A 57051-nucleotide genomic window follows, 5' to 3' on the forward strand; every position below is an offset into this window, starting at 1 on the left:
GACCGGCACGACGACGTGCTGCGGTTCGTGTTCGACCTCGACGTGTGGCCCACGAACAACCTGTCAGAGCGCGATCTTCGGCCTTTCAAGACCCAGCAGAAGATCAGCGGGCGGCTCACCTCCGCGGCCGCGACCGCCTGCCGCCTCCAGGTCGCCAGCTACCTCTCTACCGCCCGCAAGCACGGCGTGTCCGCCCTGCAGGCCCTACGGCTCGCGTTCCGCGGCACCCCCTGGATGCCGCCCCCAGCGATCACTGCCACCTGACCAACCACCCGCCTGACCCCGCCGCGCCGACCCACCGRCACGGCCCACAGCCACGCCCCCGAACCGCCACCCACAGCAAGATCCCTAAACCAGGTGAATGTTTACCCGGCGGGCCTCCGGAGTCAGGTCGCGATGCTGGTTCTGAATCCACGTCGCCCTGGTCGGGCCCGAGATCCACCGCACCCTTGTGCTCGAACGCCGCCGGACCATTGACCGGTACGAGTCCTGGCTCGCCCACGCCCTCATCCACCGGCTGCTGCGTCGCACCTGACAGCCGCGGCCCTGGCACGTGCCACAGCGCCGCCTCGATTCAGTCATTACCGAGCGCGGCGAGATGACAGCGGACTAAGGTTCCTGGCTGGATCTGATCGTCCAAAGGGGGGACGTACGTGTTCGGTCTCGAGCTGCAGGCATCCAAGAACGTGTTCGTCAAGGGGGTGCGGGACCGCGAGGTCGCATACCGTCACGCCAGCGAACTTCTCACACTGGAAGGCGACGAGACACTCACCGGTGCGCTGTCCGAGCTGGAGTTCGTCACCGCCCCGGTCAACTCGCTCGCCAAGGCTCGGACGGCGGTCGGCTTCGCGAAGGACGTCGCGACCGAGCTGGCCAGACTGGCGCGAGCCAGTGGGGGCGAGCTGACGTTCAGGAAGGGTGACAAGTTTGTCAATGGCATTGAGGGCATATGGGAGCGGGACTGCACGCTCCAGATCAACGACAGCACGTTCGCCGCAAAGCCACAGGGGACGGTGGGCGTCCCGCTGGCCGAGCTCAAGGATTTCGTCGAAGCGGTGCTCCGCAGCGAGGGCGCGACCGGAGCGAACTACCTCAGGAGTCTGGCCGAGATACGCGCGAAGAGCGGGCTCGACTTCGACCACGGCGACCCGGAGCTGACCGGATTCCTGACCGCGTGCCACATCTTCCTGCTGGCCGCCGTCTGGAACTTCTCACCCGACCGCGCCGTAGGCCCCGACGGAACACCGCTGATCGCCAAGGATGGCGACTTCTTCCGAGTGTTCACGTTCAAGGACAGCGCACATCTCAAGGCGTTCAAGCACATGCCCCCCGGGTCTAAGGTGGAGGAGTTCTCCTTCTACAAGGCTGACGGCGGACACTGCCGTGTGCTCGTCAACCGCGACTCGCCGAAGTCTTCGTTCACGCTGCTGCATCGGACTGACTTCCACGCCATGTTCGACGCTCTCCCGGAAGACCAGAAGACCCGCCTCCGGACGCAGCCGGGCCATATTCCCCCCGCCCTGTGGCCGGYGGACTGGTCCGACAGGTTCCTGTTCCCGTTCCCATACCGGGCGGACCCGCCCGACCCCCAGATGGCGATCCCGGAATACGCCGCCGGCGGYTGGCCCAAGGACGGGGTGACCCGGCAGGAAAAATGGCAGCTCATCGAGCATGGTCCAATGATCAGTGCGTGGTGGGACAGCGTCCTCAACGGGCGGCCGACGCCCGGGCAGCAACCCGGTGCGCCAAGGATCCGGAAGGACCTCGCCTCGCCACCGCCCGGATTGCGAGGCCGACGCCCGGAAAAGATCGCCGACTTTCCGGGCGACGATGAGAACAAGCGGGAGTACTACGGCATGGGCGCCTTCCCGATGGACCGGAAGGACGGCCCGAAGCCGCTGGCTGTCTTCGAGCTGCGGGCCTTCGCCGACCACCAGGAGGTGACGGCTCTCGGCCCGCCCACCCTCGACACGTGGGACAGCATCGCGCAGATCTTCTACAGGAAGTTCGTGCCCAAGGCCTGACGCCGTGCCCGGTGGGCGCCCTACCGCGCTGTCCCGCTTGGCGGACCGTTCGCGACCGGCTCTGGCGACCCTGTGTCACGGGGGCGCCAGTCACCGGGTAGCTGTGAAGGATTGCCAGGCCCCGCTCGCGATCGACGGGGGATCGTCGCGGGGAAATCGGCTACATATCCTCGGGCACGTGGGTCGAACGCGTGAGCCAGCGATAGGCCTGCCGCCAGACCTCGGCCTCGTCGAACCGGTGCGCCTCCCAGGTCATGGCCCTGACCTGGCCGCGCCCGCGGTACCTGCGCATGATCGTCGTGTGGGGTGGCCATCGCGCGAACCCTCGCAACGCCTCCTCGTCCGTCCAGACGGACACCGCGCCGGTGCGTCTGGCCAGCGGTTCGGCCCACAGCCAGAGGCCGACCGCGCCGTCGAGGCGCGGCCACGACCGCCGCAGGCCGAACCCGGCCCGAGCGATGCCGGGCAGGCTCCGCGACCGCGCGCTGGTGAAGTCCGTGACGCTGACGAGCACCGGCCCGCTCATGCCTGACGCCGGCCCCGGCCGCCAGCCGCTTCTGAGCACGTGTCACGCCTTCCAGGACGGATCCCGGCCCAGCAGGCCGAGCAGCCGGTGGCGTGCGGGCACGCCGTCGGGCACCACCGTCGCCCGTTCGAACGCGGCGCCCGGGCCGCGGCCGTCGGCGGGGACGATCTCGGCGACGCGCAGCGCGGCGGCGGTCAGGTCCTCGTCGGGTTCCCACGGAGCACCGATCGTCGCCGCGACATCCCAGGCGTGCACGACGTAGTCGACCAGATGGAAGCTGATCGCGACCCGTCCGGGGAAGGTGATTCCCTCGATCACCTCCGGAAGGGCGAAGGGTCGATCGAGCGCGTCATCCGCGGTGAACGCGTCGCTGACCAGCTCCGCCGAAGCCTGGTAAGCGGCGTGCGGGTTGTCGCCGAGGTCGCCGCTCCGCCAGACGGGGAGGGCCTCACCCTCGCCACGCGCGGCGGCGGCGAAGCCCTCGTTCTGGCTGACCAGGTGCCGCAGCAGGCCGTACAGGGTCCAGTCCGGGCATGGAGTCGGGAGGGTCAGCTGATCGGCAGTGACGTGGCCGACCATCTCGCCGGTGAGTGCCAGCGCGCGGCGGTCGAGCTCTCGGATGTCCAGGTGTCCGATGTCCATGACGCGGAGCCTAGAAATCGGCAGTGGCCCAGGGTCAGGTCCAATGTCGGCCAATATGATTGGGCCAATATGGAGGTCCACGTGAGCCTCGAGGGGCATCGCGACCTGTCCGGCCAGGTGTACCGGCAGCTGCGCGCCGCCATCCTCGACGGCCGGCTGCGTCCCGGCGACCCGCTACCGCCGACCCGGGAGCTGGCCCGCCGCCTCTCGGTGGCGCGCAACACGGTCAGCGTCGCCTACGACCGGCTGGCGGCCGAGGGATACCTCGACAGCAAGGTCGGCGCGGGAACGTCCGTCCGCGCGGGCGGCCACCTACAGCGCACCGCCACCACGGGACCCCCACTCAGACCGCTGCGGCCGCGTCCCGTCTGGGACACGATCACACCCTGGCTGGACCCGAGCGGCGCCGGATCGGCGGCGGTCGCGTTCGACTTCCGTGTGGGCCTTCCCGACGTTCGCCTGTTCCCGTACGAGGTCTGGCGGCGGCTGGTCGCGCAGGAGTCGCGCCCGTCGGCGGCCCTCGCGGCCGGCTATGGCGATCCGGCCGGCCACGCCGGCCTGCGGACGGCGATCGCGCGGCACATCGGCCTGTCCCGGGCTGTGCGAGCCGGGACAGGCGACGTGATCGTGACCAGCGGCATTCAGCAGGCGCTCGACCTGATCGGCCGCGTGATGATCGAGCCGGGCGACCTGATCGCGGTCGAGGAGCCCGGATACCCTCCCGCCCGCCTGCTGTTCCGGTCGCTGGGCGCCAGGGTGGCCGGCGTGCCCGTGGACTCCGAAGGGCTGCGCGCGGACGCGATCCCGGCGGGGACGCGCGCCGTCTACGTGACCCCGTCGCACCAGTTCCCGCTGGGCATGCCGATGTCCCTGCCACGGCGGATGGCGCTGCTCGACTGGGCGGAGCGCCACGGCGGCATGGTCATCGAGGACGACTACGACAGCGAGTTCCGGTTCGGCGGGCGGCCCATCGAACCACTGCAGAGCCTTGACCGCGCCGGGCACGTGCTCTACGTCGGCTCCTTCTCGAAGACCATGCTGCCCTCGCTGCGGATCGGCTTCCTCGTGGCGCCTCCCGCGCTGCACGACGCGTTGCGCACGGCCAAGTACGTCACCGACTGGAGTACGTCCGTGCCGACGCAGGCCGCCCTCGCCCGGTTCGTCGACGACGGCCTGCTCGCCCGGCACATCCGCCGGATGCGGCATGTCTACGAGGCCCGGCACGAACTCATCAGGACCACGCTGGGCGACCATGCCGCGGATCGGTTCGACCTCGTCCCGTCCTCCGCCGGTCTGCACCTGACGGCCTTCGCCACCGGCGACCTCGCCGACCCAGCCGTGTTCGCCCAGGCGGTGACGCGGGCCCGCGCGTCCGGCGTGGCGCTGCACACCCTGGCCGAGGTCGCCGACAGTCCGCTGTCGCGCTCCGGGCTCGTCTTCGGCTACGGCGCGATCGCCGCACCGGACATCGGCCCCGGCCTGGCGCGGCTCCTCGCAGAGCTTTCTGGCCGCCGTCTCCCAAGGAGTTCGGCTGGGTCGTGAAGGTGCCAAGCCAGTGGATCTCCAGGCGCTGGTGCGCGATCCGCCAGCCGTTCGGTGCCCGGTGCCCGGTGCCCGGTGCCCAGTGTCCGGTGTCCGGTGTCCGGACGAGCCTGTTGTGGAAGGCCGTGACGCGGACCAGGCGGAAATCGTGCATAGGGCCGCGTTTTCTCCCGGGCGGGACAACTCTGCCGACGGCGTCACCCTCGTGACCGGGAAGTCACCGATTAGGCGGTCGCCCGCTATAAACAGGCGACCTCATGATTACGGGAGATTGCATGGTCCACGTCGCATGCGACGAAGGTAGGCCGGATTCGGGCGCCACGGATGTTTCGGCGACGGTCGGTCGAAAAGGAAGCATTCGATGATTCGGCTCACCGAACGGGCGCGCGCGGCGCTGCGCGACGGCGAGGTGATCGTGTTCGACTGGGCCGTGCTGGGGCTGTGCTGTGGATGTACCGGCCAGCCGTGGCTCCGCACGGCGCCGCGGGCCGTCGCGCTGAGATACCGCGGCTTCCGCCCGCTCGACGCGGAGCCGACCGGCGGCGTCATGGCCCATCCGCTCGCCTATCTCCGGCTGATGGACAGGGATGTAACGGTCGATTGCCGGTCTCGCCTCGGGCTCCGGCGCTTCAGTTGCGATCCACCCCAAGGCGTCGGGCTCACCGAGTTGTTCGGCCGGACTTCTTCGGACTCGGGTCACAGGGGGTAGGACATGACCGCTCACCTCGGCGTGACCGACACCGGCCGTGCACCTGGCCGTGGTACGGCCCATCGGCTCCGGTCGATCGTCATCTGGATCGCCGTGTCGGTAGCCGGCGCGATCGGCTGGGCCGTGCTCGCGCTTTCCCGGGACGAATCGGTATCCGCGGCCTGGATTCTGGTCGCGGGCCTTGGATCGTTCGCGATCGCCTTCCGCTTCTACGCGCGGTTCCTGGCGAACAGGGTGCTGAGAGTGGACGACAGCCGGGCGACGCCGGCCGAGCGCCTCGACAACGGCGTCGACTACCAGCCGACCGACCGGCGGGTTCTGTTCGGCCACCACTTCGCGGCCATCGCCGGGGCCGGACCTCTCGTCGGCCCGGTGCTGGCCGTACAGATGGGTTACCTGCCCGGCACGATCTGGATCGTCGGCGGCGTGATTTTCGCCGGTGCGGTGCAGGACATGGTCACGCTGTTCTTCTCCATGAGGCGGGACGGCAGAAGCCTCGGCCAGATGGCCCGCGACGAGATCGGCCCGGTCGGCGGAGCCGCGGCGCTGATCGCGGTCTTCGCGATTATGATCATTCTACTGGCGGTGCTCGCGCTCATCGTGGTGAGTGCCCTCGCGCACTCCCCGTGGGGCACGTTCTCGATCGCGATGACGATCCCGATCGCGGTGTTCATGGGCCTCTACGTGCGGGTGCTGAGGCCCGGGCGGGTGGGCGAGGCCACCGCCCTCGGCGTCGCCGCGCTGGTCGCGGTCATCGTCGGCGGCCGTTGGGTCCAGGAGTCCGGGCTCGCCTCCGCCTTCACGCTCAGCCCGAAGGTTCTGGTCGCCTGCATCATCGGTTACGGTTTCGCGGCCTCGGTGCTGCCGGTGTGGCTGCTGCTCGCGCCGCGCGACTACCTCTCCACGTTCATGAAGATCGGAACCATCGGCCTGCTCGCCGTGGGGGTTCTCGTCGAGCTTCCGGCGCTTCACGCGGGTGCGATCAGCCCGTTCGCGGCCAAGGGAAACGGGCCGGTCTTCGCCGGCAGCCTGTTCCCGTTCCTCTTCATCACCATAGCCTGCGGGGCCCTGTCCGGATTTCACTCACTCGTGGCGTCCGGCACGACCCCGAAGATGATCCAGAAGGAGTCCCAGGTCCGGGTGATCGGCTACGGCGCGATGCTGGCCGAGTCCTTCGTCGCGCTGATGGCGCTGATCGCGGCGGCGGTTCTCAGCCCGGGCCTCTACTACGCCATGAACGCACCCGCCGGGGTGGTCGGGACGACGGCTGCCTCGGCCTCGGCGGCGGTCGCCCACCTCGGATTCACCGTCACCCCGGACGTGCTCGACTCCGCGGCCCGGGCCGTCGGCGAGTCGACGCTGGTCGCCCGTACCGGTGGCGCCCCGACGCTCGCCGTCGGCATGTCCAACATCCTCTCCGGCGCCTTCGGCACCGGCGGGCTCGCCGCGTTCTGGTATCACTTCGCGATCATGTTCGAGGCGCTGTTCATCCTCACCACCGTCGACGCCGGTACCCGGGTCGGCCGGTTCATGCTGCAGGACATGCTCGGGAACGTCTGGAAGCCGATCGGCCGGGTGAGCTGGTGGCCCGGGGTCTGGCTGTGCAGCGCCGTCGTGGTGGGTGCCTGGGGCTACTTCCTCTGGACCGGGGCGACCGACCCGCTCGGCGGCATCAATCAGCTTTTCCCGCTGTTCGGCATGGCCAACCAGCTGCTGGCTGCCATCGCGTTGACGGTGGCGACCACTCTGCTCATCAAGAGCGGGCGGGCGCGGTGGGCGTGGGTGACCGGCATTCCGCTCGCCTGGGATGTCGCCGTCACCTTCACCGCGGCCTGGCAGAAAATCTTCTCGGACGATCCCAAGCTCGGCTTCTTCGCCCAGCGCGATCGTTATGCCGCCGCGCTCGACGACGGCAAGATTCTCGCGCCGGCCAAGTCCCTCGGTGACATGCACAGGGTCGTGCAGAACTCGACGGTGGACGGGATCCTGGCGGCGCTGTTCGCCCTGCTGGTCCTCGCCGTGCTCGTCGACGCGACCCGGGTCTGCGCACGCACGGTTCGCGGCCGCACGCCGGCACCCACCACGGAGACGGCGTACGTGGCCTCGCGACTCGTGGTGCCCGCGGGACTGTTCGCGAGCGCGACCGCGAGTCACCTGCCCGCGCAGGCAGGCGAGGCCTCCGTCACCCGCGATCCCGATCCCGCGTCTGCCCTGCCACCGGCCCACTGACAGGTTCGGCACCGGCCCGAACTCAGATCCGGAAGTGATCATGTAGGTGATGCGGTGTATCCGCGCTTCCTTACCCGCGGAACTGTCGGTGGGCTCCGCTAGCTTGCGACGCATGTACCGACAGGGAGACATCCTGATCCTGCCCATCGCCGAGGAGGATGTTCCGCGCGGCGCGCTGGACCTTCCGCCCGCACCGCGCGATGACCGCGGGCGCATGGTGCTCGCCCTCGGCGAGGCCACCGGTCACGCGCACGCGATCGCCGCGCCTGGCACCCTGCTGCGCGACTCCGACCCGCTGGCGCCCGACCACCTGCACCTGCCGTCCGGCGGGTGGCTGACGCACGAGGAGCACGCCCCGATCTCGCTGCCCACGGGCTGGTTCCGGATCATCCGGCAGCGCGAGTACGTGCCGGGCGCCGTCCGCGTCGTCGCCGACTGAGCGGAGGGTCTCCGTGTCGACCATGCCTGCCCCGGAGCTCGCGAGCCTGGAGCCGCACCAGGGCGCCACGTCCGATGCCGTCCGGGCGCGACGGCGTGGGGACGTCGCCCTGGAGTGGCAGTCCGTCGCGTTCTCGTCCGGCCCTACCGGTCCCGCCGAACGCCAGCGGGCGGAGTCGGGGATTGACGCCGCCTACACCGCCGCGGGTCTGGCCCCGCCCGAGTACGTCGTCTGGGTGCCCTCTCCCGCTCGCGGGGCGATCGCCGCCGCGCTGATCGCGGGTCACGGGGATGTCCTGCGCCAGTCCCGTCCGAAGCGGGCGGAGAGGCTGGACGCGGCCGTCGAAGCGGTCAGGCCGCTGCTCGACGTGGTCGCCGCGGGGATGAGCGTGCGGGACGCCGTCCGGACACACCCCTGGGAGTCCGCGCGGGCCTTCGCGTCCTCCGAGCTGGGGCCGCGGCAGTGGGCGCGAGCCTGGGGCGAGACCGGTGGCCGGCTGTGGAGCCAGGTCGACGACCTGGTCTCGCGGGTCCGCGGTGCCGTTGGTGAGCTCGCCGGTGAGAACCGCGGGACCGTCGCCCTGCTGCGCGGCTCCACTCTCGACGCGGTCCTCGGCCAGCACGACGCCCCCTGGCTGGCGCTGTTCGACTCGCTCGGCCACCTGGACACGGCAGGGGCAGGCCGGCCAGGCACGGCCCTGTCCGCGATGGCGCAGGTCGCGCGGGCGGCGGGCTGGTGGTGGCCGTACGAGCGGGTCGCGATCGTCTCCGAGCGCCCGGTCGACCTGCACCGCGACGAGCCGGGCCGCCTGCACCGGGCCGACGGCCCCGCCCTGGCCTACACCGACGGGTTCGCCCTGCACGCGTGGCGCGGCATGCCGATGCCGGCGGGATTCATCGAGTCGCTGACCGACCTGTCCCCGGCCCGGATCGACGCCGAGGCCAACGCCGAGCAGCGGCGGGTCATGCTGGAGATCTACGGCTACGACCGCTACCTCGCCGAGACCGGCGCCAAGCCCGTCCACCGCGACGAGACGGGCGTGCTCTGGCGCATTGACCTCCGCGGCGACGAGCCCATCCTCATGGTCGAGGTGGTCAACTCCACCCCCGAACCGGACGGCACCCACCGGACCTACCACCTGCGCGTCCCGCCCGGCACCCGCACCGCCCGGGAGGGCGTCGCCTGGACGTTCGGCCTCGCCGAGACCGACTACTCCCCGTCGAAGCAGACCTGACTGACGCGGCGTCCCCTGGCGAACGCACATCCCCGGCTCACCGGGCGCCGTCACACCCGCCGGCGCCCGCACCCCAAGCCCGGCCCGGCCCGGCCCCCGCCCGCCCTCACCCGCGCTTTGGCGGGGGCCAGGCGGCGGGGATGCGTTCCAGGACACCGCCGGCGAAGGTGCTGTAGAGGCCGAGCGGTTCCAGGTGGACGTAGCCGATGTGGCAGTCACACACGTCCAGGGGGCACGCGCGGGGGCCGAGCGTCGCGCGGAACGAGCCGTCGTACAGGTTTCCCAGGACGGTCGGGACGAAATGGCAGCGCCGCACCGTGCCCTCGCCGTCCACGGACACGACGGTCTCGCCGGTCCGGCAGGGCAGGCCACGGCTCGGATGCGGCACGCGGCTGTAGGCGAAGAGCGGGTCGATCTCCGCCCAGTCGGTGGCCTCGGCGTCGGTGTAGGCGCGACCCTCGGCCGCGTTGACCCACAGGTACACGCCGGCGGGGAGGTCGCGGCGCAGGCGGCGCGCGGCCTCCAGATGACCGGGCTGGCCCACGACGCCGACGCTGAAGCGCGCCCCACGTTCGGCCAGGTCGCGGCACCTGCCGAGGAAACGCTCGTACGGCACCTGGCTCGGGTGGTACGTGCCCCACAGCGCGAGCCGGGACAGGTCCGCACCGTCCGTCCAGTCGACGCGGTGGCTGAGGTTGGTCTGGATCGCGACGCGTTCGACGTGCGGCAGGTGGCTGAGCTCCACCAGCGCGCGCCGGTACCAGGAACGGGCGAGGCCCTCACCCCAGGGCGTGAACAGCACCGAGACACCCTGGCGCCACTCCCGGACCCAGCCGACGAAACGTTCCAGCGCCGCCCGGTCCGCGCGCAGCTGCGCGGGAGTATCCTTCCGCTTCGCGAACGGACAGTAGGAGCAGTCGTAGTCGCAACTGGCCAGCGGCCCGCGGTAGAGGATCGTCAGGTGCCGCGGCGGGACCAGCGTCCCCGTCGAGGCCTGCGTCCCCGTCGAGGCCTGCGTCTCCAGCGGGGCCAGCACTCTCACCTCGCGTGGAGCGGCCGGCACGTCCTGGTTCTGGTGGAGGAGTGTCATCAGCGGGGAGCGTGATCCGTCATCAGGGCGTGGACCTGGTGGGAGAAGAGGGCCGGGCCTATCGCGTCGGAATGGGCGAGGCCCTCCGGCGCCAGTCGGATGGTGGTTGGGTTCTGTTCCAGCCAGCCGCGTTCGGAGAAGGCGGTCAGGTCGAAGTCCGCGGCGGCGTCGGTGTGGAAACGCTCGCGGTAGGCGGCACGGTCGAGGCCCTCGGCCTGCAGCAACGACTGGATCAGGTGACGTCRCCGGCGCTCGTCGTCGGTGAGGGCGAAGCCGACCCGGGCGCCGTGGAAGTCCGTCTCGCGAACGTAGTCGTCGATGATGGCGCGGACGTGCCGGGCACCCACCGCATACTCGAACGAGTAGTGCAGGGCCGAGGTGTAGGAGCGGGCGCCGCATCCGAGGCCGACCATTCCGTCGGTCTGGCAGAAGTACTCCGTCCCGCGGAGCTCCGCCCGAGGAGCCTCTTCTCCGGAAATCGCCGTCCCGGGAATATCCGCACCGGGAATCTCCRCTCCAGGAATTTCGGCCCCGCGAACGTCCGTCGCACAGTCTTTCATTTCGGACGCACCGACCCGGGGCGGGAGGCGGAACATGCGCATGGATATCTGCTCGTAGCCGTGGGAGAGAAGGAAGTCCCGGCCGAGGCGGTAGAGCTCCAGGCGCTGGTCGTCCCAGTCGACGTCGCGACGGCCCAGACCCGTCAGGGGACGGACGTACAGGGGATACAGATACAGCTCCTCGGGGCGCCAGGCCAGGGCGGCGTCCAGGGAACGCAGCCAGGTCGCCGGCGTCTGGCCGCCGATGCCGTAGATGAGGTCGATGTTCAGCGTCTCGAAGCCGACGGCGCGGATACGTCCCAGGGCGGCCTCGACCTCGGCCCGTTTCTGGGGACGACCGGCCGCGCGGGCCTCGGAGTCCAGAAAGCTCTGCACCCCGATCGAGACGCGGGTGGTACCGCGCCCGCGCAGGACAGCGAGGCGGTCGGTGGTCGCGGTGGCCGGCGAGGTCTCCACGCCGAGCGGGATGACGCCGGGCGTCGCGAAGCGGGCGCTGATGTCGCAGAGGCGTTCCAGTTCGCGCGCGTTCAGGTAGGTGGGCGTTCCGCCACCGAAGGCCGCCGTGGCGAACGTGGCGCCACCCAGGGCGTCCGCGACCTGGGTGGCCTGGCGTTGCAGCGCGTCCAGATACGCGCCGGTGAGTTCCTCGGGCGCGCCCGTGCGGGTGAACAGGTTGCAGAAACCGCAGCGCATCTCGCAGAACGGGACGTGCAGGTACAGGAAGAGCGCGGACCGGTCCTCCTTGGCCCACACGTCCCGCAGGGATGGGCGGGGCGACAGCGGGCGGTAGGCGGTCTTGTGCGGGTACGCATAGACGTAGTGCTGGTAAGGGCCGAGGCCGGAGTGCTGGTAAGGGTCGGTCATGGCAGCACGAACTCTCCGTACGGGACGGTCCAGACGACCTCGTGGCCGAGGCGGTGGCCGGTGTGGCCGTCCTCGCCGTACGCGGTCCCGTGGTCCGAGCAGACGATCACGAAACACGGGCGGCGCATCASGGCGAACAGGCGGCCGAGATGCCGGTCGACGTGGCGGAGAGCCGCGGCGTGCGAGTCGCGCGAGTCGCCGTGGTCACGGGTGGCGCCGTCCAGGTAGAACCAGTTGGGMTGGTGCAGCGCGGCGACGTTGAGCAGCAGGAACACCCGTCGGTCGGCGGGAGTTCGCCGCGTCACCTCGCGGACCCGGTCGATCTGGTTGGTGAGTGAGTCGGGATCGGTCACGCCGAATCCGGGCTCCCAGTGGCTTTCGGCGAAGAGAGACGGGAGCGCGGACCCGAGCGGTGTGAGCTTGTTGAAAAAGCCCACTCCGCCCACGCAGACCGTGTGATAGCCGATTTTCGCCAGGCCGGTCGGGAGGTCCGCGGCGTCGAAGGTCCAGGTACCCGGGGCGGTGGTCTCGCTCCCGGGAAACCGTCCGGCGAACAGCCGCGGGTGCGGGCCTGGATGGGCCGGTGTCGGCAGGAAGCCCGCGAGCATGGCGGTGTGCGCCGCGTAGGTGAAACTGCCGGGGGTGTGACGGCGTTCCCAGCGGCCGCCGGGCAGCAGGCCGCGCAGAGTGGGTGTCTCTCCCGCGGCGGCGAGTTCGGCCGCGACGTCGTAGCGCAGGGTGTCGAGCGTCAGCAGCAGCAGGTCGTGGCTGCCGATGACCGCGTTCATGTCCCGATCCGGGGCGCGGTCCAGGTCGCGATTCACGCCGCGTGTACCGCCAGCGCCGCGCGGACCTGGGCGGCGTACGTGTCCAGGCCCTCCGCCCGGGTGCCCGGCAGCCCGGTGATCCCGGGCAGCAGGTCACCGAAGGCGTTGACCTCGCCGACGGCGACCCGTCGCCAGCCGATCTGGATGAGCAGGTCGACACCGACCATGAGGCTGCCGGGAAAGCACGCCGCGGCCCGCGCGCACACGTCCATAGCCCTCTCCCAGCCGGAGGTGCCGAGCGCGTCCCGCACCGCGTCCAGGGAGCCCCGCGCGCCGCCGAGGTGCAGGTTGGTCATGGGGGAGCGGCTCGTCCGCGCGACCACATGGGTCGGCTCGCCCGCGATCACCACCACCCGCAGGTCGAGGACGCGGCCGTCCAGCGCGGCCTTGGGCAGCCATCGCTCCACGTGCAGGCCGTCCGGCGCCAGCGCGTCGATCAGGCGGGCGACCTCCGGCTCGGTCTCGTAGGCCCGGACACGCAGCGAGTTGACATGACCCGTGCCGGCGTACGCGGCGGAGGTGACGGCCTTGACCCGTCCGCCCGGCGCGGTCCGCAGCGCCACGACGCCGGACGCGGACGAGCCGTGCGCCGGTTTGACGAACACCTGGCGCATGCCCGCGTCCGCCATCCGCTCGCGCAGACCGGCGTAGTCGCGGACGGGTGGCAGTGCCTCCGGGACGGGGACGCCCGCCGACCGGAGGCGGGCGTGGCAGCGCCTCTTGTCGCACATCACGGCGATCTCGTCCGCGTCGCCGAGCTGCCGGGCGCCCACCCGCGCCGCCGCGGCGGCGACGCGTTCGAGCGCCGCGGTGAAGGTCGCGTACCACCGCGCGCCCCCGCCCACCCGGGCCGGATCGCCGGGCCCGCGCAGCAGCGCGTCCGCCGCGGCGTCGTCCCCGGGCGAGTCGACCCGCAGCGGCGAGCTGGGCACGATCGGCGGCTCGCCGCCGCGCAGCACGTGCGCCCACGGGACGACGCGGGGTCCGTCCAGGCCCGCCGCGCGGCACGCGGCCGCGAACATCTCGGTGCGCCGATCACCCGGCGTCCCGACGACGGTGAACATCACGCGAAGACGGAGGCGACGGAGACAGCGAAGGCGACGGAGACCGTGAAGACGGTGGAGGCGATGGGGACGTCGGCGTCGGCCATGGGCGGGACGGCGGCCGCGGCGTCGTCGAGCGCGCCGGCCGGAAGGCCGCCGGACTCCGTCAGTAGATGATCGACGGTCTGGTCGTCGATGGTCGTGGTGCCCCGCGTCATTCGGAAACCGCGACGTAGAGCCAGTCGCTGTCGGAGCTTTCCCGCTCGTCGAGGTTGACCTCGACGCCGGGCAGCGCGGAGCGCACCCGGTCCATCGTGGGGTCGGTCAGGAAGTGGTGGTGCAGGTCGAGGCGCGCGAGGTGGGTGAGAGGCTGGCCGGAGATCAGCGACTCGGCACCCCGGTCGGTGAGTGTCCCCATGGCCAGGCTGAGCGACGTGAGCCGTGCGACGATCGGCGCGCCCGCGACCGCCGAGGCGACCTCGTCCTCGATCTCCGCGTCCTCCAGCCCCAGGTGCCGCAGCGCGGGCAGCCGTTCACCGCCCAGGATCCCGGCCAGGTCGGCCGTGGTCGCGTCGCCGCCGTAGTTGCCGGTGCCCAGCCACAGGTCGAGGTGCTCCAGGGCGGGGAGGTCGCTGTCGCCCACGGCCCGCACCACCGCGGCGGGCAGCCCGCCCGACTCGAGCCGCAGCGTCCTCAGAGTGTGGCTCCGGAGGGGACGCAGCACCAGCCCCTGGCCCCCGCGTACCTCCAGGTGCTCCAGGCCGGGATAGGCGTCGAAGAGGCGCGTGACGTCGGACTGCTCGATCCAGGAGATCTCCGCCTCCTCCATCACGATGTCGCCCAGGAACACCGCGCGGAGGACGGGCAGCCGGTTGGCCGCTCCCACCAGCAGCTCCACCGGGTCGGGGACGCTCCCCTTGTCGTAGGAGGCGCCCCAGTAGCCGATGATCAGATGGGTCACCTCGGCTGTCTCGACCTCCTCCAGGAACTTCCGGAAGACGTCGCCGAAGTCGGGACCGTCGAACCAGGTACCGAGCCGCCAGGCGACATCGCCCGCAGAGGGCGGGACGTCGGAAGAACCCGACCCGTAGTGGTCGTCCGAGGACTCGCCGTCGTGCTCGTGGCGGAAGTTGGCCACCGGCTTGCCGGCGAACTCGGTGAGGTGCTCGTTGATGGTCATCTGGCTCCCTTCGGGCTTCGCGGGAACCGTCCTATCAGGCGCCGCCGACAACCCAGGCGCCGCCTTGCTGATCATGGCGGCGTCGACCGCCGACCCTCAGGCGATGCTCCCGATCACGGACTGGACTCCGGTCCGGAGGAGGGTGGGCAGGGGGGCGTAGCCGAGGGGGGGTGATCGCCTTCTGACCGGCGTCGGAGGAGATGTAGTTCAGGAACGATTTGACCAAAGCGGTCTGGGCGGAGCCCAAGCCCCTGGTGCAGACGATCTCGTAGGTCACGAGGTAAAGGGGGTAGGCGCCGAGGGCAAGGGTATAGCTGTACGTCAACAGGACATCGGTGTCAGTGCCACCGGGCGTGGTGGAGCCGACGCCCTTCGTCGTGCTGCCAATTGAGACGTCGACGAACTCGCCAGCAGCGTTCATGATCTTTGCGGTCCTGAGGCCGGCCTTCTTGGCRTAGGCCAGCTCGACGTAGCCGATCGAGTTCGGCGTGGTCTTGACAGTCGTCGCGACGCCGTCGCTGCCTCTCGCCGCCAGGAAGCCTGGCGCCGCCCAATCCGGGCCGGTGCCGTAAGTCCAGTCGGCAGTCGCCACGGCGTCCAAGTACCCCGTCAGATTGTCGGTGATACCGCTGCTGTCCGAGCGGTGAACGGCGTCGACCGACGCGTCTGGCAGGCTCACACCGGGGTTGTCGGCCGCTATGGCCGGGTCGTTCCACAGCATGATGTCGCCCGAGAAGATCCTAGCGAGCGTGGCGGAAGACAGCTGTAGTCCGTCCACGTCGGGGAGGTTGTAGGCGATCGCGATCGGCGTGACAACCATCGGAAGGTCCGCGGCGACGCCACCGGCGCAACGTGCGTTGGCGTCCATCTTCTGGTGGTCCTTCAGCGCCGAGTCCGAGCCCGCGAAATCGACCTGCCCGGAGGTGAACTGCTGGCGTCCCGCCGACGAGCCGGGCGCCTGATACGTGATCTCCGCGTCTGGGCAGGCGTCCTGATAGTCCTTGATCCACTGGTCCATCGCGTTCCGCTGGGCGGTGGATCCCGACGCGTCGATCGTCCCCGCGGCGCAGGGGATCCCGGCGGCTGACGAGGAGGTCACGGTGGGACCGCTGGCGGTGTCAGGCCGCGCGCCGGCCTTGTCGTCGTCCTGTCTGACGGCAAGGAGAACGGCCACGAGCGTGACGACGAGTGCGATGGACACGAGTACCCCGAGCAGCGGCCCGCGGGTCCATCGGCGACCGCCCTTACCGCCTTCCGCCTCTCGGCCTGGCTCGAGGTCCCGTCGGAGCGGCGTGATGGTCGGCGCGCTGGCCACGGTGACGCCGTGCGCCTCGGTCATCGGCGTCGGGGCCGCCGTCGTCAAAAGCGGCGGTTCTGGCAATGGTGACGTGGAGGCTGCCGTAGCCGGGGGCGGTGATTCTGGGAATGGTGGCGTCGGAGTTGGCGTCGGCGGCGGCTGTGGAGGCGATTCGGGGATTGGCGGGGTAGGGATTGGCGGCGTCGGGGTGGGGCGACCGCCGACCAGTTCGAGGAAGAGGTCATGGGCGGTGGGGCGCTCGGCCGGGTCCTTGCGCATGGCGCGCTCGACGAGAGGCCGCAGGCCGGCGTCCAGACCGGTGAAGTCCGGTTCCTCGTTGACGGCTCGGTAGAGGATCACCGGCGTGGGCGCCTCGCCATAGGGCGGGCGTCCCGTGCCGGCGAACAGGACCACGCCGCCCCAGGTGTAGATGTCCGCCGCGGCCGTCGTGGGCCGGCCGAGCGCCTGCTCGGGCGCCATGAAGGCCGGCGTCCCGATGGCGRCCCGCGTCAGCATCGTGGTGGCGTCGAGCGCGCGGGCGATGCCGAAATCGATGACCCGCGCCGGACGACGACAGCATGATGTTGCCCGGTTTGAGGTCGCGATGTACCACGCCGGCGGCGTGAATCGCCGTCAGCGCCGACGCGACGGCCACCGCGAGCCGTTCCAGGTCCGCGACCGGCATGGGACCCCGTTGCCGGACCGCGGAGGACAGATCGGGGCCGTCGATGAACTCGGTCACCAGGTAGGGGCGCCGGCCGTCCACGCTGACGTCGAGCACCTCGGCGGTGCAGAACCTCGCGACCCGCTGCGCCGCGTGCGCCTCGCGCAGGAATCGTGCGCGGAACTGGGGCTCCCGCGCGAGGTCGCCGCGGATCACCTTCAGAGCGACGCGCCGGTGGCGACGGTATAGCTGTACGTCAACCGGGCCTCGCCGCCAGTGCCGCCGAGCGTGGCGGAGCCCCCTTCGCGTCCGGGGTCGACGCGCCCCTTAGGACAGCCCGGCCGCCCAACCCCAGCCCGCCAGATTCAAACGATCACAGAAGTCCGGCTGGAATACTAGATGACCACTGCTGTTCGTGACCACTGCGGTTCCGATCGCGCGAATCATGGCGCCCCTATGGGGACGCGGGCAGCCTCACCGGTGAAAATCATGCCAGGCGTAATGAACCAGGAGTGAACCCGCGACTGGCAGACTGTTAGCTGGTCGGTCGAGGGTGGCGATTGGCTGAGAGGCCGATGGTGCTGCCGGCAGAGGTGTACCTGGCCGGCCGACATACTGAACATCGCAGACATAGGAATCGTCATGAAGGCTACATATAGGGCGCCAATTCTCCAGGACGCAGGATCTTTCCGTGAGCGCACCCAGGGACTGTTTGGCATCGGCTGGTGGGGCTGGGGCTCAGGTTGGGGCTGGGGCCATGGCCGGGGTTGGGGCTGGGGCTGGGGTGGAGGCAGGGGACGCGGCTGGGGCTGGTAGCCCGCCCGCGCACCGCGTCGCCCTGACGCAACCCGTGGCGGTGGCCGTTGGTCACCGCCACTCCCGTTTCCCAAGGTCCCAAGGCGCTTCCTATTCCCAGTCGACGAGGTAGGCCCGGTCGGCGATGAGGACGTTGTCGGGATTGAAATCGCCATGTCCTCTAAGGAGGTGTGCGGAGGATCTTGCCTCCGCGTGATTCCTATTCGGTCTTTCTGGATTTAGGTTATGCGGTTAGCGCTTCTGGTGTCACGGTGATCTCGGTGGTTTTCTGTGAGCTGGTTGTGGCGTCGACCCTGGCGAGGATTTCGAGGCCGAATTAGCGGTGGTTCTCGGTCCATTCGTCGTTCTGTTCGGCGAGGACGGCGCCGCCAAGGCGGATGATCGCGTCGAGGTTGGGGAAGATACCGACGACGCGGCCAGCGCATCCTCGTCGAGCAGGCGAAACGTCACCACACCAGCCTGTCAGGGCCGGTAGCCCAGGGCGGCGGTGAGTGCTCGGCCCTGGGCGCGGTTGCCCAGGGCATCGGTGCTGTCGACGAACTGGTCCAGCGCGCCGGTCAGCGGGCGGGTGCGAAGTTCGTGGTCGTGGATCGTGTTCGTGAGGGCGGTGGCGAAGCGGTCGGCGTCGAGGACCTGGAACGGCCGGTCGTGGAAGGGCCGAATCGTGGGGTCGACAGGCTCGGTGAGGCCTGCCTGGCTGTGCAGGTTGGCGATGGTCTCGTAGGCGTGGGTGAGGTGGCGTTCGCGGTCGGGCCAGCTGGTCGCGGCCAGGGCGGCGGTCAGCGCCGGGATCAGGTCGATGGAGCAGGGGAGGCGGGCGAACGCGCTGCCGCGCGGAGCAGGGGCTCCACAGCCTCCCAGTAGAACCGCCCGGCCAGCTCCACTCCCGGCAGGAACCCACCATCCACGCCGGCATTCTGCCCACAACTCCCGCCGTGTCGTTCCCAGGCGACCCGAGATGTTCAGTTCCTCAACGACCCCGACCAGGTGCCTTGGAGTCGCTCCTCTGGGCGATGACCCGGGCGTCAGGCCATGTGAGGCCCGCAAGCCGGCTCGGGCTGGTGGCCGTGCTCGGGTTCCTCCTGCCGGTGGTCGCGTTCCGCGGTCTGCTGGTGCCGCTGGTCGGGGCGGTCAGCAACCTGGCGACGATCGTCCTGGGTCTCGGCGCGCTGACCGCGATCTTCCAATGGGGCTGGGCCAGCGGCCTGCTCGGCGTCGGGGAGGGCGCGCCGATCTCCTGCCTCGTCCCGGTCATGATTGTCGGCGTGATGTTCGGCCTGTCGATGGACTACCAGGTGTTCCTGGTCAGCCGTATGCGGGAGGAATGGACGCGTGGCCGGGACAACGCGTGGTCGATCCGTGTGGGTGTCGCCGAGACCGCCAAGGTCATCGGGACCGCGGCCACGATCATGCTGTGTGTGTTCTCCTCGTTCGGGTTCAGCGGCCAGCGGATCGTCTCCTGTATCGGCGTCGGCCCGGCGCTGGCGGTCGTCGTGGACGCCTTCGTGGTGCGCCTGGTACTCGTGCCCGCGCTTTTGCGCATGATCGGCGACCGGGTGTGGGCATACCCTCGCTGGGCCGACCGCGTCACCCCGCGTCTGGCGGTCGAGGGACCGTCCGACAGGCCGCGCGAGGTGGAGGCGCGCCCGGCGGACGTCCTGGTCGGGGCCGCGCGCTCRGGCGGCGTCGGTGCATCGGAGCCGGGCCGGCGATGACCGAGGAATGATGACGACCCACCGCTCGCACGCCCGGAGGACCGGGGACAGCACCGCGTGGCGGCGCCTGCTCAGCGCGAGCCGGCGCCCCACCCGGTGGGACACCGCCGTCACGGTCGCCGTGCTGGCGACCATGACGCTCGCGGTCGTCTTCCGCGCCAGCGCGCCCGCGTTTCCCGGGACGGCGCGTCTGCTGTTCACCGTCCTGGCCTGGCTGCCGCTCCTGGTCAGGACACGCTGGCCGGAGCCGGTCCTGGCCGCGGTCGTGGCCATCGAGGCCTGCCAGCTCATCGTGATGCGCGATCTCGGCGCCGACCTGCCCGGTGACCTCTCCGTCGCCGCCTATCAGCCCGTCCCGTGGCCACGATGCTCGCGGTCTACACGGTCGCGGCCTGCCGGCGGCAACGCGACGGGTGGATCGCCGGCGGCGTCGCGGGCGGCGTCCTGCTGACCGTCGCCCTGCTCTTCCAGCGGATCTCGCTGGGCGGTACCGACGTGGTGATGGTCGAGCTCGTCCTCATCGCCGCCGGCGTCGGCGTCGGGACGCGGGCCCGCCACGACGCGCGGGCGCGGCGGGCCAGGGAGGCCCGCGAACAGTCCCGCCAGGCGGTGCTGGACGAGCGGCTGCGCATCGCGCGCGAGCTGCACGACACGCTCGCCCATGAGCTCGCCCTCGTCGACGCGCAGGCCGGCGTCGCCGACTACCCGCTCGACGTCGACCCGGCGGCGGCGCGCCGGGCGTTGCGCGACATCACCCARCACACGTCGGCCGCCATCGACGATCTGCGGGCCGCGCTCGTCCTCCTGCGCAGCGACCACGACGAGACCGACCGCCCCGGCCGTGAAGATCCGGCGAGCCGCGGTCTGCCCCCCGACGGCGACCCGACCCGTGACCGTGTGCTGTCCCCGACAGTCGGACTGGACAGGCTCGCCGGCCTGCTGGGCCGGTTCCGCGACGGGGGCACGCCCGTGACGCTCGACGTGGTCGGCGAGCGGGAGGATCTCGGCCACAACGCCGACCTGGCGGCGTACCGGATCATCCAGGAGGCGCTCACCAACGCCACCAAGCACGCTCCCGGCGCGCCAGTGGACGTCACCCTGCGCTGGGTACCGGGCTACCTCGGGCTCGAGATCCGCAACGCGCACGCGCCCTCGCCCGGCCGTCCCGGGAGCGCCGGCACCGGGCACGGGCTGATCGGCCTGCGCGAACGGGCCCGCGTCGCGCACGGGAGGTTCGACGCCGGCCCGACCCCCGACGGCGGCTACCGTGCCACGGCTGAGCTGCCCACCCGGCCGCGGTCCACCACCGGCGCCTCGGACGTCCGTGGGAACGTCCGTGGGGGAGCCGCCGCCGCGCCCGACACCGAGGAGCCCTCGCCGTGACCGCCCCGTCAGCCCCGACCCCCACGAACGCCCCGATCAGGGTCGTGCTGGCCGACGACCAGGAGCTGCTGCGCGCCACCTTCAGGCTKCTGCTCGACGCGGCTCCCGGCGTCGAGGTGGTCGGCGAGGCCGGTACCGGCGTCGAGGCCGTCGCGACGGTTCGCGAGACGACGCCGGACGTCGTGCTCATGGACATCCGCACGCCCGAGCTCGACGGCGTCGCCGCCACCGCGAGGATCACGTCCGACGCCGCCCTCGCCGGCGTGCACGTCCTCGTCCTGACCACGTTCGAGACCGACGAGCTCGTCCTCGCCGCCCTGCGCGCGGGCGCCAGCGGCTACCTCGGCAAGGGTGTCGCGCCGAGGGTTCTCCTGGACGCCATCCGGACCGTGGCGGCGGGGGAGTCGCTGTTGTCCCCCACCGCGACCACAGCTCTCGTCCGGCGGTTCCTGGCCAGCCCCACCGCGCACCTCGACGCCACGCTCCCGGCGATGAACGAGCTCACGCCCCGCGAACGCGAGATCACCATCCTGGTCGCCCGCGGCCTGTCCAACGAGGAGATCGGCGAGCGTCTGGTCATCAGCCCGGCCACCGCCAAGACGCACGTCAACCGTGCCATGGCCAAGGTCCACGCTCGTGACCGCGCCCAGCTCGTCGTGTTCGCCTACGAAMACGGACTCATGACCCCCGGAGGTCGGACTCCCTGACGAGACCCGGCCTGTGGCGAGACCCGGCCTGTCAGGTGTTGCGGCCGCCGTTGACACCGAAGATCTGGCCGGTGATGTAGCCGGCCTCGTCGGAGGCCAGGAACGAACAGGCCGCGGCGATGTCCTCGGGCCTGCCCATGCGGCGGACGGGCGTGGCGGCGACGAGGTCGTCGGCGGTGTTCGAGCCCCACCGGCCGCGGGCCTCGTCACGGCGCAGCATCGGCGTGTCGACGAATCCCGGCGGGATCGTGTTCACCGTGATGCCGCTCGGGCCGAGCTCGAGCGCGAGTGCCTTCGTGAAGGCGATGACGCCGCCCTTGGACGCGACGTAGTGGGTCATGAACGGCTGGCCACTCTGGGCGCTGGACGACGAGATGTTCACGATCCGGCCCCAGCCGGCCGCGGTCATGTCCGGGACGACCGCCTGGCAGCAGAGGAATGTTCCGGTCAGGTTGACCGTCAGGACCGACGTCCACTGCTCGAGGGTGATGTCCATGAACCGCTTCGAGCCGGTCTTTCCCGCCGAGTTCACCAGGATCGTGACCGGTCCGAACCGGGCCTGGGCCGCGGCGACGGCGCGGGCGACGCTGTCGACGTCCGCGACGTCGGCGGCGACCGCGAGCGCGGCGCCGCCCGCGGCCTGGATCTCGTCGGCGACCGCCTTCGCGTCGGCCTCGTTGAGGTCGAGCACGGCGACGGCGGCTCCGTCCTCGGCCAGGCACAGGGCGCACGCCCGGCCGATTCCGGAGGCGCCGCCCGTCACGATCGCGACTTTGCCGGCCTGGTTCTCGGACATCTGCTTCCTCTTCCGTTCAGCGTGTCTCGTTCGGGCGGGGCGTATCGGCTAACGCTTTGCCGGGTGAGCGGCCACGTATTCCGCCGCGGTCTTGTGCAGATGCCGGATGAGGATCTCCTGGTCGTTGATCGGGAACTGCTTGACGACGCGGGACTCGAGCATCGTCTGGGTGGCCTCGAGGGTGTTGGAGTCCTGGAGGGCGAACTCCTTGAAGGTGACCGCGGCCAGTTCCTGGCGCATGCGCTCGGTGGCGTTCTTCGGCGGGACGAAGTAGAGCGTGCCCTCGAAGACGTGCTTGTTGTAGGCCGTCGGCCAGTAGTGGTACGTGAGGTACCAGCCCGGCGCCCACACGACCATCATGAAGTTCGGGAAGAAGACGTAGGAGTCCAGGCCCCACTGACGGTGGCGGCCCGGGTTGAGCCCCGGCGGCAGCTCGCCGAGGGCGGGCAGGTCGGGGCGGTCCCAGGGGCCGAAGTTGCCGCTGCGCAGCTCGCGGTCGATCGGCTTGACCATGCTGAGGTCCTTCGGGGGCGACATCCCGCCCCAGGCGGACTGCATCGAGTGGATGCCGTCGATGTCGTAGTGCAGGCCCTCGTAGCCATAGCTCTGGATCTTGCGTGACTCGGCGCTCACGTACTGCTTCCCGTGCAGAACCGGCGCGTGGTAGAACTCGGCGAACGCGTCGAGGTAGAGCTTCCAGTTCGCCCCGACCTCCGCGCGGTACTTCCAGGTCTGCGTCATCTCGCCGAACGGATAGCCCTCAAGGCTCTTCCCGAAACGGCCGAGGTACTCGCGCACGGACGTGGAGCCGCTGTCGTCGAGGTTGACGAAGACGAAGCCCTCCCACACCTCGCAGCGCACCGGGACGAGCCCCAGCGTCGCCTTGTCGAGGTCGAAGAACTCCGACTCCTGCTGCACGAAGGTGCACGCGCCGTCGAGGCCGTAGCGCCAGGCGTGGTACTTGCAGATGAACTGCCGGGCCGTGCCGCTGACCTCCTCGCCCGGGTTCTCCTGCCAGACCAGCTTGTTGCCGCGGTGGCGGCAGATGTTGTGGAACGCGCGGACCTCGCCGGCCCCGTCCCTGACGACGATCACCGACGTGCGGGCGGYGTGGATCTCCTTGGTGAAGTAGTTGCCGGTCTTCGGGATCTGCTCGACGCGGCCGACGTTCAGCCAGGTCCTACCGAAGATCGCCTTGCGTTCCAGCTCGTAGTACTCGGGTGAGATCGAGTCCTCGAACGAGACGGGGCCGGTGCCGAGGCTCGGGAAGTGCTCGGTCCAGCTTCCCTCGCCCGGCTTGGGGAAGTGCGCCATCGATCTGCCTCCCGAGTCGGCCGCGGCGGCGGAGCCAGCGACCAAAAATCGTACGGTGCCGTCCGGTTTGAGAACCATACGGTCCCGTACGATTTGGGTCAACCGGCCCGAGGCCGAGCCAGGGGCTCTGGCGCAGGTCGAGCGCGTACCGCCGTGCGCCGCCACATATCGCCGCACGTGGCCGCGTGCCGCTCGTGGCTGGGTGCCGCACGTGGCTGGACCGGCGTGCATGGTTGGGCCGACGCGCACGGTCGGTCGGCGTCCGTGGCGGGGCGATGCACGCCCGTGGTCTGAAACGGACGGAACCATAGGGTTGTCGGGTGGCGTCTGAGGTGGGATCCGGGGTGGGGCGGGAGCGCTCCCGCTCGGGCCGGCCGACGTCGACGCAGGCGGCCCAGCTGACCGACCGGATCCGGCGGGCGGCGGTCGACATCTTCCTGGAGAGCGGGTACGACCGCACCACCATGGAGGCGGTGGCCCAGGCCGCCGGTGTCACCAAGGGCACCCTCTACGCCCGCTACCCCGACAAACGCGCCCTGTTCGTCRCCGTGAGCTCATGGGCGCTGACGCGGCTGGAACGCGACGAACAGGCACTGGAACCGCTGCCGGACGACCTCGGCGCCAGCCTGGAGATGATCGCGCGCGCCATCCTGGCCCGGTCCGTCGACCCGGACCTGGTCCGGCTGAGCCGGATGGCGATCGCCGAGTCCGCCCGGTTCCCCGACTTCGCGGCGAGCTCCCGAGCCATCACCTGGACTCCGCGTATCCAGGTGATCATGGACCTGTTGCGCAGGCACGAGCGTGGAGGCGCCATCGTCGTCCGTGACGTCGAGATCGCCGCCGAGCAGTTCTTCGCCATGGTCGGCGCCATGCCGGCCTGGCTCGCCGCCTACGGCATCCACCGCACGCCCGAGGTTGAGGAGGCGCACATCCAGCACGCCGTCGACCTCTTCCTCAACGGCCTGCGCGCCCGCGCCACCCCGCCCCGGTCATAGACCAGCGGCCCTGACCTCTGTCACTTTCCGGTGGTGCGGAGGTACTCCCGTGGCACGCTGCTGCCAGCCACGGCCTCGGCGGGGACGGTGTTCTCGATTCTTTCGAGGTCCTCCCGGGTCAGCTCGACGTCCACGGCCGCGGCGTTCTCCTCCAGGCGGGTGATCCGCTTGGTGCCAGGAATCGGGACAACGTCCGGCCCCTGATGCTGCAGCCAGGYCAGCGCCAGCTGTCCCGCCGTCACGCCCCTTTCCTCCGCCAGCGCCCGCAGTTCGGCCACCATCCGCAGGTTGTGCGGCAGGTTCTCGTCGGTGAACCACGGGGACCGTCGCCGCGAGTCGGTCTCGCCGAGCTCCGCCCGGTCGGTGATGCTGCCGGTGAGAATCCCCTTGCCGAGCGGGGAGTACGGCACGATGCCGATGCCCAGCTCCCGGCAGGTCGGCACGATCTCGTCCTCGATCCGGCGTGTCCACAGCGACCATTCGCTCTGCAGCGCGCTGACCGGGTGCACCGCGTGCGCACGCCGGATCGTCGCCGCGGACGCCTCGCTGATGCCGAGGTGGCGGACCTTGCCCTCGGCGACCAGGTCGGACATCGCGCCCCAGGTCTCCTCCACGGGCACGTCGGGGTCGACCCGGTGCTGGTAGTACAGGTCGATGTGATCCACGCCGAGCCGGCGCAGTGATCGCTCGCAGCTCTTCTTCACGTAGGCGGCGTCGCCGCGCGCGCCCATCGCCCGGTCCGCGCCGGCGAAGACGATGCCGAACTTGGTGGCGATGACGGCCTGGTCGCGGCGGCCCGCGATGGCCTGCCCGACCAGGTCCTCGCTCTCGCCGTAGATGTCGGCCGTGTCGAGGAGGGTGACGCCGAGCTCGAGTGCCCGGTGGATGGTCGCGAACAGCTCCGCCGGACTGCCCACAGCGCCGTAGGCGGGGCTCAGCGACATGCAGCCAAGCCCTTGCGCGCCGACCTCCAGCTCGCCGAGCCTCCTGGTGGGGATGGCGTCAACCACGTCTCACAACTCCTGTCGTCGTGCATCGCGCCTGGTCGCGGCGGCACACGTCCTGGTGCGGCTGGCTGTTCCCGGTGACACCGATCGTAGTGAACGCTTACCCCTCTGGGGTCGTGGGATGCCGGCCACGCGAACCGCGCCGTCGCGCGAAGCCGACGCGGGGCTAGCCGCGGCGGGCCGGGTGTCATCACCCGCTCCCTCGGCTCCCTCGGTGCGTCGTGGTGTCGTCAGTGGACTGCCGGGATGGCCTGGTCGGCGAGTGCCTCGGCGAGTCTGCGTAGCCAGGCCTGAACGTCGCCGCGGATGGCTGGGTAGTCATCACGGAAGTTGTCCCAGTCCACCTCCAGCGCCAGCAGGGTGTTGGAGGTGAGGTCGTCGGCGAGCGACCCGATGTCGGGGCGCAGCATCTCGCGCAGCCGGTCCAGGGCCACGGGCGTGTTCTCGGCGAGGAGCACCGCGTCGTAGAGATCCTTGCCCTGCGGCCAGCCGTACCGAGCCTGGCTAACCAGGCACCCGCTTGGGCTTTGAAAGCCAACCGGCCGACCGCCGATCTCGGCCGACACCGAAGGTGATGAGGCCGTCGGCTGCGGTGGCCGCCAGTGATCTGGCGGGATTTTCGGAGCTGGGACGCCGAGGATCCCACCGGATCATGGACGGCTCCATGATCTGGTGGGATCTTAGGTGCGGCTCTGCGCGCGATGATGGACGGCCGGACACCTGCCTGATCGAGGGGCGGTCGGTCCATACTCGCGGCGTGTACGAGACCGCCGAAGAAATCAAAGGACTGCAACGTCTGCTCGACGAGAGCGCGAATGCCGCCGGTCCTCATCTCCGGAGCATCATCACGCCCGAGCGCCGCATCGACGCCGCCGAGCTCTGCCGCCGGATGCGGGGCATGCGCCTGCTGGCCCTCGCGACCGTGACCGCCGACGGGCGTCCGCTGGTGGGCCCGGTGGACGGCTACCTCATCCGCGGATCGTGGTACTTCAGCTCGGGACGCGACTTGGTCCGGATGCGCCACCTCGCCGCCCGGCCGGCCGTCAGCGCCACTCACCTGCCGGGCGAGGAACTGGCCGTCACCGTCCATGGACGGGCCGAGCTGTTCGACGTCCTCGACCCGGCACGTCCCGAACTTCGGCGGGCGATGCTCGATCACTACCTGCCGTCGCAGGGAACGGCATTCGAGGAATGGCTGGACGACGTGAATCCGCTCGGCGCCCGCATCGAGGCGGCCAAGGTGTTCACGTTCCAGGAGGCCGGTGGGGACCAGACCGGTCAGCACCACATGTGAAAGGCCTACTCTGCCGCCTGCTCGAGACGGGCGTAGGCGAACTGGAGGGCGTCGGAGCCGGCGACCGCGGTGAACACCGAGGCGGCGAGCCGGGTGAAGCGGGGCGCCGTCACCAGGCCGAAGACGAACCCGGTGGCGACCCACTGCGCCGCGCAGAAGGGGCAGGTGAGCAGCTCGCCGACGCTGTGCCGGGCCGAGCCGGTCTCGCGTACCTCCTCGGAGAGTTCGGCGGGGCCGGTCACGCCTCGATAGCGGGTGAACGGTGCGCGCAGTGGGCTGGTCACGGGGTCCTTGGTCAGGATGCGGCTGAGCTTGTGCGTCGCGACGGTGATCAGCGCGAGGTCGGCGGCGTTGACCCGCTCGGGCGGGGTGGCACCGGTCAGCCGGGCCGCACCGACGAGGGCGGCGCACAGGCCGCCGTACGTTCCCAGCGTCGCCAGATAGCCGCGCAGCGGGCGCGGCGTGCCGCCCGAGTACTCGGCCTCTTCCTGCCGGGCGACGTCGGCGACCCGGTCAGCGACCGTCCGGCCGGTTTCGTGTGGTGCTGTCGTCATGATCCCCTGCCTGCCCCGCTCGCGGGCGTCTAAATCCGGTCATCGGCCCGCGTTCCGCCCAGTCAGGAAGCTCGGCTTCCGTGCGGTGTGGTCGGCGCTTCCGTCCGGTGTGGTCGGCGTGATCGACATGGGGCGCTCCGATGACGTGCGGTCCAGCCGCCGGAGGTCGACGTGATTCGTGCGTGGGACCCGGGTATCCAACGTCCGTCAATCCGCCGGATCAGGCGGCAACGAGGAGGTTCAACGTGGCACTTAGCTGGAAGTGGCTCGTGATCGACTGCACCGACCCGGCCCCGGTCGCCGGTTTCTGGGCCGACGTCCTCGGCGTCCGCGCCGAGCCCGACCAGGACGGCGACTGGATCGTCGTCTCGCCGGACAGTTCGGTGAAGCTGCTGTTCGAGCGCGTGCCCGAGGCCAAGACCATCAAGAACCGGCTGCATCTCGACCTGAGCCCGTCGTCGCCCGACGAACAGCGGACCGAGGTCGAGCGGCTGCTGGCGCTCGGGGCCACGCGCGCGGACGTCGGGCAGACGGGCGAGGAGTCGTGGGTGGTGCTCGCGGACCCGGCCGGCAACGAGTTCTGCGTCCTGAGCGGCAAGGGCTGACCGCGAAGCGTTGACCGCGGGGCGCCCGCACAGCGCCCGTGGCATGGGGCTTACCTGGGATAGCTCCGCGGTGAGGCTGATCGCCCGCCTCCGACGGACCACAGCGCCCTGCCCGGACCGCGGCCTCCTGAGAGGGAGAATCGCCAGCCAGGATGGAGGCGCCAGGCGGCCGCCGAGCGGCTTGTTTGGCGGCCGGGCGGAGGGGTAGCGAGTCGGAGGAAGCCATGCCATTCCGCCTTCGTGACGGTCGTCCAGGCCTCTTTCGCGAAACCGAAGGCACGTAGGAGAGACCGGGCGCTCCGCGCTGGGGCGATCGCGCACAGCGGGAACGGTGCCGGCCGCGACGGCGTGAATGCGTGCGCCCCGGCCGTGCGGGGCGCGCTGATCCGACGGGTCGACGTGCAGACGTGGAGAGGAATTCACCTCGTGTCGCAGACAGTCGCGGACGTGCTGCTGGCCCGGTTGCGGGAGTGGGGCGTCCGGCAGGTGTTCGGCTATCCGGGCGATGGCATCAACGGGCTGTTGGCGGCCTGGGGCCGCGCGGACAACGACCCACAGTTCGTGCAGGCGCGGCATGAGGAGATGTCCGCGTTCGAGGCGGTCGGATACGCGAAGTTCAGCGGCCAGGTGGGTGTGTGCGCGGCCACCAGCGGCCCAGGCGCGATTCATCTCCTCAACGGTCTGTACGACGCGAAGCTCGATCATGTCCCGGTCGTCGCGCTGGTCGGCCAGACCGAGCGGTCGGCGATCGGCGGCTCCTACCAGCAGGAAGTCGATCTGCTGAGCCTGTACAAGGACGTCTGCAGCGACTACGTGCAGATGTGCACGGTCCCGAAGCAGCTGCCCAACCTCATCGACCGGGCGATCAGGATCGCTCAGGAAGAGCGTGCGCCCACCGCGCTCATCTTTCCCTCGGACGTCCTCGACCTCCCGTACGAACCACCCGAGCATGCGTTCAAGCAGGTGCCATCGAGCGTGGGGGTGACCGCCGCGACGGTGACCCCGGACGCGGCGGGGCTCCAGCGGGCCGCGGACATCCTCAACGCGGGCGAGAAGGTCGCGCTGCTGGTCGGCCAGGGTGCCCGCGGCTGCGCCGAGGAGCTGACGGAGCTCGCGGACCTGCTCGGGGCGGGAGCGGCGAAGGCGCTGCTGGGCAAGGACGTCCTGTCCGACGAGCTGCCCTGGGTCACGGGCTCGATCGGGCTGCTGGGCACGACCGCCTCCGACCGGATGATGCGGGAGTGCGACACGCTGCTCACGGTCGGCTCGAACTTCCCCTACACGCAGTTCCTGCCGGACTTCGACCAGGCGCGCGCCATCCAGATCGACCGCTCGGCCAAGTGGATCGGCATGCGTTATCCGTACGAGCTGAACCTGGTCGGCGACGCGAAGGCCACCCTCCAGGCGCTCATTCCGCTGATCACCCGCAAGGACGACCGCGGCTGGCGGGAGACGATCGAGAAGAACGTCGCCGCGTGGTGGAACACCTGCGAGCGGCAGGCGATGACCGGCGCCGATCCGGTCAACCCTATGCGCATCTTCCACGAGCTTTCGCCGCGCCTGCCCGCCAACGCGATCGTCGCGGCCGATTCCGGCAGCGCCGCCAACTGGTACGCGCGTCACCTCCGTTTCCACGGGGACATCCGCGGGTCGCTCTCGGGAACGCTGGCGACGATGGGCCCCGGAGTGCCATACGTGATCGGCGCGAAATGGGCGTATCCGGACCGGCCGGGGATCGCGCTCGTCGGCGACGGCGCCATGCAGATGAACGGCCTCGCCGAGCTGATCACGATCGCCCACTACTACGAGCAGTGGGAAGACCCCCGGCTGGTCGTCGCGGTCCTGCACAACAACGACCTCAACCAGGTCACGTGGGAGATGCGGGCGATGGAGGGCTCGCCGAAGTTCGCCGAGTCCCAGAACCTGCCGGACGTGGACTACGCCGCCTTCGCCCGCTCGCTGGGCCTGCTCGGGCTGTCGCTGGCCACGCCGGAGGCGATCGGCCCCGCCTGGGAGGAGGCGCTGAGCGCGGACCGGCCGGCGGTCCTCGACATCCGCTGCGACCCCGACGTCCCGCCCATCCCGCCGCGCACGACCGCCGACCAGGCGATGAGCACGGTCAAGGCCGTCCTGCACGGCGACGAGAACCGGTGGGGATTCGTCCGCCAGGGGGTCAAGGACAAGGTCCAGCAGTACCTGCCCGGCTCGAAGGAGAACTGACGTGGCCGTGACGGCCGCTATCCCTGACGCCGCGCGGACGCGGCTYCCCGACGCCGCGCGAACCATGCTCCCCGACGCCGCGCGGACCGTGCTGGCGGACGTCCGCTCGGGACGGTTCGAGCGGAGTCTGGCGGCGCTCACCGCTGTCGGCGCCGCGGTGACGACCGGCGAGATCTACCTGTCGCACGACGCCGCCAGCTTCGGCAACAAGATGATGTACTGGCCGATCGTGATCCTCCCCGCCGCGGTGCCGGCCGGCGTCGCGGCGGTGTTCTCCCGGCGGGCCGCGCGCACCGTGCTGCCGCTGGCGTCGGCCGCGATCGTCGCGAACGGCCTGCAGGGCACCTACCTGCACTGGCGCGGTGTGCGGCAGCGGCCCGGCGGCGTCACCCTGTACAACCTGGAGTCCGGCCCGCCGGTGTTCGCTCCGCTGCTGGCGTCCGTCGTCGGCGGCATGGGGCTGCTCGCCACCGTCCTGCGCCGCGAGGGACGCCCCCCGCAGGGAGACCCGCCGCGGGGAGACGGGTAGATGCCGTTCCGACCGCCGGGCCAGCGGGCCGTCACCCCGCAGCACCGGGGCCGTTTCCCCGGCTTCGACGTCCTCGACAGCGTCGACGCCTGGGACGACGTGACCGCCGGCGTCGTCCTGGGCCGGCTCGCGCCACCGGCGGACCTGGCGTTCTTCACCCCACCCGAGGCGGCGATCGCCGGCCGGCTCCTCGACCTGCTGCTGGCCCAGGACGGCGAACCTCGCGTCCCCGTCCTGGCGCTGGTCGACGAACGGCTCGCCGTGAACGAGACCGATGGCTGGCACTACGACGACATGCCGGAGGACGCGCAGGCCTGGCGTGACAGTCTGCGCTTCCTCGACGGAGACGCCCAGGCGGCTCATGGCCGCGGCTTCGCCGCGCTCGACGAGCGAGACCAGGCCGTGATCATCCAGGCTGTGCAGGACCGTGCCCACGGCGGCGAGGACTGGCATCGGTGGGCCGCCACCCGCACCTGGAGCCTGTGGACCCGCTACGCCTGCACCGCCTTCTACTCCCACCCGTGGGCCTGGAACGAGATCGGGTTCCCCGGGCCGGCCTATCCGCGCGGCTACCTCAACCCGGGCGTCAACGCCCGGGAACGCTGGGAGGTGGCCGACCACGCCGCGCTCGACCCGGTGCCCTTCGCGCAGCGGGTCGAGCGGGAACGCCACCAGCTCCGGCGGCTTCTCGCCGCCGAGGAGGCCCGGCCAGAAGAGCCCCGGCCTGGCGAGTCCCAGTCCGRGGAGTCCCGGTGAGGCGGCGTGACAACGTCCGGGACCGCAACGCCTCGGCCTGGCTGCTGCCGAACGACGGCAGCCGCACCGACCACCGCCTGCGCGCGGACATGCGCCGCTTCGACGGCGACGACGAGGTCGACCTGGTCGTCGTCGGCGCCGGAGCGGGCGGCGGAGTGCTGACCCAGCGCCTGGCCCGGGCCGGCTGGCGGGTCGTCTGCCTGGACGCCGGACCGTTCTGGGACCCCGACCAGGACTGGGTCAGCGACGAGCGGGGCGCGCACGTCCTGTACTGGACCGAGCCCCGCCAGATCGGCGGCGGCGACCCGGTACCGCTGGGATCGAACAACTCGGGCCGGGGTGTCGGCGGGTCGATGGTCCACTACGCGGGCTACACGCCCCGCTTCCACCCGTCGGACTTCACGACCCGTACCGCCGACGACGTAGGCGCCGACTGGCCGATCGGGTACCAGGACCTGCGGCCGTACTACGAGGCGATCGAACGGGAGCTACCGGTCGCCGGCGAGTCCTGGCCGTGGGGTGACCCGCACGGATACCCGCACCGGCCGCACCCGGTCGGCGGCAATGGCGAGGTCTTCCTGCGCGGCGCCGGCCGGCTCGGCGTCGACGCGCGGGTGGGCCCGGTCGCCATCGCCAACGGCCGGTTCGGCAACCGCCCGCACTGTGTCTACCGCGGGTTCTGCCTGCAGGGCTGCAAGGTCAACGCCAAGGCCAGCCCGCTGATCACCCATGTTCCCGACGCGCTGGCCCACGGCGCCGAGATCCGCCCGGACAGCCACGTCAGCCGGATCCTGGTCGACGACCGGGCCGGACGGGTCACCGGTGTCACGTACCTGCGCGACGGCCGGGAGCACACGCAGCGGGCCCGTGCCGTCGCGGTCGCCGGCTACTCGATCGAGACGCCGCGGCTGCTGCTGCTCTCGACCAGCCCGCGCTGGCCCGAGGGAATCGGCAACGACCACGACCAGGTCGGCCGCTACCTGATGGTGCAGGGCGCCCCGCAGACCGCCGGCAGGTTCGACGACGAGGTCCGGATGTACAAGACGCCGCCGCCGGAGGTGTCCAGCGAGCACTACTACGAGACGGACCCGGCGAAGCCCTACCGGCGTGGCTGGTCGATCCAGAACGTCAGCCCGCTGCCCATCACCTGGGCCGAGCATGTGATCGCCCAGGGCCACTGGGGCGCGCCGCTGCGCGAGTACATGCGCGACTACGTCCACTGGGCCACCCTCGGCGCGCTCTGTGAGTACCTGCCGCGGCCCGGCAACCGGGTGACCCTCGCCGACGAGACCGACCGGCACGGGCTGCCGGTCGCGCACTTCTCCTACACGCGCTGCGACAACGACCGGCGCCTGCAGGACGCGGCGACGGCGTCGATGGAGGCCATCCTCAAGGCCGCCGGCGCGACCGAGGTGATGACGATCGACCGGTACGCGCACCTGGTCGGCGGGGCGCGGATGGCGGCCCGCGCGGCCGACGGCGTCGTCGACGCCGACCACCGGGTCTTCGGCCTTCCCAACCTGTACGTCGTCGACGGCAGCGTCCTGCCGACCCAGGGCGCCGCCAACCCCGCCCTGACGATCATGGCGTTGGCGGCACGGGCGGCGGACCGGCTGGACGCGCTGCGCCGGCGCGGCCTCGCCGAGCGCGCGCTGAGCCGCGCATGACCCGCCGCGACCCTCAGCTGGAGACGGTGACGACCGCCGTCTACCGCTTCCCGACCGACCAGCCGGAGGCCGACGGCACGCTGACCTGGGACGCGACCACCGCGGTCGCCGTGACGCTGCGCGCCGGCGGGCGGACAGGCGTGGGCTGGACGTATGGCGCTCCCGCCGCGGCGGCGGTCGTCAACGACCAGCTCGCCGGTGCGCTGCGCGGCCACCGCGCCTGGGACGTCGCCGCCGGCTGGGCGGCGATGCACCGCGCCTGCCGCAACATCGGCACCCGCGGCGTGGCGATGATGGCGATCAGCGCGGTCGACGTCGCCTGGTGGGACCTGAAGGCGCGCCTGCTCGGCCAGCCGCTCACCACCCTGTTCGGACAGTGCCGTGACACCGTTCCCGTCTACGGCTCGGGTGGCTTCACCACGTTCGACGACGCCCAGCTGGCCGACCAGGTGGCCGGCTGGCGCGCCGCCGGCTGCCCCGGCATGAAGATCAAGATCGGTGAGTCGGGCGGTACGCGGGTCGACCGTGACCTGGCGCGCGTCCGCAGGCTGCGCGAGCTCGCCGGCGACGACGCCGAGCTGATGGTCGACGCGAACGGCGGCTACACCGTCGGGCAGGCCCGCCGGGTCGGCGCCGCGCTCGACGACCTGGGCGTCACCTGGTTCGAGGAACCGGTCAGCGGCGACGACACCACGGGCCTGGCGGCCGTGCGGGCGGCCGTCCGGTGCGACGTGGCGGCGGGGGAGTACGCCGCCGACCTGTACGGCGTCGACGCCCTGCTCCCCGTCGTCGACTGCCTCCAGCTCGACGTGACCCGCTGCGGCGGCTACACCGGCTGGCTGCGCGCCGCCGCCCTCGCCCAGTCCCGCAACCTGGAGGTCTCCGCCCACTGCGCGCCGGCGCTGCACGCGCCGGTCGCCGCCGCCGTCCCGAACCTGCGCCACGTCGAGTGGTTCGCCGACCACGCCCGCCTGGAGCCGCTGCTGGCGGATGGCGTCCCGCCCGTCACCGCCGGCGCGCTGCGTCTCGACCCCGTCGTCATGGGACACGGCCTGACCATCGCGGCGGGCGCGGAGCGGTGGCGCGTTGACTGAGCACGGCATCGACGCGCGAGTTGTACCCGCCGCGCCCTGGCCGGCCAGGCGGGGGCAGGGCGGGAGGCGGGTTACGACGCGGTGAACGGGTAGGCCAACAGGGCTAACAAAGCAGACATCGCGCGCGGAGGGTCCTATGGGCATGCCAACCCGGCAGCATCGGGAGGTAGAAACCAAATTCGACGTCGACTCGACCTTCGTCCTTCCTCCTCTGGAACGGGTCGACGAGGTCACGCCGGCCGGCGCGCCGACCGAACACCGCCTCGACGCGGTGTACTACGACACCGAGGATCTACGGCTCGCCAGGAACAAGATCACGCTACGGCGTCGCGAGGGCGGCCACGACGCCGGCTGGCACCTCAAGCTGCCGGCTGGCGGCGCCGGCCGCGACGAGATCAGCAGGCCACTCGGAGCCGGCACGCCAGACGGGTCCGACAGCGACAGCACCGTCCCCGGCGACCTCGCCGACATCGTGCTGGCCACCACTCGTGGCCGGCCGCTGAACCCGGTCGCCCGCATCCAGACCGTGCGACGGGCGGTGACCCTGCGGGACGCGGCGGGCCGGCCGCGGGCGGAGGTCGCCGACGACACCGTCCGAGCGCAGACCCTCGGCGCGGCGACCACGCTGTCCCAGTGGCGGGAGCTCGAGGTCGAGGCTCTGGGCGACGACCTGGACGTCCTCCCCGCGACCGCCACCGTTCTCCTACGGGCCGGGGCGCGCCCGGCGACCGGGCCGTCGAAGCTCGCCCGCACCCTCGGGACGAGGGTCAGCCGACCGGAACTCCCAGAACTCGGCGGCGACAGCGGCGACGGCGACGCGGGCCCGGCTACCGCCGGAGAGGTCATCCGGAGCTATCTGTCGACGCACACCGGCGCCCTGCTGGCCGCCGACGCGCGCGTGCGCCTGGACGAGCCCGAGTCCGTTCATGACCTGCGGGTCGCCGCGCGCCGGCTGCGCAGCACGCTGCGCACGTTCCGCGCACTGTTCGATCCCGAGCGCACGCGCCGGTTGGAGGCGCGGCTGCGGGACCTGAACCTGTTGCTGAACGGGGCCCGGGACGGCGAGGTGCAGCTGGAGCGGTTCAGCGGGCAGATCGGCGAGCTCGCCGAGCGGGACGTCCTGGGACCGGTCGCCGCCCGTGTGCAGGGACACCTKCGCTCGCAGCAGCTGCGCGGCCGGGAGCAGGCACTGACGTGGCTGCGGGGCGACGAGTACCTGACGTTCCTCGAGGACCTGATCACGTTCGTCCGGGAGCCGGCCTACACCCCGCTGGGCCGGCGGCCGGCTCGCGAGGTCCTGCGGCGGCCGGTGCGCAGGTCCGACCGCAAGCTACGGCGCCGGGTCGAGCAGGCGACCGCGATACCGCCCGGCCCGGCGCGGGACGCGGCACTGCACGGCGCGCGGAAGGCGGCGAAGCGACTGCGCTACGCCGCGGAGGCGGTCGAGGTCGTCTACGGACCGGCCGCGACGAAGCACGCCAGCCGAACCAAGAAGATCCAGAACATCCTCGGCGAGCACCAGGACTGCGTCGTCGCGCAGGACACGCTGCGCGAGTTCGCGATCGCCGCCAACGCGGCCGGCGAGTCCTCGTTCACCTACGGCCTGCTCCTGTGCGGTGAGCGGGACCGCGCCCGGCACGCCCGCGGCTCCCTCACCGCCCGCTGGCCGGCCCTGTCCCGCCGTCGCGACCGGCGCTGGCTGCGCTGAGCGCCGACCCGGCCGCGGCGCTACCGAGAGCCAGGGCAGGGAAGATGACACCGGATCACCCGCGATCCTCCGCGCCACGTCCGGCTCRGGACGGAGTGCGGCGGCTGGCGCAGAGCTCGCGGAGGGTCAGGGCGTTGCGGACGGCGTGRCCGTGGCCGTCGTTGTTGAAGTAGGCGTAGACGTCCAGGCCGCGTTGGTGCCATTCGAGGATCCGGTCGCTCCACCAACGCAGGTCCTCGTCGCTGTAGGAACCGGCGTAGAGATTGTCGTGGTCGGGGCCGTGGAGGCGGACGTAGGCGAAGGAGGCCGTGGCTCGCAGAACGCAGGGCAGCCGGGCGCCGCTCATGACGCAGTACGCCGCCTGGTGGCGTTCGAGCAGCTCGTAGACGGGCTCGGCGTGCCAGCTCTCGTGGCGCAGTTCCACGGCCATCCGCAGCCACGGCGGAACACCGGCGAGGAAGTACTCCAGCCGGGCGTCGTCGCGGGTCTGCCGGACGTCGAGCTGGGCCAGGACCACCGCCCGCCGTTCACCCAGCTCGTGCCAGCCACGGGTGATCCGCTCGGTCCAGACCTCGGGGGCATGCAGCCGCTTCGCGTGGGTCAGCCCGCGCGGCGCCTTCACCGACATCGTGAAGCCGGCCGGCAGCCGCTGTCGCCACGAGGCGAAGGCGGCGTCGGTCGGCCAACGGTAGAAGCTGGCGTTCAGCTCGACCGTGTCGAACCGGCTGGCGTAGATCGCCAGCCGGTCCCGGGCCGGCGTCCCCGGCGGGTAGAGCACGCCGTCCCAGTGGTCGTAGCTCCAGCCCGATGTCCCGATGCGCAGTTTCGCCATGGCGGCACGCGATCACGGGATCCGGCGGAGCAGGCGGCCGACCGGCGAGTCGTCGAGATGATCGAGCAGGTCGGCCGGGTCGCGGTAGACGGCGACCGCGCCGGCGTCGTCGAGCTCGGCCCGGCTGATGCCGCCGGTCAGCACCCCGACGCACGCCAGTCCCGCCTTGCTCGCGGCCAGGACGTCCCACCGGCTGTCGCCGACCATCACCGCCTCTTCCGCCCCGACCCCCGCCGCGTCCAGGGCCGCGGCGAGGATGTCGGGCTCGGGCTTGGCGTTCTCGGCGTCCGCGGAGGACGTGACGGCGGTGAGGGCGTCCTCCGCGGCAAGGGACCGGCGCAGTACCCGCAGCTCCTCGGGAGGCGCCGAGGTGGCCAGCACGACCTGGGCTCCGGACCGCCGCAGATGTCGGAGCAGGTCGCGGGCGCCCGGCAGCGGGCGGATCAGGCCGAAGAAGGCGGCGTAGTGCTCGGTGTGAGCCGCCTGCAGCACGTCGTCGCGGCCGCGGTCGCGATCGGGCAGCACCGCGTCGAGCATCTGGTCGGAACCCATGCCGATCCGGCGATGCAGGTCGGTCACCGTGACCGGATGCCCCTCCTGGCGGAACGCCCGGTACCAGGCCAGGGCATGGAAGTAGTTCGTGTCGACGAGTGTCCCGTCGATGTCCAGCAGTACGGCGACCGAATCACCCACGTCATCACCCACGTCCGGCTCGGTACCCCCGCCCGGGCCCGCGCATGCCGGCCATCGTCCCCCGGCCGGTGTGGAGGCGAGCGGAAACGCGGCCTCCCGGATTCGCCGGTCGGCAGGCGGGGAAGGCGATCGGCGGGAACCACGCAGCCCCTGCAGGCGAGGGAGGACCGCCATGAAGATCGGCTACAAGCTGGCGACCGAGGCTTTCGGCCCAGCCGAGATCATCCGGCAGGCGGCCGCCGCCGAGCGGGCCGGGTTCGACTTCGTCGAGCTGTCCGACCACTTCCACCCCTGGCTGGACAACCAGGGTCATTCGGCCTTCACATGGACGCTGCTGGGGGCGATGGCCGAGCGCACCGACCGGGTGGGGCTCGCGACCGGCGTCACCTGCCCGACGATCCGCTACCACCCGGCGGTGATCGCGCAGGCCGCGGCCACGGTCGCGCTGCTGTCCGACGGCCGGTTCACCCTCGGCCTCGGCTCCGGGGAGCGGCTCAACGAGCACGTCGTCGGCCGCGGGTTCCCGGCGGTGTCCGTCCGCCACGCGATGCTGCGCGAGGCCGTCGAGATCATCCGGCTGCTGTGGGAGGGCGGCTACCGCTCCTACGACGGCCGCTACCTCCAGCTCGAGGACGCCCGGGTCTTCGACCTGCCCGACTCCCCGCCGCCGATCGCGATCGCGGCCAGCGGCGGCCCGTCGGCCCGGCTGGCGGCCGCCTGCGGCGACGGGCTGTTCGCCACCGAACCCGAGCCGGAGATCGTCGGCGAGTTCCGGCGGGCCGGCGGTGACGGTCCCCGCTACGCCGAGATACCCGTGGCCTACGCCCCCGACGGGCACGAGGCCGCCAAGGCCGTCCTGTCCACCACCCGCTGGGCTCTCACCGGCTGGAAGGTCATGAGCGAGCTGCCCAACCCGGTCAACTTCGCCGCCGCCACCACGACGGTCACCGAGGACGACGTCGCCGCCCGGTTCGCCTGCGGCCCCGACCCGGACCGCCACCTGGAGGTCGCCCAGCCGTTCGTCGACGCCGGCTTCGACCACCTGGTCCTCATGAACGCCGGCCCCGACCCCGACGGCTTCCTCGACTTCTTCGCCGGCACCCTCTCGGCGCCGCTGCGCGCCCTCACCCCATCCGCCCAAGCGGCCTGAGACACCGGCCATGGTCGCGTCCCCGCCCGTACCCGTAGCTGTGTCCGCGCCCGCATCCGCGCCGTCTGAGCGCGCCTCTGAGCTCGCCGCCGCGTGTGCCGAGGCGAGCCTGTGGCCGCTGCCCCGAGCCGGGCGTACCCGAGTCCGCTGGTCGGCGCTGGCCGAGCTGGCCGAGCGCGACCTGGTCCTGGCCCGACTGGTCGAGGCGCACGCGGACGCGGTGGCCATCCTGGCCGAGCTCGGCGGCGGCCCGGTCCGGGTGGGTTCGCGGTGGGGGGTGTGGGCCGCGGAGGGACCGGGCCGGCCGCTGGCCGCGCGGCCAGCCCAGGACGGCGGGTGGCTGTTGGACGGGACGAAGCAGTGGTGCTCCGGCGCGACGCTGCTCACCCACGCGCTGGTCACGGCCCGATCGACCGACGGGGACCGGCGGCTGTTCGCCGTCGCTCTCGAGGCGCCCGGCGTGTCGGCCGGGCCGGACGCGTGGGCGGCGGCCGGGATGAAGGGCGCCGACACCCGCGCGGTCGCGTTCACGGGCGCGCCCGCCCGCGCCGTCGGGGAGAGTGGCGACTACCTGAGCCGACCAGGCTTCTGGGCCGGCGGGATCGGGGTCGCCGCCTGCTGGTACGGCGGCGCGGTCGCCGTGGCCGGGCCGTTGCGTTCGGCCGTCGCGGCCGGCCGGGACGACCCGCACGCCGCCGCCCATCTCGGCGCGGTCGACGTCGCGCTCGGCGCCTGCGCCGACGTGCTGCGGGCCGCCGCCGACCAGCTCGACGCCGACCGGTCTGGCACGGACTGGTCCGACACCGACCGGTCCGTGCCAGACCGGTCCACCGACCGGCCGGCCGCCACCACGGCCGCTGCCACCGACCATGCACGGCTCGCCCGCCGGGTCCGCGGGACGGTGGCGCAGGCGGCGAGTGACGTGATCGTCCGGGTCGGCCGCGCGCTGGGCCCGGCTCCTCTGGCTGGCGACGCCGAGCACGCCCGCCGGGTCGCGGACCTGGAGGTCTACATCCGCCAGGACCACGCCGAACGCGACCTGGCCGCGCTCGGCGCCGACGTGGCCGCGACTCACGGTGACTGGTCGCTGTGACCGCCGGCATGCCGTACACCGGCGTCACCCGTGACCTGAACGGGCCGGGCACCCCCGAGGCCACGTGGGCCGCCGCCGAGCTGCCCGGCCGACTCCCCACCGTCGACCCGGCGTCGTTACGACCCGCGCCGCCGGGCCGGGTCGTGGTCGTCGCCCCGCACCCGGACGACGAGACCTTCGGCGTCGGCGGAACGATGGTCCTGCTCGCCGCGCTCGCGGCGCCCGTGGTCGTCGTCGCGGTGACCGACGGCGAGGCGAGCCATCCCGGCCGGGCCGACGAGCTGCGACGGATCCGGCTGGCCGAACGCGCCGAGGCGCTGCGCCGACTCGGCGTCGCCGACGCCGAGGTGCACCGGCTGGGTCTCCCGGACGGCGACGTGGGCGCCACGGCGGTGGCGGCCCGGCTCCGACCGCTGCTCAGCGCCGACGACCTCGTCCTCACGCCCTGGCAGCACGACGGGCACCCCGACCACGACGCCTGCGGCGCGGCGGCGGCCGCCCTGGTCCAGCCCGACCGGCTGTGGTTCTACCTGATCTGGGCCTGGCACTGGGCCACCCCGGCCGAGCTGCCGTGGGAGCGCGCGGAACGGGTCCCACTGGGCGCGGCGGCGACAGCGGCCAAACGCGCGGCGGCCCGGGCCTACGCGTCCCAGCTCGAGGGCGACACGCCGATCCTGCCGCCGGCCACGCTGGCCCGGTTGCTGCGCGCCGACGAAGTGCTGCTGAGAGGGCCCCGATGACCGTTCCCGGCTCCTACTTCGACCGGCTCTACGCCGCGTCGGACGACCCCTGGGGCTTCCGCGACCGCTGGTACGAGCGGCGCAAACGCGCACTGACGATGGCGTTGCTGCCCGACGCCCGCTACGGGACGGCCTACGAGCCCGGCTGCTCCATCGGCCTGCTGACCGCGGAGCTGGCCGGGCGCTGCGACCGGCTCCTGGCCACCGACATCGCCCCGGCCGCCGTCGAGGCTGCCCGCCACCGGACCCGGGACCTGCCGCACGTCGACGTCCAGGTCGCGGCGCTGCCCGCCGACTGGCCACCCGGCGGGCACGACCTGGTCGTCCTGTCGGAGGTGGGGTACTACCTCGACCGCCCCGCCGCGGCCGACCTCGCCCACCGCGCCGCCGGGACCGCCGGCACGCTGCTCGCCGTCCACTGGCGGCCCGACGTCGGCGACTACCCGCTGGGCGGCGACGACGTCCATGACCTGCTCGCCACCGCCACGCGGACGGCCGGGCTGACCCACCTCGCCCACCACCGGGACGACGACCTCGTGGCCGACGTCTGGTGCACCGACCCGCGCTCGGTGGCGACGAGGACGGGCCTGCGGTGACCCCGCACGCCGAGCGAACCGGTGTCGAACGGGCGGACGTCGAGCGGGTCGGTGTCGAGCGAACCGGTGTCGAACGGGTCAGTGTGGTCGTTCCCGCCCACGACGAGCAGGACCTGATCGACGGCTGCCTGGACGCGCTGGCCGTGGCCGTCGCCCACCCCGGCCTGGCCGGCGTGCCGGTCGACGTCCTCGTCGTGACCGACTCCTGCGCGGACGCCACCGCGGCCCGGTGCCAGGCCCGCGGAGTGCGCACGCTGGCCGTGTCGGAACGCAACGTCGGCCGGGCCCGGGCCGCTGGGTTCGCGGCCCTGCTCGCCGGCGCCCCGAACGGCGGCGCGTCCGGGTGCTGGCTCGCGACCACGGACGCCGACAGCCGGGTGGCGCCGGACTGGCTGGCCGCCCAGGTCCGCCTGGCCCGCCGCGGCGCCGACGCCACCTTCGGGGTCGTCGACGTCGAGGACTGGAGCGGCTGCCCTCCGATGACGCCGGACCGGTTCGCCGCCGGTTACGCCGGTACCGCGCCCGACCAGCCCGGACCGCATCCTCACGTCCATGGGGCGACGATGGGCGTGCGGGCCGACGCCTACCTGCGGGTCGGGGGAATGCCCGCCCTTGCCGTCGGGGAGGATCACGAACTGGCCCGGCGGCTGACCGCCGTCGGTGACCTGCGGGTGGTGCGCACCACCGCCGTCCGCGTCACCACCAGTGCCCGGCTCGTCTCCCGTGTCCGCGGCGGCTTCGCCGACTACCTGCGTGCCCTCACCGACGAGCCCGCCACCACCTGACCGGGTCTCCCCGCATGGACAGCGCACGCCCGGGGCCAGGGCCTTGGTCCCGTCACGATGGGACGGGAGCGCGGGGCGGGCGAGCGACCGCGCCATCGTGGTCGCGTGCGTGAAGGGTTGTTGGGTTGACACGCCGCATCATGGGACACACTGACCAGGTGATCTATGGCGCGACACCGCGGCCCGAGGCCGTGGCACAGACCGCTGGACGTCGTTCGTCGCCGGGGGACATCGGCGATGCGTGACTTCGCCTGCCCGAAATGCGGGCAGCAGCTGACGTTCGAGAACTCGCGCTGCCTGAGCTGCCACAGCAGCATCGGCTTCGATCTCGACGCGCGTTCGTTCGCCATCGTGACCGCCGAAGAGGCCCGCGCCGAGGGCGGTGGCGTGTCCAGGTGCGCGAACGTCGACGTTGCCGCGTGTAACTGGCTCTCACCGCCTGAGCACCCCTCCGGGCTGTGCAGGTCGTGTGCGCTCACCCGCACCCGGCCCGCGGATGCCGATCTGGACGCACTGCCGGCCTTCGCCGAGGCCGAGGCGGCCAAGCGGCGGCTGGTGTTCGAACTGACCGAACTGGGCCTGCCGCTTCGCGGACGGGACGTCAACCCCGAGACCGGGCTGTGTTTCGACCTGCTTTCCAGCAGCCATGAGCATGTCGTCACGGGCCATGCCAATGGGGTGATCACCCTGGACCTGGCCGAGGGCGACGATGTGCACCGTGAGCAGTTGCGTGTGTCGATGGCCGAGCCCTACCGCACCCTGCTTGGCCACTTCCGGCACGAGATCGGTCATTATTACTTCACGGTCCTCATCGACAGCGACGACGACAGAGAGCGGTTCACAACGCTGTTCGGTGACCCCGACGCCGACTACCAGGCCGCCCTCGATCGGCATTATCAAAAGGGGCCGCCCGGCGGCTGGCAGGATACCTACGTCTCCGCCTACGCCACCATGCACCCGGCCGAGGACTGGGCCGAGACCTTCGCGCACTACCTCCACGTCCGCGACACCCTCGACACCGCCGCCGCCTTCGGCTTCGCGCCGGCCGGCGCCACCCTGGCGACCCCGCTCGTCGGCGACGTGGGATTCCGGCGCATCATCGAGCTGTGGCTGCCGCTGGCCTGGTCGCTCAATATGATCAACAGGTCGATGGGGCATCCGGACCTCTATCCGTTCGTCCTCCCGCCTCCCGCGCTGGACAAGATGCGCCTCGTCCACAGCCTCGTCACCGGACAGGGCGACGCCGATCGCGCCGCCGCGGGCCAGGCCGCGCGGTCCTGACGCCCAGGATCRCCGGCGGGCGGGATGGCGGCGTCGAACACGTGACGTAGTCGTGGTCTCTATCAGGATCGATGCGACTGCATAAGGTGACACGTTGATAGCGGTCTGACGTCAATGTGGGCATGGGGGCCTCGTGGGGCACATGCCGAGGTGCTGATGGTGGTATGCRCAAAATGCTTTGTTTGAGCCGCGTGACAGGTGGGGTAAAGCTCCCAATAACACGACGGAAGATCGCCGAAGATGGTTTCCACCTGGAGGATCCCGTGCTCGTCACCATCGTCTCCTGGATCGTRCTCGGTCTCATCGCCGGTGCGGTCGCGCGTCTTCTCGTGCCCGGACCTGACCCGATGTCGGTTCCGATGACGATTCTCCTGGGTGTCGTCGGCTCGTTCATCGGCGGATTCCTGGGTTACGTTCTTTTCGACAAGGACCTCAGCGAGGGCGCTCTGCAGCCGTCCGGCGTCATCGGCTCCATTGTCGGCGCGATCATCCTTCTGCTGATCTACCGGCCCACCAGCCGTCGCCGTAGCCACACCAGCCGTCGTCGCAGCCACACCAGCCGTCGCCGCGCCCTGCGGTAAGGGCGGTGTCTCCGGCGATCCGTGTGAGGGATCCGGGGCGCGATATCCGACCGACGGGCGCCGCGGTTGGGAAGGCCATGTGATGGCCTTCCCAACCGCGGCGCCTTTGGCGTTCCCCGCCACTATGTGCAGGTGGGCTGGTAGGGGACGTCCCGCACGTAGGCCGCCCAGTCCTCACGGGTCAGGCCAGACCCGACGGTCCGGCAGGCGCGCTCCAGGACGCTGCCGCGCAGCGTGTTCAGGCCGCTGACGTCCCACAGGCTGGCGGTCCCGTCACCGCCGCCAGTCACCAGCGTCCGGCCATCGGGGGAGAACGCCACCGAGCGCACCGGGCCCGTGTGACTGGTCAGCGCCCCGCCGAGCCGCTGCGCGGACGACAGCCTGGCCACATCCCACAGGATGACCGTCCCGTCATCCCCGCTGGTGGCGAGGTTGCGCCCGTCCGGGGAGAAGGTGACGGCGAGCAGCGGGTACTCGTGCCCGATGAGCTGGCCCAGACGGCTCGGTGACGCCTGCCGGCTGACGTCCCACAGGACCGCCGTCCCGTCCGCGCTGGCCGTGGCGAGCGTCCGGCCGTCGGGTGAGAAGGCGAGGGCGTGCACCGAGCCCTGATGGCCCTTCAGCGGCTGGCCCACGCCGCGTGGCCTGGCGCGGTCCGACATGTCCCAGAGCCTGATGGTGCCGTCGTAGCTCGCGGTCGCGAGGAGGTGGCCCCGAGGCGAGAACGCCAGGGCCAGGATCGAGCCCTGATGGCGCGTGTCGAGTGGCCGGCCGAGCTGGCGCGGCGCCGCGCGGTCGGTGAGGTCCCAGATGACGACCTTCTTGTCAGAGCTCCCGCTCGCCAGCGTCCGCCCGTCCGGTGAGAACTTCACCGCGTAGACGATGCCCCTGTGGCCGTCGAGGGGGCCGCCGAGCCGGCGGGGCTCGCCGCCGCCGGCCACATCCCACAGGACGACGTGACCGTTGTAGGAGGCGGTGGCGAGCGTCCGGCTGTCCGGCGAGAACGCCACCGCGCGCAGCTTGTCCTGCTGGACAGCCCGCCGCCCGCCGGAGCCCGGCGCCGCGGCGCCCGGCGTGCCGAGCAGCCGGGGCGGCGCGTGCGGGCCGATGACCCAGACGGCCACGCTTCCGTCGTCGCCGCCGACGGCCAGCATCCGCCCGTTGGGCGCGTACTCGAGCGCGCGTACCTGGCCGTGCTGAGCGGCCAGCGGGGCGCCGACGCGACGCGGCTCCTCGCTGTCCCTGACGGCCCAGAGGACCGCCGTGGCGTCGTCGCCGCCGCTCGCGAGCGTCCGGCCGTCGGGGGAGAAGGCCAGCGCGCGCACCGCGTCGAGGTGGCCCGCCAGGGGCCGGGCGAGTGACCGCGGCGCCGCCGGGTCCGCGAGGTCCCAGAGGATCACCGTCCGGTCGTCGCCGCCGCTGGCGAGGGTGTGGCCGTCGGGCGAGAACGCGAGAGYGTAGACGACGTCCTTGTGGCTGGTCAGCGGTACGCCGAGCTGGCGTGGGGCCGCCCGGTCGGTGAGGTCCCAGAGGATCACCGTGCGGTCCTCGCCGCCGCTGGCGAGGGTGTGGCCGTCGGGTGAGAACGCCACCGTCTGCACGATGTCCGTGTGGCTGGTCAGCGGTGCGCCGAGCTGGCGTGGGGCCGCCCGGTCGGTGAGGTCCCAGAGGGTCACGGCCCGGTCCTCGCCGCCGCTGGCGAGGGTGCGGCCGTCGGGGGAGAACGCGACGGTGTGCACCGACCGCTGGTTGGCGTCGCCGCGGCCGGCTCCGAGCCGCCGCGGGGCCGCGGGGCTGGCGATGTCCCACAGGAGCACCTGGCCGTCGCCGGCGCCGACGGCGAGGGAGCGGCCGTCCCGTGACATGGCCAACGCGTAGGCGATGCCGACGTGGCCGGCGCGCGCGGCGACGCTGTCCATGGGCTGGCTGACCCGCCGCGCGGCCGCGGGGCGGGTGACGTCCCACAGGCTGACGGTGCCGTCGTAGCTGGCCGTGGCGAGGGTCCGGCCGTCCGGGGTGAAGGCCACCGAGCTCACAGGGGAGTCGTGGCCGGCGGCCAGCCGGGCGAGCCGGCGAGACGACGCCGGGTCCGCCACGTCCCAGAGAATCGTGCCCCCGTCATAGCTGGCGGTGGCCAGCGTCCGCCCGTCCGGCGCGTAGGCCACGCCGCGGACGGGGCCCTGCGCGCCGGCGAGAGTCGCCGTGTAGGGAGTGGAGGCGAGGGTGCTCGCGAGGTTGGCGGACGCGGCCTCGGCCTCGCCCTCGCTGATCTGGTGGGCGGCGATGGCGCGCCGGAGCGCGCCTCGCGGGTCGGTCGCCCGCCGGGCGTCGGCCTGGCTCAGCAGGTCGCGGGCGATCGCCTCCAGCCGGTGCCGGTTGGCCTCCCGCCGCTGGTCCAGCCCAAAACCGACCATCGTCACGGCGACGACGAGGAGCACGGCCAGCGCGGCGACGACGCCTCGGCGCAGGCGGGCGGCCCGGTGGTGCTGGGCGACGGACGCCCGCAGGAACGCCGCGGCGATGGGATCCGGGAGCGGGCGGCCCGCCAGGCGCGTGCGGGCGGCCGCGAGGCGGCCGCCGCGGTAGAGCAGGTCACGGCTTGTCCAGGCGTGCCGGCGCGGGCGCCATCCCGGCCGCGGGCGCCATCCCGGCCGCGGGCGCCGCCAGGACCTGGGGGCCCAGGGACGGGCAACCGCGCGGCCGCCGGCGGCCTCGGGCCGCCGCACCTCCTCCCAACGGCGCGCGTCGGCCTCGATCTCCTCGCTGATGAGACTCAGGTCGCGGTCGGCGTCGATCCAGTCGCGCAGCCGCGGCCAGGCACGCAGCAGCGCCTCGTGGGCGATCTCGACGGTCTCGCCGACGCCTCCGGGACCGGCGTCGGCGAGCTCGTCCGCGTGGCGGTCGGAGCGCGGCTCGCCGACCACGGCGCCCATCCAGGACGGCGCCCCCGGGTGCCCGATCGCTTCGTGGCTCAAGGTGATCAGGCGTGCGTCGACCGCGCGGTCGAGGGCGGCCGAGGCGGCTGCCGGGTCCTCCGCCCCGGCCAGCAGCACCGCCTTCCCGACCCGCCGACGGGTGTAGTCCTCCGCGTGCGCGAGCCGCACGAACATCGCCCTGGCTTCCCGCTGGCCGGTCTCGTCCAGATCGCCGTACACGGTCTCGGCCCGGCGGCTGATCGCGCCGTCGATGCCGCCGGTCGCCCGGTAGCCGTCGATCGTCAGCCACGGGCCGTCGCGGCGCAGCCAGGTCTCCAGCAGCGCGTGGGCCAGCATCGGGAGGGCTCCGGCCTCCTGGGCGCCGCCGCCGATCGCGCCGAGGTCGGCGAGCAGGACCTCGACCAGGCCCGGTTCCAACGCGAAGCCCGTCTCGCGGGCGGGATCCTCGATCGCCCGGCGCAGCTCGTCCCGGCTCATCGGCCCCACGACGAGCGGGCCTCGCTGGATCGCGTCGGCGAGGGCTGGATGGGCCGTGCAGGCGGGAAGGAAGTCGGCCCGCGGCACCGCGATGACCGTCGCCGGGGGGAGCTCGCCGTCGGCGGTCGACGCGTACGCGAGCGCCTCCACGAAGGCCTCGCGGTCCTCCGCTCGTTCGCAGCTGGTGAAGATCTCCTCGAACTGGTCGACGACCAGCACGACGCGTCCCTGCTCGGCGGGCATGTCGCCGGGCTCCGGCCCGCACTGCCCAAATGGCCGGGGGCCGGACGGCGAGACACCGAGCCCGGCGTCGGACGGGCCGCCGAGGGACAGAGAGCCCTCGGACGGTGCGCCTGTGGACGGTGCGTCCGAGGACGGCGCCCCGGGCGGATGGCCGTCGGCGAACCGGGACGCGACGACGGCGCGCAACGTGTTCGCGAGCTCGGTCGGATCGGCGCGCCAGCGCTCGCGCAGGTCCGCCGGGTCGGCCCCGACCGGGCCGGCGAGACGAGCCGCGAGGGCCCCGAAGGGGTCCGCGCCGGGCGTCATCGTGATCTGGGGCCACCGGGCGGACGCGCCATCGCCCACGTCGCCGTGCGCGAGCGCCGGGAGCAGGCCCGCCCGGACGAGCGACGACTTCCCCGAGCCGGAGGAGCCGACGACGAGCAGCGGTCCGCACCCGGAACGCAGCGCCACCAGCTTGACCAGCCTGCCGACGAGATCGCCGCGGCCACGGAACAGATGGGCGTCCGCCGAGCCGAAGGCGGTCAGCCCGGGGTAGGGACAGACGAGGTCACGATCGTCGGTCGCGGCGGTGGCCGCGCGCCGCGCCGCGTCGCGTCGATCGGTCGCGGCGTTCGGCCCGATGGCGATCGTCGGCTGCCGGTACGCCGGGTTGGCGGCGAGGTTCAGGACGCCGGCGTCGTGCGCGCTCCACCAGCGCGGCACCGGGTAGCCCTGCTCGGGAAGCGTGCGGGCCAGGGTCCGCGCGATGAGGTCGAGTGTCAGGTCGGGGCCGCCGTGCACGTCGCCGTCGCGAAGCAGCGCCAGGAGCGCTCCCGTGAACGCGGTGTGGCGGGCCCCCGGCGGGGCGATCGCGTGCTCCTCCCGGGAGGCGGAGGCGAGCACGAACCGCCGCCCGCCACCGCCCTCGAACCCGGTGTCGAGCGAGCTCAGGCCACGATCGGCGATCCGGCCGGCGTAGCAGGCGTCGACGATGAGGACGATCGTGCGCGCCGGGCAGTGCTCCCGCAGCAGCTCGTGGATCTGGCTGAACGGCAGTGCCTGGTACGCCGCGAGCCCGCGGCTGACGTCGACCGTCGCCCGGGTCGCGAGATACAGGTTGTTCTGACCGTCCAGCTGGCCATGCCCGGCGTACCAGAGCAGGAACACGTCCCCGGCCTGGCTGGCGCTGGCCTTGAGCGCGCTGGCGAGGACGATCGGGTTCTCGGAGTCCGTGACCCGGGTGATCTGCCCCGGCGTGACGCCGCAGCGCTCCACCAGCGCGTCGGCCAGGTCCTCCTGGGTCGTCCGGACCGAGGGCAGGTCGGGCAGGACCGAGCCGGCCTCATGGCTGGCCGTCGCGACGAGCATGACCCGGGTGCCCGCGCCCGCGAGGTCTCCCATCGAACACCTCGGGCTCAGCCGTCGGCGGTCAGTGGTCGATCGTTGTCCCGTCGGCCCGCGCCGCGCCGGCCGGTCTCCGCGGGCCCGCCGGTCGTGGCGGCGACGGGACCGAGCTGGGTGGCGAGATCGTCCAGGACGTCGGTGACATGGCCGACGGGAAGCGCCTTGGCCTCGCTGGCGCTGATGGTGACCTGCGCGCCGTCCGACCGGCGGAAGGTCAGGTCGACGGGACTGCGCCGGACCTTCAGCCAGCTGATCACCACGCTGCCGAGCGTGCGTACCGAGGCCGTCGCGAGCGCCATGCCGCCGCCGCTGGCCAGGCCGACCACCATCGAGGCCGTGTCCACGCCCATCTCCCCTGGACGAGGAGACTCCTCGCGCAGCGCGACCCTTCCCTGGAACTCGGGCTCGTTGAGCAGCCACGTCCGGAGGCTGCGCAGCTCCTCGCCCGACGACGCGGCGTCAGCCACGATCTCGACGTCCATGGTGCTCCCATCCCGGTACGCCACCTACGGTGAGAGATCTGATACTCGCAGTGAAGAGACATACCCGCTCTGTGGCGCGGAAGCGCGGGATCGGGACGTAGGACCCCGATCTGTTCCGATCGCGGTCGGCCGGACCAGGTGATCCGGTGGTTCAGGTGATCCGGCGGTCGGCCGCCCAGCGGGTGAGCTGATGGCGGCTGGACAGCCGCAGCTTGCGCAGCACGTTGGACGCGTGCGTCTCGACGGTCTTGACCGAGATGAACAGCTCCGCCGCGATCTCCTTGTAGGCGTACCCGCGGGCCAGCAGCCGCAGCACCTCGCGCTCGCGCGGCGTGAGCTGGTCGAAGTCGGCGTCGGTGGCGGACGTGGGCGCGGCGGTGTCGCCGGCTGTGGACGGCGCGGCCGGGGCGTCCCGGAAGGCGTCCAGGACGAAGCCCGCCAGCAGCGGGCTGAACACGACGTCCCCGCCCGCCACCCGCTCGACGGCATCGGCGAGATCGTCAGCCGAGATCGTCTTGGTGACGTAGCCACGGGCGCCCGCGCGGATCAGCGCGATGACGTCCTCGGCCGCGTCCGAGACGGACAGGGCCAGGAAGCGCGTGGCCGGCAGGCGTTCGCCCACCTGCCGCAGGACGGCGAGACCGCCTCCGTCCGGCATGTGCACGTCGAGCAGCACGACCTGCGGCCTGCTCGCCACGATGCCGGCGACGGCGTCGGCGGGCGTCGCCGCCTCACCGACGACCTCGACCCGCCCGCCGAGCTCGGCGCGGACGCCCGCCCGGAACATGGCGTGGTCGTCGACCAGGTAGACCGTCGTCATCGCCGCATCCTTATCGCTACTTCCGTGCCGCCGCCAGGGCTGCTTCGGATCGAGACCGTCCCGCCGTTGCGCTCGACGCGGCTGATGATCGAGCCGCGCACCCCCTGGCGGTCCTCGGCGACCGCGTCCGGCTCGAAGCCGATCCCGCGGTCCCTGACGAAGACGCTGACCGCGTCGGCCTCGACCTCGGCGTAGAGCGAGATGTCCGTGGTCCCGGAATGCCGCGCCGCGTTGACCATCGCCTCGCGGGCCGCGGCGCAGGCGGCCGCGAGCGCGTCGTCCAGGGCGAGGTCACCGACCACGACGACGTCCACCTTGACGGCGTACGCGTCCTCGACCTCGGCGGCGGCCGTGCGCAGCTCCGCGCCGAGCTGGCCGCCCGCGGCGCGTGTGCCGTAGAGCAGGCCGCGCAGCTCGCGCTCCTGCCCGCGCGCGAGGCGGGTCACCTCACGTGGCGAGTCCGCGTTGCGCTGGATGAGGGCGAGGGTCTGCAGGACCGAGTCGTGCAGATGTGCCGCGATGTCGGCGCGCTCCTGGCCGCGGATCCGCTCGGCCCGCTCCGCGCCGAGCTGGGACGTCAGCTGGATCCACCAGGGGCCCCCGAGCAGCGCCAGGCCGACGGTGGTCACGCCCATCGCCCACAGCCCGTCCCGCAGGGTGTTCACGTTCGCCCGGTGCAGCACGAGGACGCCGCCGGCGACGACCAGCGCGGCTCCGACGGCCAGGCGCAGCCGTCCCATCCGATCCGCGGGAGGCGCCCCGAACGTGCTGCGCGAGGCCCGCAGCCAGCGCTCGCGGTCCGGGCTGGCCGCCTGGCGCCAGATCGTCGCGCCGCCGAGGCAGGCCAGCAGGGTCGGCACGAACAACGAACCGCCGGCGACCCTGGTGGCGAGCAGCCCGGTGGCCGCGAGCACGACGACGGCGAGCAGCGCGAACTCGACGGGACGCGGCAGCCGCGAACGCCGGGCGCCCTCGGGTGTGGGCAGCACGATCCAGTAGGTCGCGTAGAGCGCGATGCCAAGGCCGCCACTGACCGCCAGGACGAGGAAGGCCAGCGCGACCGCTCGGCGCCGCAGGCCCGTGTGCAGCGCGATCCCCGCGACCACGCCGCCGGCCCAGCCGATATCCGGACGCCGGTGGAGAACGCGGGTGGCGGGCAGGCTGCGGGTCACACGGCCATGATTCCGGCTCGGGCCGCCGCCGGGTATCAGGAGTCGCCCCCAGACGCGGGCTCAGGGTCGAAATCAGGGGTTCACCTGATGCGCGGACGCCCCGTCGCCCGCAACGTATAGCCACTATGAGCACAGATCCAGAACCCCCCGCGGCACCGTTCACAGCACCGACGGGACCCGCGGCGTCCACGGGACCCGCGGCGTCCACGGGACCCGCGGCGCCGCGGCGCCGGCTGCGTCGCAGCGCCACCGATCGCGTCGGGGCCGGCATCGCCGGCGGGCTCGGCGAGTACGTCGGCGTCGACCCGGTGCTGTTCCGAGTCCTGTTCGCCGTGTCCGCGTTCTTCGGCGGCGCCGGCGTGCTCGCCTACGCGGTCGCGTGGGCGGTCATCCCGGCCGAGGGCACCGAGCACGCGCTCATCGACGGCTGGGTCGAAGGGCTGCGMCGGCACCACATCCCGCCGTGGCTGGTGGCCGTGGCCGGCGGCCTCCTGCTGTGGGGCGTCGCCTTCAGCTGGTGGTCGCCGCACCCGCCGTGGCCCCTGCTCGCGCTGATCCTCGTGCCGCTGCTGCTGCTCGGGACCAGGGACGGCGGCTGGCGCGGCCCCACCTCGACCGCGCCGTCCGGGCCGTCAGCTTCAGGCGAGGCAGGCGAGGCAGGCGAGGCAGGCGCGGCAGGCGCGCCGGGCGGGACGACGACCGTGCGCCTGGACAAGGGCCCGGCGGCCGCGTCGCCCGCCTGGGCCGCCGAGACGCGGGCCTGGCTGGGCGAGGCCCGGCAGGCGGCGCGCGCACGACGCCGGCGATCCTGGCCGCTGCGGGTGGCGGCGCTCACGACACTGGTGGCGACGCTGACCGTTCTCGGCGTGACCGACGCGCTCGTCGGAATCTGGCTGCCGGTCTACTTCTGGGTCCTCGGCGGGATCGCCCTGGTCACGTTGCTGCTCGGCGCGGTACTGCGTCGTACCCCATGGTCATTGCTCCCGCTGCTGGTGGTCGCGACACTCGGAACGGTCGCGTTCGGCGGCACCAGGGCGAGCCTGCACGACGGGATAGGGCAGCGGGTCTGGACGCCGGTCACCGCCGCCGACCTGCGGGGCGACTACCGGCTCGCCTTCGGTCAGAGCGTGCTCGACCTGCGCCACGTCACGCCAAGGGCGGCCCAGGACATCCAGGTCACCCTGGGCGCGGGACAGGTCCGGCTGCTCCTGCCTGAGGCGATGAACGCGACCGTCAGGGCCGACGTGCATCTGGGCGACGTCACGGTCGACGGCACCGACTCCTTCGACGAGCGCGAGGGCGACCGCGGCTGGGGCGAGCGGCGGCGCGGGGCCGGGACCAGCCAGACGATCCTGCCGCCGGACGGCGCCACGGGCCCGGCGGTGACGATCCACGTCGACGTCGCCGACGGCAACATCACCATCGACCACCGCTGACCGTGCCGGCGCTCCGCGTGGCGGGCCACGGCCCAGGAGTGCCGGTCCTGCGCTGACCACTGGAGCTCGATGTCCGCGACGGACGAGTACCTGGCCGGCAACGCCGCCTACGCGGGTCGACGCGGTGGCGGGTCAGGCAGGCTGGGACGGCGGGGCGTCCGGCTCGGGGGTGCGGCAGACGGCCTCCACGTTGTTGCCGTCCGGGTCGCGGACGAAGGCGCCGTAGTACGACGGGTGGTGCCAGGCCGTTCGGGGCATCACCGGCGAGATCAAAAGGTTGGTCTGGACGGTGACAGCCCGATGCGCCGGCGGATATGAGGTGCCGCCGGCCGGACGTGGAGGCGCGCGATGGGCATGAAGGAGACCGAGCAAGCGGTGTATGAGCCCGGGCGCGGGCCGGGGCCGACGGTTCTGGAGCAGGACCGGCTGGCGGCGCTGCTCGCCGCGCATCAGATGGGTGCGCTGGCCACGACCAGGCAGGATGGGCGGCCGCACCTGTCGACCGTCGCGTACGGGTGGGACGAGGCGGCGCGCACGATCAGGATCAGCACCACCATCGACCGGTTGAAGGTCCGTCACCTGCGTCGCGACCCGAGGGCGGCGCTGTACGTGAGCACCGCCGACTTCCTGTCGTTCGTGGTCGCCGAGGGAGAGGCCGAGCTGTCGGAGGTGAGCGCCACACCCGGGGACGCCGTCGGGCGGGAGCTGCTCGCGATGGCGCCCCCGTTCGACGACCCGGCCGACGAACGCGCCTTCCTGCGCAACATGGCGGCCGACCGCCGGCTGGTCATCAGGCTCGGCGTACGCCGGCTCTACGGCACGGCCCTCGACATTCCCTGAGCGCTCCACCACGGGACCGCCACTGGCTCGCCAACTCCGCCGGCGGCCCTGGGCCGCGCACCACCGTCTCAGGAGGCGCACTGTGCCTGACCCAACAGCGGGCTCGCCCGACACGTCGGCCGCGGCCGACGGGGCGCCGTCCGAGCCGGGGGAGTCGCCCCAGCACGAGCTCGACGCCTTCCACCGCCGGCTTCATCGGGTCCGCCCGGCGGGCCTGTCCGCGCACACCGCGCAGACCACGGGGATGCGCCGGGTGGAGGCGCTGTCCGGCGCGACCGTCGGCACGGAGCGGCTGTGGATGGGCCAGACCCACGTCGCGCCGTCCACCCTCTCGGCCAACCATCACCACGGCGAGTCCGAGACCGGGATCTACGTCGTCAGCGGCCATCCGGCGTTCGTCTTCCTTCGGGACGACGAGGAGATCCGGCTGGAGACCTCACCCGGTGACTACATCTACGTACCGCCCTGGGTGCCCCACCGGGAGGAGAACCCCGACCCCGACGCGGAGGCGATCGTCGTCATCGCCCGCACCACCCAGGAAGCGATCGTGGTCAACCTGCCCGACCTGCGCTGGCGAGGCCCGGCCAGGACCTCCGACCAGGGCCGTTCCTGGCGCACCTACTGAGCGCGGCGTCCTCCGACTGGCCGTCTCGGCCAGCTGCTCCGACTGGCCGCCACCGCGGAAAGGCCGCTGCCCGTCCGCCCCGCGGTGTCGCGGGGCGGACGGGCAGCGAACGCGGGCCGGCGCCCTGGTCTGTCAGTAGCGGGCGCTCGTCGTCGAGCGGGTCCGCGACCGCCGGCGCAGCCGCCGCAGACCCCGTGCCGCCGACCGGTCAGCCGTGTTCACGTCACGCTTGGCCTCATGGCGGAGCCTCGGTAGCAACCTCATAGCTTCCTCCTCTGGCTTCGTCGTGCCTCGTTCGTTAGGGCCTCGTTGTCCTGTTGCCGGCCCTGACGGCGACATGCCCGTCCTGCCGCTCATAACACTTCTTGTCTCGCCGTCCCCGCCGTGCGGTGTCGCGGATGCGGGTCGATGTCCTTACCGAGCCGCTCAGGAGGTCTCGATGGGCCTGCCCCGTGGCGTGTCATCGGGTGGCGTGTCATCGGGCGGCGGGGCAGCGCAGCGCGACGGAGCGCGACGCGACGCGACGCGACGCGACGCGACGAATTCGACATCGACAGGGGCGGCGGAAACACACGACCGCGCTCGGCCGAGGTGTGAAAGTGTCTGGGCCAACCGGTAGCGAAAGCCCGGTCCGGGCCATCGGAAGAATTGGCACGTTACACGCCGGGCGTGCGCGGCCGGAGTCAAGATCGCGGGCTGAAGCCCGACCAGCGAAGCCGCGCACACGTGGAAATGGCCGCTCGCGACCCCGTTAGCAGATATTGATCACGGCGTCGGCCGGCTGTGACGTCCGACACAGGCCGCGTCGTGGATGCGCCCGGTTTTCTGGCGGAAGCCGATGTGGGCACGACGGTTGATCGCGCATCAAGAGGTGTGTGACGCCGGGCACAGATCGAATAGTGGGGATGTCCGAAGCGCCGGATCGGACCGGCCGGCGGACGGCTCACCTGCATCGTTGTGTATCAGTTTGAAATCCACTGGTCGGCCAACTGTAGCCAGTGTTCCGGAGTCCAATGGGCTGATCGTGGGCCAAGTGTGTCCTGGCATATGCAAAGGCGTCTGCACGGGCGTACTGTCCGCAGACAGATCACTACAACGGGGTGGTGATCAGGCCCGCCGAAGCTCTCGGCGCGCACGACGGGTCCGGGTGAAGGCGGGGGGACATCGTCCCCCGCCTTCCCTGTCTTGGAGGTATGCATGCTGGCTGCTGTCATCCTCGCTCTGGCCGCCCTGGCCCTCGCGGCCGCGGCGGCCGCCGGCTCGGCGACCACCGCGCGCCGGCTCCGGCAGACCGCCAAGACGGCCCGCGTTCTGGCCGTCATTCCCCGACGCTGTCCCGACTGCGGTCACGGCTGGGATGACGGCCGTGCCCAGCGCGGTCCATGCGCCTCGACGCACCGAGCCGTGGCGTCCCTACTGCTTCCCCCCGACCTCGCCTGACGGCCGCTCCATGGCGATCCCACGCCTTGGCCGGAGATGCGGATTTCCGGTTGAGGAAGGTTTTACCCCCTCTCCCGTAGCCGACGGATTTCCCGTCTCGAATATTGTGGACATATCATGCCGTAGTCCCGTGTGAAAATCCGTCCGGGTTTCAGTGACAGTCCTTATTTATATCTGGCCCAACGCCTGCGTGAAACAAGCCCGATGGTCGTTTCGCGTTGGCGGATGGTTGTTGCCGGCCAGCGCCGGGTCTCACCAGTTGCTGCCACCTCTGGTGAGACCCGGTCGGCTCGACGCGTGGCGGCAACGAGAAACCGCGGCTCCGTGGCCAGCGGATGTGGCCAGCGGATCGAGTCGCCCGTCCCACGGTCGCCGAACAGCTCGGCGATTGGCCAGAAAGATCTGGTCCCCATATCCGTGCACCTGGCCGAGTACATCCGATCTGGGCGGCCGACGAGCCGCCCGTCGCAGCGTCGGACCATCGTCGCGGGGCGCCTGCCAGCGCCCTGGCTCAGTCGTCTCCCGGGCGCTCGTGCCCGCAATCGAGAGGATCGCCGATAATGACGGAGAATGTCCAGATATGCGCGCATCCGCTGACGTTCGTTCGTGCCCAGCGGGGCTGGACCTATCAGAAGCTCGCGCGGGTCGTCGCGAAGAGAGCCCGGGACCTCGGCGAGGCGAACATGGCCGCCGAACGGCAGAAGGTGTGGCGCTGGGAGCACCGCGGCGTCGTGCCCGACCGGGTGTCCCAGGTGGCGCTGGCCACGGAGCTGGGAGTGCCCACCGAACGGTTGGAGTCCCATCCGTGGCCGTCCTGGCTGCCCACCGGCGACAACGTCCGCGTTGATTACCCCTGGACCCAGTCCGGCAGTCTGTCCGCGCTGAGCGACGTCGTCCAGGACGCGGTGACCGACCGCCGCGGCTTCCTAACCATCAGCGGCGCCGGCGTCGCCGCGCTCGCGGACGACTGGCTGGGGCTGGAACCGGCGCACCTGGCGGCCGCGCTGGACGGTGGCCTCGTCGACGAACAGATCGTGCACCAGATCGCGCACAACGTTCCCAGCCTGCGGGTGATGGACGACCGGCTCGGCGGCGCGAGCGTACGGCGGCTCGTCGACGCGGAGCTCGGCGTGGTGACGGAACTGCTCGCCCGCGGCCGCTACACCGAACGGATCGGCCGCGAGCTGCACATCGTGGCCGCCGAGCTCGCCAGGTTCGCCGGCTGGGTCTCCTTCGACGCCGGTTACCTGACGAGCGCTCAGCGCTACTGGGTGGCCGCGCTGCACGCCGCGCATGTCGGCGGTGACCGCCTGCTCGGCGCGAACGTGCTGAAGAACATGTCGCTGCAGTGCGTCGACACCGCCCGGCCCGTCGAGGCGATCAGGCTGGCGGAGGCGGCCGTGCGCACGGCCG

56 protein-coding genes and 2 pseudogenes (1 of these 58 only partly in view) are annotated in these 57051 nt (G+C 72.0%); 33 read left to right on the forward strand and 25 right to left on the reverse strand.

The features are described from left to right. Positions 1 to 264: IS66 family transposase (locus BL253_RS19020; RefSeq protein WP_158230379.1), on the forward strand; the 264-nt coding region annotated here is incomplete at its 5' end. 389 nt (positions 265 to 653) lie between these two features. Continuing rightward, positions 654 to 2024 (forward strand): hypothetical protein, encoded by a 1371-nt coding sequence (locus tag BL253_RS19025; protein ID WP_076818472.1) that lies wholly within the window; start codon positions 654 to 656, stop codon positions 2022 to 2024. Positions 2025 to 2184: 160 nt separating this feature from the next. Here the strand turns inward: BL253_RS19025 and BL253_RS19030 are convergent, their stop codons facing one another. Both BL253_RS19030 and BL253_RS19035 read right to left on the reverse strand, forming a co-directional pair. Continuing rightward, entirely contained in the window at positions 2185 to 2550 is a 366-nt protein-coding gene (locus BL253_RS19030) for a hypothetical protein (protein WP_081438463.1), read from the reverse strand. A 42-nt stretch (positions 2551 to 2592) separates the two neighbouring features. After that, on the reverse strand, positions 2593 to 3192 hold the full coding sequence (locus BL253_RS19035) for a TIGR03086 family metal-binding protein (protein ID WP_096336038.1): 600 nt from the start codon (positions 3190 to 3192) through the stop codon (positions 2593 to 2595). Between the two features lie 81 nt (positions 3193 to 3273). On the opposite strand from BL253_RS19035, the gene pdxR reads away from it, so the two are divergent. The 5 genes from pdxR (at position 3274) to BL253_RS19060 (ending at position 9345) form a co-directional block, all read left to right on the forward strand. Then, positions 3274 to 4734: a MocR-like pyridoxine biosynthesis transcription factor PdxR gene (gene pdxR, locus BL253_RS19040; RefSeq protein ID WP_198946317.1), complete on the forward strand. Its 1461-nt coding sequence runs from the start codon at positions 3274 to 3276 to the stop codon at positions 4732 to 4734. Positions 4735 to 5095: 361 nt separating this feature from the next. After that, on the forward strand, positions 5096 to 5443 hold the full coding sequence (locus BL253_RS19045; protein WP_076818475.1) for a hypothetical protein: 348 nt from the start codon (positions 5096 to 5098) through the stop codon (positions 5441 to 5443). 3 nt (positions 5444 to 5446) lie between these two features. Further along, positions 5447 to 7672, forward strand: coding sequence for a carbon starvation CstA family protein (locus BL253_RS19050; protein WP_076818476.1), 2226 nt, complete (start codon positions 5447 to 5449; stop codon positions 7670 to 7672). 112 nt (positions 7673 to 7784) lie between these two features. After that, positions 7785 to 8111, forward strand: coding sequence for a hypothetical protein (locus BL253_RS19055; protein WP_076818477.1), 327 nt, complete (start codon positions 7785 to 7787; stop codon positions 8109 to 8111). Between the two features lie 22 nt (positions 8112 to 8133). Then, complete coding sequence (locus BL253_RS19060; RefSeq protein WP_338013728.1) at positions 8134 to 9345, forward strand: DUF6745 domain-containing protein; 1212 nt, start codon at positions 8134 to 8136, stop codon at positions 9343 to 9345. Between the two features lie 106 nt (positions 9346 to 9451). On the opposite strand, the gene BL253_RS19065 is transcribed toward BL253_RS19060, so the two are convergent. The 8 genes and pseudogenes from BL253_RS19065 to BL253_RS42950 all read right to left on the reverse strand — a co-directional run. Beyond that, positions 9452 to 10435, reverse strand: a complete 984-nt coding sequence (locus BL253_RS19065) for an STM4011 family radical SAM protein (RefSeq protein ID WP_198946318.1) — start codon at positions 10433 to 10435, stop codon at positions 9452 to 9454. Next, positions 10435 to 11859, reverse strand: coding sequence for an STM4012 family radical SAM protein (locus BL253_RS19070; protein ID WP_076818478.1), 1425 nt, complete (start codon positions 11857 to 11859; stop codon positions 10435 to 10437). Before BL253_RS19070 ends, BL253_RS19065 begins: the two co-directional genes overlap by 1 nt. Then, on the reverse strand, positions 11856 to 12647 hold the full coding sequence (locus BL253_RS19075; RefSeq protein ID WP_076818573.1) for an STM4013/SEN3800 family hydrolase: 792 nt from the start codon (positions 12645 to 12647) through the stop codon (positions 11856 to 11858). The genes BL253_RS19070 and BL253_RS19075 overlap by 4 nt, the downstream gene beginning before the upstream one ends. A gap of 32 nt (positions 12648 to 12679) precedes the next feature. Further along, a complete protein-coding gene (locus BL253_RS19080) occupies positions 12680 to 13750 on the reverse strand; it encodes an STM4014 family protein (protein ID WP_076818574.1) in 1071 nt (356 codons plus the stop codon). Further along, complete coding sequence (locus BL253_RS42350; protein ID WP_076818479.1) at positions 13750 to 13947, reverse strand: hypothetical protein; 198 nt, start codon at positions 13945 to 13947, stop codon at positions 13750 to 13752. The genes BL253_RS19080 and BL253_RS42350 overlap by 1 nt, the downstream gene beginning before the upstream one ends. Further along, positions 13944 to 14909 carry an STM4015 family protein gene (locus tag BL253_RS19090; protein WP_076818480.1) on the reverse strand — a complete coding sequence of 322 codons (966 nt, stop codon included), beginning with the start codon at positions 14907 to 14909 and terminating at the stop codon, positions 13944 to 13946. Before BL253_RS19090 ends, BL253_RS42350 begins: the two co-directional genes overlap by 4 nt. Before the next feature lie 34 nt (positions 14910 to 14943). After that, positions 14944 to 16485: a phosphate ABC transporter substrate-binding protein PstS gene (gene pstS, locus BL253_RS19095; RefSeq protein ID WP_420801688.1), complete on the reverse strand. Its 1542-nt coding sequence runs from the start codon at positions 16483 to 16485 to the stop codon at positions 14944 to 14946. A gap of 18 nt (positions 16486 to 16503) precedes the next feature. Beyond that, a pseudogene (locus BL253_RS42950) lies at positions 16504 to 17098 on the reverse strand (serine/threonine-protein kinase); the annotation flags it as partial. A 414-nt stretch (positions 17099 to 17512) separates the two neighbouring features. On the opposite strand from BL253_RS42950, the gene BL253_RS41195 reads away from it, so the two are divergent. Further along, complete coding sequence (locus BL253_RS41195) at positions 17513 to 17686, forward strand: lasso RiPP family leader peptide-containing protein (RefSeq protein ID WP_116438872.1); 174 nt, start codon at positions 17513 to 17515, stop codon at positions 17684 to 17686. 223 nt (positions 17687 to 17909) lie between these two features. On the opposite strand, the pseudogene BL253_RS45425 reads toward BL253_RS41195, so the two are convergent. Then, positions 17910 to 18098, reverse strand: a pseudogene (locus tag BL253_RS45425) (IS256 family transposase); the annotation flags it as partial. Positions 18099 to 18148: 50 nt separating this feature from the next. Continuing rightward, positions 18149 to 18613 carry a hypothetical protein gene (locus BL253_RS19110; protein ID WP_198946327.1) on the reverse strand — a complete coding sequence of 155 codons (465 nt, stop codon included), beginning with the start codon at positions 18611 to 18613 and terminating at the stop codon, positions 18149 to 18151. Between the two features lie 107 nt (positions 18614 to 18720). Between BL253_RS19110 and BL253_RS19115 the strand changes: the two genes are divergently transcribed. The 4 genes from BL253_RS19115 to BL253_RS19130 are packed head-to-tail and all read left to right on the forward strand — an operon-like array spanning position 18721 to position 21491. Continuing rightward, entirely contained in the window at positions 18721 to 19401 is a 681-nt protein-coding gene (locus BL253_RS19115) for an MMPL family transporter (protein WP_241834936.1), read from the forward strand. A 7-nt stretch (positions 19402 to 19408) separates the two neighbouring features. Beyond that, positions 19409 to 19852, forward strand: coding sequence for a DUF7134 domain-containing protein (locus BL253_RS43865; protein WP_076818481.1), 444 nt, complete (start codon positions 19409 to 19411; stop codon positions 19850 to 19852). Further along, positions 19768 to 20784 carry a sensor histidine kinase gene (locus BL253_RS19125; RefSeq protein ID WP_241834937.1) on the forward strand — a complete coding sequence of 339 codons (1017 nt, stop codon included), beginning with the start codon at positions 19768 to 19770 and terminating at the stop codon, positions 20782 to 20784. Before BL253_RS43865 ends, BL253_RS19125 begins: the two co-directional genes overlap by 85 nt. Then, entirely contained in the window at positions 20781 to 21491 is a 711-nt protein-coding gene (locus BL253_RS19130; protein WP_096336040.1) for a response regulator transcription factor, read from the forward strand. Before BL253_RS19125 ends, BL253_RS19130 begins: the two co-directional genes overlap by 4 nt. A 31-nt stretch (positions 21492 to 21522) precedes the next feature. Here the strand turns inward: BL253_RS19130 and BL253_RS19135 are convergent, their stop codons facing one another. Beyond that, positions 21523 to 22287 (reverse strand): SDR family NAD(P)-dependent oxidoreductase, encoded by a 765-nt coding sequence (locus BL253_RS19135; RefSeq protein ID WP_076818483.1) that lies wholly within the window; start codon positions 22285 to 22287, stop codon positions 21523 to 21525. Between the two features lie 48 nt (positions 22288 to 22335). After that, positions 22336 to 23601: an aromatic ring-hydroxylating oxygenase subunit alpha gene (locus BL253_RS19140; protein ID WP_076818484.1), complete on the reverse strand. Its 1266-nt coding sequence runs from the start codon at positions 23599 to 23601 to the stop codon at positions 22336 to 22338. Between the two features lie 320 nt (positions 23602 to 23921). On the opposite strand from BL253_RS19140, the gene BL253_RS19145 reads away from it, so the two are divergent. Beyond that, positions 23922 to 24596, forward strand: coding sequence for a TetR/AcrR family transcriptional regulator (locus BL253_RS19145; RefSeq protein ID WP_241834938.1), 675 nt, complete (start codon positions 23922 to 23924; stop codon positions 24594 to 24596). A gap of 20 nt (positions 24597 to 24616) precedes the next feature. On the opposite strand, the gene BL253_RS19150 is transcribed toward BL253_RS19145, so the two are convergent. Both BL253_RS19150 and BL253_RS19155 read right to left on the reverse strand, forming a co-directional pair. Then, complete coding sequence (locus tag BL253_RS19150) at positions 24617 to 25606, reverse strand: aldo/keto reductase (RefSeq protein ID WP_198946319.1); 990 nt, start codon at positions 25604 to 25606, stop codon at positions 24617 to 24619. 227 nt (positions 25607 to 25833) lie between these two features. Next, positions 25834 to 26061: a hypothetical protein gene (locus BL253_RS19155; RefSeq protein WP_076818486.1), complete on the reverse strand. Its 228-nt coding sequence runs from the start codon at positions 26059 to 26061 to the stop codon at positions 25834 to 25836. A 194-nt stretch (positions 26062 to 26255) separates the two neighbouring features. On the opposite strand from BL253_RS19155, the gene BL253_RS19160 reads away from it, so the two are divergent. Beyond that, the gene (locus BL253_RS19160; protein WP_158230380.1) at positions 26256 to 26897 is read left to right on the forward strand and encodes a pyridoxamine 5'-phosphate oxidase family protein; all 642 of its coding nucleotides are present in this window, start codon (positions 26256 to 26258) and stop codon (positions 26895 to 26897) included. 5 nt (positions 26898 to 26902) lie between these two features. On the opposite strand, the gene BL253_RS19165 is transcribed toward BL253_RS19160, so the two are convergent. Continuing rightward, positions 26903 to 27451, reverse strand: a complete 549-nt coding sequence (locus tag BL253_RS19165) for a DUF1360 domain-containing protein (RefSeq protein WP_076818488.1) — start codon at positions 27449 to 27451, stop codon at positions 26903 to 26905. A 245-nt stretch (positions 27452 to 27696) separates the two neighbouring features. Between BL253_RS19165 and BL253_RS19170 the strand changes: the two genes are divergently transcribed. The 7 genes from BL253_RS19170 to BL253_RS19200 all read left to right on the forward strand — a co-directional run bounded on the left by BL253_RS19170 (position 27697) and on the right by BL253_RS19200 (position 36030). Next, positions 27697 to 28056, forward strand: a complete 360-nt coding sequence (locus BL253_RS19170) for a VOC family protein (protein WP_076818489.1) — start codon at positions 27697 to 27699, stop codon at positions 28054 to 28056. 426 nt (positions 28057 to 28482) lie between these two features. Then, positions 28483 to 30276 (forward strand): thiamine pyrophosphate-requiring protein, encoded by a 1794-nt coding sequence (locus tag BL253_RS19175; protein WP_076818490.1) that lies wholly within the window; start codon positions 28483 to 28485, stop codon positions 30274 to 30276. A gap of 1 nt (position 30277) precedes the next feature. Next, positions 30278 to 30805 carry a hypothetical protein gene (locus BL253_RS19180; RefSeq protein WP_241834939.1) on the forward strand — a complete coding sequence of 176 codons (528 nt, stop codon included), beginning with the start codon at positions 30278 to 30280 and terminating at the stop codon, positions 30803 to 30805. Next, positions 30806 to 31561, forward strand: a complete 756-nt coding sequence (locus BL253_RS19185) for a gluconate 2-dehydrogenase subunit 3 family protein (protein WP_076818491.1) — start codon at positions 30806 to 30808, stop codon at positions 31559 to 31561. Then, positions 31558 to 33228: a GMC family oxidoreductase gene (locus BL253_RS19190; protein WP_076818492.1), complete on the forward strand. Its 1671-nt coding sequence runs from the start codon at positions 31558 to 31560 to the stop codon at positions 33226 to 33228. The genes BL253_RS19185 and BL253_RS19190 overlap by 4 nt, the downstream gene beginning before the upstream one ends. Then, positions 33225 to 34322, forward strand: coding sequence for an enolase C-terminal domain-like protein (locus tag BL253_RS19195; RefSeq protein WP_076818493.1), 1098 nt, complete (start codon positions 33225 to 33227; stop codon positions 34320 to 34322). Before BL253_RS19190 ends, BL253_RS19195 begins: the two co-directional genes overlap by 4 nt. A gap of 136 nt (positions 34323 to 34458) precedes the next feature. Continuing rightward, positions 34459 to 36030, forward strand: coding sequence for a CYTH and CHAD domain-containing protein (locus BL253_RS19200; protein ID WP_076818494.1), 1572 nt, complete (start codon positions 34459 to 34461; stop codon positions 36028 to 36030). Between the two features lie 55 nt (positions 36031 to 36085). On the opposite strand, the gene BL253_RS19205 is transcribed toward BL253_RS19200, so the two are convergent. Further along, on the reverse strand, positions 36086 to 36862 hold the full coding sequence (locus BL253_RS19205) for a DUF72 domain-containing protein (RefSeq protein WP_076818495.1): 777 nt from the start codon (positions 36860 to 36862) through the stop codon (positions 36086 to 36088). A gap of 12 nt (positions 36863 to 36874) precedes the next feature. Then, positions 36875 to 37567 (reverse strand): HAD family hydrolase, encoded by a 693-nt coding sequence (locus tag BL253_RS19210; protein ID WP_241834940.1) that lies wholly within the window; start codon positions 37565 to 37567, stop codon positions 36875 to 36877. A gap of 160 nt (positions 37568 to 37727) precedes the next feature. On the opposite strand from BL253_RS19210, the gene BL253_RS19215 reads away from it, so the two are divergent. From BL253_RS19215 to BL253_RS19245, 7 genes are all read left to right on the forward strand, one after another. Then, positions 37728 to 38705 (forward strand): TIGR03557 family F420-dependent LLM class oxidoreductase, encoded by a 978-nt coding sequence (locus BL253_RS19215; protein WP_076818497.1) that lies wholly within the window; start codon positions 37728 to 37730, stop codon positions 38703 to 38705. Positions 38706 to 38715: 10 nt separating this feature from the next. Continuing rightward, positions 38716 to 39798, forward strand: coding sequence for an acyl-CoA dehydrogenase family protein (locus BL253_RS44775; protein ID WP_081438466.1), 1083 nt, complete (start codon positions 38716 to 38718; stop codon positions 39796 to 39798). Continuing rightward, positions 39795 to 40538, forward strand: a complete 744-nt coding sequence (locus BL253_RS19225) for a PIG-L deacetylase family protein (RefSeq protein ID WP_198946320.1) — start codon at positions 39795 to 39797, stop codon at positions 40536 to 40538. The genes BL253_RS44775 and BL253_RS19225 overlap by 4 nt, the downstream gene beginning before the upstream one ends. Then, positions 40535 to 41134, forward strand: coding sequence for an SAM-dependent methyltransferase (locus BL253_RS19230; protein WP_076818499.1), 600 nt, complete (start codon positions 40535 to 40537; stop codon positions 41132 to 41134). Before BL253_RS19225 ends, BL253_RS19230 begins: the two co-directional genes overlap by 4 nt. Beyond that, positions 41131 to 41919, forward strand: a complete 789-nt coding sequence (locus BL253_RS19235) for a glycosyltransferase family 2 protein (protein WP_198946321.1) — start codon at positions 41131 to 41133, stop codon at positions 41917 to 41919. Before BL253_RS19230 ends, BL253_RS19235 begins: the two co-directional genes overlap by 4 nt. 237 nt (positions 41920 to 42156) lie before the next feature. Further along, positions 42157 to 43200, forward strand: a complete 1044-nt coding sequence (locus tag BL253_RS19240; RefSeq protein ID WP_076818500.1) for a zinc-binding metallopeptidase family protein — start codon at positions 42157 to 42159, stop codon at positions 43198 to 43200. Positions 43201 to 43463: 263 nt separating this feature from the next. Further along, positions 43464 to 43781 (forward strand): GlsB/YeaQ/YmgE family stress response membrane protein, encoded by a 318-nt coding sequence (locus tag BL253_RS19245; RefSeq protein WP_076818501.1) that lies wholly within the window; start codon positions 43464 to 43466, stop codon positions 43779 to 43781. Positions 43782 to 43903: 122 nt separating this feature from the next. On the opposite strand, the gene BL253_RS19250 is transcribed toward BL253_RS19245, so the two are convergent. From BL253_RS19250 to BL253_RS19265, 4 genes are all read right to left on the reverse strand, one after another. Further along, a complete protein-coding gene (locus BL253_RS19250; RefSeq protein ID WP_076818502.1) occupies positions 43904 to 48820 on the reverse strand; it encodes a caspase, EACC1-associated type in 4917 nt (1638 codons plus the stop codon). A 14-nt stretch (positions 48821 to 48834) separates the two neighbouring features. After that, positions 48835 to 49305, reverse strand: coding sequence for an effector-associated constant component EACC1 (locus tag BL253_RS19255; protein ID WP_076818503.1), 471 nt, complete (start codon positions 49303 to 49305; stop codon positions 48835 to 48837). A 151-nt stretch (positions 49306 to 49456) separates the two neighbouring features. After that, positions 49457 to 50125 (reverse strand): LuxR C-terminal-related transcriptional regulator, encoded by a 669-nt coding sequence (locus BL253_RS19260; protein ID WP_076818504.1) that lies wholly within the window; start codon positions 50123 to 50125, stop codon positions 49457 to 49459. Next, positions 50122 to 51297, reverse strand: coding sequence for an ATP-binding protein (locus BL253_RS19265; RefSeq protein WP_076818505.1), 1176 nt, complete (start codon positions 51295 to 51297; stop codon positions 50122 to 50124). Before BL253_RS19265 ends, BL253_RS19260 begins: the two co-directional genes overlap by 4 nt. Positions 51298 to 51422: 125 nt before the next feature. On the opposite strand from BL253_RS19265, the gene BL253_RS19270 reads away from it, so the two are divergent. Next, on the forward strand, positions 51423 to 52733 hold the full coding sequence (locus BL253_RS19270) for a PspC domain-containing protein (protein ID WP_076818506.1): 1311 nt from the start codon (positions 51423 to 51425) through the stop codon (positions 52731 to 52733). A gap of 132 nt (positions 52734 to 52865) precedes the next feature. Here BL253_RS19270 and BL253_RS44780 read toward each other — a convergent pair whose 3' ends face one another. Further along, positions 52866 to 52991: a hypothetical protein gene (locus BL253_RS44780; protein ID WP_274535222.1), complete on the reverse strand. Its 126-nt coding sequence runs from the start codon at positions 52989 to 52991 to the stop codon at positions 52866 to 52868. Between the two features lie 117 nt (positions 52992 to 53108). Here BL253_RS44780 and BL253_RS19280 point away from each other — a divergent pair, with 117 nt between their 5' ends. Together BL253_RS19280 and BL253_RS19285 are read left to right on the forward strand one after the other, a co-directional pair. Beyond that, complete coding sequence (locus BL253_RS19280) at positions 53109 to 53573, forward strand: TIGR03618 family F420-dependent PPOX class oxidoreductase (protein WP_241834941.1); 465 nt, start codon at positions 53109 to 53111, stop codon at positions 53571 to 53573. A gap of 214 nt (positions 53574 to 53787) precedes the next feature. Beyond that, positions 53788 to 54198 (forward strand): cupin domain-containing protein, encoded by a 411-nt coding sequence (locus tag BL253_RS19285; RefSeq protein ID WP_420801690.1) that lies wholly within the window; start codon positions 53788 to 53790, stop codon positions 54196 to 54198. Between the two features lie 132 nt (positions 54199 to 54330). Here BL253_RS19285 and BL253_RS44785 read toward each other — a convergent pair whose 3' ends face one another. After that, on the reverse strand, positions 54331 to 54462 hold the full coding sequence (locus BL253_RS44785) for a hypothetical protein (RefSeq protein ID WP_274535223.1): 132 nt from the start codon (positions 54460 to 54462) through the stop codon (positions 54331 to 54333). A 933-nt stretch (positions 54463 to 55395) separates the two neighbouring features. On the opposite strand from BL253_RS44785, the gene BL253_RS19290 reads away from it, so the two are divergent. Together BL253_RS19290 and BL253_RS19295 are read left to right on the forward strand one after the other, a co-directional pair. Then, positions 55396 to 55638 carry a hypothetical protein gene (locus BL253_RS19290; RefSeq protein ID WP_076818508.1) on the forward strand — a complete coding sequence of 81 codons (243 nt, stop codon included), beginning with the start codon at positions 55396 to 55398 and terminating at the stop codon, positions 55636 to 55638. Positions 55639 to 56198: 560 nt separating this feature from the next. Next, positions 56199 to 57051, forward strand: partial view of an NsdA family TPR-like regulatory protein gene (locus tag BL253_RS19295; RefSeq protein WP_420801687.1) — the 5' portion only. Its footprint extends 500 nt past the window's final position; only the first 853 of its 1353 coding nucleotides appear in the window; the start codon lies at positions 56199 to 56201; its stop codon lies off the right edge, out of view.

It is taken from the genome of Pseudofrankia asymbiotica, from assembly GCF_001983105.1.
In the GTDB taxonomy this organism is placed as follows: Bacteria; Actinomycetota; Actinomycetes; order Frankiales; family Frankiaceae; genus Pseudofrankia; species Pseudofrankia asymbiotica.

Excerpts from the sequence above, each read along its gene's own strand:
- BL253_RS19030 (WP_081438463.1), bottom strand. The coding sequence starts at position 2,550 with ATGAGCGGGCCGGTGCTCGTCAGCGTCACGGACTTCACCAGCGCGCGG.
- BL253_RS19035 (WP_096336038.1), bottom strand. The coding sequence starts at position 3,192 with ATGGACATCGGACACCTGGACATCCGAGAGCTCGACCGCCGCGCGCTG.
- BL253_RS19045 (WP_076818475.1), top strand. The coding sequence starts at position 5,096 with ATGATTCGGCTCACCGAACGGGCGCGCGCGGCGCTGCGCGACGGCGAG.
- BL253_RS19050 (WP_076818476.1), top strand. The coding sequence starts at position 5,447 with ATGACCGCTCACCTCGGCGTGACCGACACCGGCCGTGCACCTGGCCGT.
- BL253_RS19055 (WP_076818477.1), top strand. The coding sequence starts at position 7,785 with ATGTACCGACAGGGAGACATCCTGATCCTGCCCATCGCCGAGGAGGAT.
- BL253_RS19060 (WP_338013728.1), top strand. The coding sequence starts at position 8,134 with ATGCCTGCCCCGGAGCTCGCGAGCCTGGAGCCGCACCAGGGCGCCACG.
- BL253_RS19065 (WP_198946318.1), bottom strand. The coding sequence starts at position 10,435 with ATGACACTCCTCCACCAGAACCAGGACGTGCCGGCCGCTCCACGCGAG.
- BL253_RS19080 (WP_076818574.1), bottom strand. The coding sequence starts at position 13,750 with ATGTTCACCGTCGTCGGGACGCCGGGTGATCGGCGCACCGAGATGTTC.
- BL253_RS42350 (WP_076818479.1), bottom strand. The coding sequence starts at position 13,947 with ATGACGCGGGGCACCACGACCATCGACGACCAGACCGTCGATCATCTA.
- BL253_RS19090 (WP_076818480.1), bottom strand. The coding sequence starts at position 14,909 with ATGACCATCAACGAGCACCTCACCGAGTTCGCCGGCAAGCCGGTGGCC.
- BL253_RS41195 (WP_116438872.1), top strand. The coding sequence starts at position 17,513 with ATGAAGGCTACATATAGGGCGCCAATTCTCCAGGACGCAGGATCTTTC.
- BL253_RS43865 (WP_076818481.1), top strand. The coding sequence starts at position 19,409 with ATGATGACGACCCACCGCTCGCACGCCCGGAGGACCGGGGACAGCACC.
- BL253_RS19135 (WP_076818483.1), bottom strand. The coding sequence starts at position 22,287 with ATGTCCGAGAACCAGGCCGGCAAAGTCGCGATCGTGACGGGCGGCGCC.
- BL253_RS19160 (WP_158230380.1), top strand. The coding sequence starts at position 26,256 with ATGGACGGCTCCATGATCTGGTGGGATCTTAGGTGCGGCTCTGCGCGC.
- BL253_RS19165 (WP_076818488.1), bottom strand. The coding sequence starts at position 27,451 with ATGACGACAGCACCACACGAAACCGGCCGGACGGTCGCTGACCGGGTC.
- BL253_RS19195 (WP_076818493.1), top strand. The coding sequence starts at position 33,225 with ATGACCCGCCGCGACCCTCAGCTGGAGACGGTGACGACCGCCGTCTAC.
- BL253_RS19215 (WP_076818497.1), top strand. The coding sequence starts at position 37,728 with ATGAAGATCGGCTACAAGCTGGCGACCGAGGCTTTCGGCCCAGCCGAG.
- BL253_RS44775 (WP_081438466.1), top strand. The coding sequence starts at position 38,716 with ATGGTCGCGTCCCCGCCCGTACCCGTAGCTGTGTCCGCGCCCGCATCC.
- BL253_RS19230 (WP_076818499.1), top strand. The coding sequence starts at position 40,535 with ATGACCGTTCCCGGCTCCTACTTCGACCGGCTCTACGCCGCGTCGGAC.
- BL253_RS19240 (WP_076818500.1), top strand. The coding sequence starts at position 42,157 with ATGCGTGACTTCGCCTGCCCGAAATGCGGGCAGCAGCTGACGTTCGAG.
- BL253_RS19255 (WP_076818503.1), bottom strand. The coding sequence starts at position 49,305 with ATGGACGTCGAGATCGTGGCTGACGCCGCGTCGTCGGGCGAGGAGCTG.
- BL253_RS19260 (WP_076818504.1), bottom strand. The coding sequence starts at position 50,125 with ATGACGACGGTCTACCTGGTCGACGACCACGCCATGTTCCGGGCGGGC.
- BL253_RS44780 (WP_274535222.1), bottom strand. The coding sequence starts at position 52,991 with ATGCCCCGAACGGCCTGGCACCACCCGTCGTACTACGGCGCCTTCGTC.
- BL253_RS44785 (WP_274535223.1), bottom strand. The coding sequence starts at position 54,462 with ATGAGGTTGCTACCGAGGCTCCGCCATGAGGCCAAGCGTGACGTGAAC.
- BL253_RS19290 (WP_076818508.1), top strand. The coding sequence starts at position 55,396 with ATGCTGGCTGCTGTCATCCTCGCTCTGGCCGCCCTGGCCCTCGCGGCC.